Raw genomic sequence first — 57,671 nt, forward strand, 5'->3', positions numbered from 1 at the left:
AATATTACAATATACAATACATAAGATTGCTCATGCCGCAGCTGGGTGTGCTGCCGCAGCTGCTACAAAAGCAAGCTGTGAAGCAGGCGCAATAGGAGCTGGAGTTGGTGAAATCGTTGCTAGTTTAATGCCTAAGCCTATCAATGGAATTGAATATAATGATGAGGAAAAAGTAAAAATTAAAAATATGGGGAAGGTCGTTGCTGGAGTAGTCTCTGCTTATGCTGGCTATGATGTAAATACAGCAGCCAATTCTGCTGATATAGCTATACAAAACAATTATTTAACACATTATAGTAAAGCGAAATTTGTTGCAGATTTAGGAAAGTGTAAAGTAACTTCATCAAATTGCGATAATATTATACAAAATTATCAGAATCTTTCGAAAACTAATGATATAGAACTCGCAACAGTTTGTAATAATGCGGCTCGAAGTCGAGATTGCAATAATATGCTACAAGCTGCCTTAGACTATGCAGGTAGTGACTTTAACAAAATTTATGGAATAAATTCTTCAGCAATGGTTAATTTAAAAGCTGATCAGATTCGGAGTAGAGAGCTCGTATTAAAAAATATATTTAAAGATACTAATAACTGGTATGGCATGATAAATGATATTGATTTAAGAGCTGATTTTTTCAGTGCCATGTATGCTAAAACGGGAGCTGAATGGTTTAGGGTTGCTAATGAAACCTCACGGAAAGCTATTGTTGGCCTAGGGGCGGAAGGAGAACTTTCTTCACTTACATTTAAAGCTGGAAATTTTATATCAACTACAAATGCTTATGATTGGCGAAGTGAAGCTGGAAAAGCATTAATGGAAGGTGGATTTAATAATTTTAAGAAACTTTATGATGGTAAAGTAACTGATGTAGTTGCTTGGAATATTAGTCAGATGCAACAAGAGCAAAAATTATTACAACCAATTCATGAAAAATACTTCTCTGATAAATCTTGGAAGCCGATGGTTTGGATTCCACAATTTTTTATGAATGTTAATTTACTTGATTATCGCAGTCGTATTGAATATGGATGTAGGAAAATGAATTATACTGCAGCTCAGGGATGTAAATCATAATGAATAAAAATATATCTTATCTGATTGTAAATAAAGTAATTCTTCAGAATTATTTTATAACTGGTTTTGTGTGGTCTTTTTTTACCTTCTTCAGCATTTTTACAGCTTTTGAATTTAATGAAAACTTATTTGTTGATTGTTTGGTAGTGTTTTTTAATTTTTATTTATCTTTTACAATAGTTTTTATATTTCTTAGTAATATTTTAGGGGAAGTGAATAATAAATATTTTAATATTTTAATATTAACGAGGGTGGTTTATTTTTTACTATTTTTTTATTACTTTGTTGTTGTAATAAGATATTCATTTTTTGATCTTAATGAAGGTTTTTATGGGTTTAGATTCTTATATGGTTTAATTGCACCTTTCTTTATTTTAAGCCCTTTATTTATTTTAAATGTAAGATTTAGGTTTAATTTTTTATTGTGTTTAATTTGTTGTTTTTTTGAAATTATTTTTTGTTTATTTTTGAATGTTTTTTCAGACCATATTTTCTTAAATAGGAGTTATTTTTTTTCTATAGTTATAAACTCATTATTTTTTTCAATAATTTTCCCTTATTTTTTTTCTTTTTTGAAAGGAATAGGAAGTCTAAAATTATCGAAAAAGAATACGTTATTTAATGTATTGTCTGGGATTTCATTATTTTTTGGATTAGTGTTTCTGATCTTTTTTTACTTATTTTTTTAGAATTTTAAGTTGTATAGATTTTGATTTAAATATTAAATAAGGATTATAAAAAAGCCTCATTACGAGGCTTTTTTATAATCCTTATTTAATATTAGGATCACCTTTTTTCAAGAAAAAGCGGATCGCTAATTTTTGTAGGAATGTTCCATAAGGAGGGTGGAAAAGTTGAGTCGGGAAAAACCGATGGCGTGTAAATACCGTTTTGGCATGAGAAAGTTCACGGAAACCTTCTTCACCATGATACGACCCCATGCCCGAGTTTCCGATACCACCAAAAGGAGCATCATGGTTAACTACATGCCAGCCCCAATCATTGATGGTTACACCACCCGAATGAGTTTCACGTAAAATACGATCACGTTCTACCGAACTATGTGTAAAGCAATAAAGTGCTAAAGGTCGTTCATCCGATTTCACATAGGTAATCGCATCATCTAAAGAATCATATGCCACCACGGGTAAAACAGGGCCAAAGAGCTCTTCTTTCATAATGCGCATGTCGGGAGTGCAGTTAAGCACAATCTGTACAGGCATTCTGCGGCCTTGTTGGTCAAAGCTATAAGTGTCACAAGGAATAATTCGCGCACCTTTTTCTTGTGCATCGTTCAAAATATCTTGAATACGTTTTAAATGACGGTCATTTACAATGGACGTGTAATTCTCATTGTTTGTGATGTTTTGACCAAACATTTGTATAAAGCTTGATTTTGCAGCATCCACAAATTCATCAATACTTTCTTTGGGAACCAACGCATAGTCAGGTGCTACACAAATTTGACCACTATTTGTTGCTTTACCATGCGTAATGCGTTTTGCAGCATCGGCAAGCGGGTAGTTGCGGCTTACAATTGCAGGTGATTTACCGCCTAATTCGAGTGTAACAGGTGTTAGATTTTCAGCTGCTGCTCGCATGACCACTTTGCCAATAGCTGGAGAGCCAGTAAATACAATATGGTTAAACGGCAAAGAGGTAAATCTTGCTGGGTCTGTAATTTCTTCACCAAAAACTGCGACTTCATCTTCATTAAAGACTTCGGCGAGCATACGTCGTAGCATTGCATTGGTATTCGGTGTAATTTCAGACAATTTAATCATGACTCGGTTGCCCGCAGCTAATGCGGCAATGAGCGGACCAAGTGCTAAATAAACTGGAAAGTTCCAAGGAACAATTACACCAACCACGCCTTTAGGTTGGTATTGCACACTTAAACGATTTGATAAAAATAAAAGTTCCGTACGGCGTTTACTTGGGCGCATCCAGCGGCGTAAGTGATGAATTGCATGATCAGCCTCTAACACAGAGCCAAGTAAATCTAATAGTTTAGATTCATCCAGTGATCTTGAACTAAAGTCAGCATTAATCGCAGCAGCTAAAGCATCTTGATAACGAATAATTTGTTTTTTGAGTTGATGCAGTTTTGTTCGGCGAGCCTCAAGGCTTGGGTAAGGGTCCGCTTCAAAATTAGCACGTTGTTTGGAAAAAATAAGTTCCATATGTTCGGTGGCAGAGCCGCTATATTCTTTTAAAGTGGAGTGTTCCATTTTTATTCCTTCCCATACTTTTGCTTATCATACTTTATGCTTGAAGCGTTGTATGGTCGATGTTAAATTGAGACAACAAGAGGTAGTTTAGTGCCATTATGCACGTCACTCTAGGGATGGTGTGAGTTAAATGGCTAATAATATTTATAAAAATACAAATCTTGTTATCGAAGGAAATTATGATAATACATCTTTTGGTTCGAATACATATTTGCTGGGGTTGACCAGTTTATTTGATGAAATGGGCTTGCAAGGCCATTCAATGTCAGATGTTCTATCTGGTACAAATATTTCACCAGATGCGATGAATCAACCCTCTTTATATATTTCTCAACTTCAAAAAATCCAGTTATTTCAAAATATTCAACGTTTATCTCATGATCCGTTAATTGGATTGCGTGCAGGACAAAAGCAGCGGCTGTCAGATTTTGGAGTGTATAGTTACGCACTCTATTCTTCGCGTAATTTTAGACAAGCGGTAGAGCTTGGCATTCGACATATTAAACTTGCTGGGCCTATTTTAAAGAAGTCTTTTTATATTCGAGAGGATGCTGCTGTTTTTGAAGGGCAAGATATTATTGCACTAGGTAAGCTTTTGCCTTTGGTGTGTGAATTTTGGTTTAGCTCAATGCAAACCTTAATTGAACGTGTGCTGGAAGGACCATTTCAAGCGAAGAAGCTTTTATTGCCATACCCAGCACCTGATTATGCAGAAGAATATGAAAAAGTTTTTCATTGTCCTGTTCAGTTTAATACTGGAATGATGCAATGGCACTTTGATTTAAAGTGGCTTGATGTACCTTGTCCAAATGCCAACCCGATTACCGCGGATATGTGTAACTTTTTGTGAGCGGATGTTAGGTACAGCTGAACTTGAAGAGCCTGAGTTGGTGAAAACGATTCGTTTAATATTATTGGATGGAACGGGGCTTTTTCCTTCAGTTCAAGAAATGGCTGAACGGTTACATATGTCAAAGCGTACCTTACATCGGCGTTTGGCGGGTTTTAGTCTGACTTATCAAGAATTATTAGATGAAACTCGGCGCCGTCTTACTGATGAATACTTGCGAGAAACAACTTTAACCATAGACAAAATTGCCGAGAGAATTGGCTTTTCAGATACTTCTAATTTTAGAAAAGCCTATCGACACTGGACAGGTATTTCACCAAATGAGTATCGATTACAGTATCAAAATTAGAATAAGATTTGCTTGCTACTTAAAGCAAGAGAATAACTTTTTTTGCAAAAATGGATTACAGAGCAAAATAGCAAATAAAATAATAAATATGCCGATCAGAGTAAACAGATCCGGTAATTCATGCCAAAAAACAAATCCCCAAATTCCTGCAAAAATAATGGCAATGTAGTTCATTGGGCCAATTTGTCCTGCTGGGGCTAAGCTATAGGCATAAGACATAAAAAGCTGACTAATGTTTGCTAAAAGTCCTGCGGCAATGAGCAGGCTTAATTCGTGCCAAGTGAAAATACGCCAATGCCAGAACATTGGAATAGAGGAAATTAAACTACCAAAAATACAGAAGTAAAAAACGATACGCTCAGGCGGCTCAGTACTGGTTAAAGCCCTTACAGTGACAAAAGCCATTGCTGATAAAAAGCAGGCGCCTAAACCAATAAAGGACAATACATTGAGTAGGCCTTGATCTGGTTTAGCAACAAATAAAACCCCAATTAACCCAATAACGGCGGCAAAAATCATCGATTTAGTAATTTTTTCTTTTAAGAAAAGCCATGCAATGAGTGGAATAAAGATTGGGGATGAGTAGCTAAAAACCATCGCATTTGATAGTTTTAAGTTCGCAATGGCATAGAAAAAACCATACATTGCAGCGAGCCCCACGACACTTCGCCAAGTATGCATCCAAAGCTTATCGGTCTTAACAAAGTCCAGCCCTTGCTTAAAGAGCATAGGAATAAAAATAAATAAACCCACTGCATTTCTAAAAAACACGACGGTCGCATTGTCTACCGTTTCTGAAGCAAAACGAATGCATACCCCCATAATGGAAAATAATAATGCTGATGTCATAAGACAAAGCAGTGCTTTTCCAAGTTGAGTTGAGGGTTTGGTTGAAGCAGTCTGATTTTGCATATCGAAATGAGTTTTTGGTTTTCGGTGTTATCTTAGCAGCGATGCAGGCATTGGATGAAATATCATTTGATAATGATTCAATAGTGATACTTAGCAAAATAAAAAAAGAGAGCCTATGTAAGCTCTCTTTTTATCTTATAGGGTGTTATTTACAGCTAAAGTTTTCAGCTTTTTCGCTATCACCCTGACCATTGTAGCGGGCAATTAGTGGGTAAGGGCAAAGTGGACGGCTACGGTCTGGCGCCCAGTCTTGTGGAAGTTCAGTATTCACTTGACCACTCGGGTTGCCAGCTCCACGTGCAGTTGCAATGATTTTGTCAGGTGCTTGCCCATATTCGACCCAGTTGACTAAAGCGGTTAAAGCATCAAATTGGTCGGTCGAAATGCCATCACGTGTATGGTTCATGCCAGGAACTCTAAAGAAACGTGCAAATTCAGGTGCTGTACCTTTTGCATCATTTTTATAGTGTTGTAGCAGTTGATCGTACCAATTTTGGGTGTCATCTACAGAGAAAACGCCGTCTGCTGTGCCTTGTACCACAATCATTTTTCCACCGTGATTACGGAGTTTATCCAGATTGAGTTCATCGGGTGGCATCATGAAAGACATAGAACTTTCGGCGTATACATCATTGGTCGCCGATAGTTTTAGATAATCAGTATCAAAATTATAGTTAAAGGCAAATTGTCTAGAATTTTGAACTACAGTTGGGTCTGGTGGAACCTGAAAAAGAATACCGACTGCAACAGGGTCACGCGCTGTTCCCACCGAAGATTCGAATTTCCAGCTTGCCCAGTTGCTTCCCACTAAACCGGGGTCGAAAGGCTGGGTTGCATAGAGGGCTTGTCCAGCCGAATTTACAGGACCGCGGTAAATGTTGGCTAATACATCAATTTGTTCGGTGCTTAGGCATGTGCCATCTCTTGTGCTTGAGCAAACAGGTACATCTTTGTGAATATCAAATGCAGTACGGCAAGCCTCAACATCTTGAACCAGTCCATCTGCAACACCGTCTAACGCATCGCATTGATCTAAAATCGCTTTTGCTAATACTTTACGCTCTGAAAGAGTGAGGGCTGTACTTAAGTCATTTTCGTCTGTTGCAACTCGACGAAGCTGTTGTGCTGTATAGAGTTGTGCTGCGGCTGCACGAGGCAAATGAAAACCGGGTGTACTTGCTAAAATTCCATCATATTGGTCGCCTAAACGGGTTGCCGCAATCATGGCGTGGCGTCCGCCATTTGAAGTGCCGCCTGCATAGGAGCGGTCTGGCAATTTACCATACGCTGTTTTAATTAGATTTTTTGCCATAGGCGTGAGTTTGGTAATCGCACCATAACCGTAGTTTATTCTGGCTTGAGGGTCTAAACCAAACATTGGATTTTGTGAGGCATTATGTCCTGCATCGGAAGAAATAACAGCGAAACCATCATGTAGGGCATTGGTAAGTGGACCACCGCTGCCGACCTGACCCGTTGCAGGAATTAAATTACCATCGGTTCCACCATTGCCTTGATAGAGAAAACGGCCGTTCCAATCAACAGGTAAGCGCATTTCAAAACCAATTTGATAGGTTTGTCCATCGACAGAGCTTATACGTTGGTCCATATAACCTTTGATCAAACAATGAGCACCAATTGGTTTGTTGGCTACCGTCAATGTACCTGCCTCTTGAAGCGTGGCTGAGCTAATGACGGTATTGTTGTATTGAAATCCGAGTAAGTCTGAACAGCTTCCTGTCATTTTTACGCCCACAGCAGGAGACAACTGAGGTGGTTTCGTTGTTGAGGGCGTAGTTGTGTCATCACTGTCACTTCCACAGCCTGCCAAAGAACCAAGCATGGCAAGTACTAAAGCGGAGTGGGTCAAAATTCGTTTATTGTTGGTGTAATTCATTTATTCATATCCTTATCGAATGAATGTTTGCAATTAATCTAAAACCAGAAAATTAGCTGTGCTTCGTGCAATCATTTTGTTGTTTTGCCAAGCTTCACTTTCGAGATTCAGTACAGTTTTGCCTTGTTTAATGAAACGGCATTTTGTAATGACTTCGCCCACAGCACAGGGTCTTAAAAAGTCCATCGTTAAGTTGATGGTGGTGGCTGGTTTACGGTCATTGGCGAGATATGCAAAAAGTCCCATCACGTCATCAAGCATGGCGCAGATCATGCCGCCTTCGACGGTGCCGCGTGGATTGGTAAAGCTTTCTAGCGCCGTGTAGTGGATGGCGAGCTCAGTGTTTTTTTCATTCCAATGGATATTGTGTCCACCCAAATGGTGGTGGATGGGCGGTAAGTGTTCTAAAGTTTTTTGATCCATAATGAATGGTCCATCCTTTTGTAAGTGTTATAAAAATTATTATTTCAGGGTATAGGCATCATAAATAACCGCTTTGCCCAAGCGCATTGCACTACCTACTGCAACGGTCTGGTTAAGCCATGCATATTTAGGTGAGCTGGTTTCAAACTGCATGGTAATTTTGAAATAGTAATTTTTCGGGTCGACATCTTTGCCTTGAGCAAGCTGTTTTAGTGTTTCTGCCGAGCCATGTCGGTAACCTTTGGTTTGAAGATAAATGAGTGCACCGTCATCGGTTTCTAACAAATATCGCGTATCAATAATTGCTAGTCCTTTGCTGTCGACAATCTGCCAATCTGCGCCATTATTTAAAATGCGGCCTTTAAGCGATTTTCCTTCAAATGTTCCACCTGTAATAGGAATAATTCGGCGTTTACCAGCATCACTGGTTGTGCCTAATTCCCAAACAGGCGCATTTAAATCCACACTAAATTTTGCTAAAGGCTCTAGCTGAATGGGCGGTGGGCTATATTGAGTTTCGGCATGAGTCAGGGCAATCAGACTCATTCCACAGAGTAGCGTTACAACTTTCTTCATGATGAATTTCCCGAAATAAAAAGAGGTTCTATGTGTAACTGAACCTCTTTTTTTGAATTATTTAAATTTCCATGTGTAATCAATGTTGATGCGGGTTTCGTTTACAGGCTTGATGTTTGCAGTGGAGAGCATGTTGTTGTCATACATTGCATAGCGCGCGCGTAGCCCGAGATTTTTTAACCAGCCACTTTGAACGGTGTAGCCTAAATCAAAGTCGGTTTCGCGTTCTTTTAGATTGGTGCCACCTAAGTTGGGTGCATAAATATTGTGACCTGTGGTGTAACGGGTCATGAAACGTAAACCTGGAACGTAATCTTTAAAGTCATATTCATAGCGGAAGCTATAGGCTTTTTCTTTTGGGTTTAAAAACTCGCCCGGCCATGTATCAATGAGTAGGCCTGTTTCACCTCCAGTCAAATACGGAAATGCAGTGTCGCCGTGATGTTGGAAGGTTCCAAAAATAAACTTATGGTTTTGATGTTTGAGTTCGAAATGAGCATGATAAAGATCATTATCGACTAAACCAGCCTTCGCTTGTCCGTCATCACGACTGCGGTAGTAACGTAACTGCGAGCTAAGATTAGTAGTGTCATTAATTTTGTGTTGGTGTAAGGCACCGACCATGGTCTGGTTATAAAGATCATCAACATCCATATAGAACGCAGTGAGTTTGATTGCTGGATCAAGCTGATAGTTCCCACCTAAATAATACAGTCCATCAGTTTCGGCACTTTTAAACCGTCCATTCACTCCTGAAATTTTAATTTTTTCATAGTTAGTTGAATCACGATGATTCACTTTATCGAGATAGGCTGCCTGTAAGTCAAAATCTTTAATATCTTTACTGGTCAGTGAAATTCCTCGATAAGTTTGAGGTAACAAACGAGCAGGCGAAGCTACTAAAACAGGGTTCATCGGCATTAGCGTGCCTATGCGCAGCTCTGTCTGGCTCATTTTAGCTTTTGCTGTTACACCAATTTCTCCGTAAGAGTCGGCAGGCTCATTGGTGCGTGTGTCTCTAGGTAAGTTTCCTGTACCTCCATGCTCCGCATCGGCATCGAGTTTGAAGCCTGCTGTCGCAAGTACATCCAGCCCAAAACCGACAGTCCCTTCGGTATAACCTGAATTGGCTTTGAGAATAAACCCTTGTGTCCAGTCCTTGGCGGCAGGGTAAGCGGATTGCTCTTGGTAGTCGCGGTCAAAATAGAAGTTTCGTGTGGTGAGTTCTACTGAACTGTTGTCAATAAAATTACCAGCCCACACTGAACCAGAGAGCATGAGGGTTGAGTACATCCATAATTTCGACATAGCATTTCTTCCTGAAATATCATTTTTTGTTTTCAACAAGGCATGGTTGTTCTGTCTGCCTTATTTGGTTTTTAAATCAAATTATTTTCCGAGCAGTTCTCGGGCCACGATTTCCTTCATAATTTCATTGGTTCCCCCATAAATTTTTTGTACCCGTGCATCCACAAAAAAGCGTGAAATCGGGTATTCCTGCATGTAACCGTAGCCACCAAAAAGCTGAAGTAATTGATCAATCACTTCACATTGAACATCGGTAATAAAGCATTTCAGTGCGGCAACTTGAGTGACACTTAACTGGTGTTGTTGATACAGCGCTGCACATTGGTCTACAAAAGCTTGGGCGGCTTTGGCTTTGATTTGTGCATTTGCGAGCACAAAGCGCGTGTTTTGCATTTGGCTTAAAGGTTGTCCGAAAGCTTTACGCTCCAGCACGTAGTCTTTGGTCAGTTCGATGGCGCCTAAAATTGACCCCAAAGCCATCATGGAAATACTTAAACGTTCACGTGGTAACTCTTGCATTAAATAGGTAAAACCTTGTCCTTCTTCACCCAAACGTTGTGTGATAGGCACGCAAACATCATCAAAAAAAAGTTCGGCAGTATCTTGGGCATGTAGTCCGATTTTTTGTAAAGAGCGACCTTTTTTGACACCGTCTAAAGCAGCATCAACTAAAAGAATCGAAATACCTTTTGCTTTGGCTTGAGGATTGGTTTTAGCCACAAGAACGATCAGGTCGGCGTGCAAACCATTTGAGATAAACGTTTTTGAACCATTTAAACGATAGTGATCATTTTCTAAAACGGCTTGAGTCCGTATGGCCTGTAAGTCTGAGCCTGCATTCGCCTCTGTCATGGCAATTGCGGTGACCACTTCACCTGTCACCATTTTGGGTAGCCAATAGCGTTTTTGATCTTCAGTTCCAATATTTTGCAAGTAAGGAGAGACCAGCTCATTTTGCCCACCAATTGCAACAGCTAAAGATGCAAAGCCAGCTTGAGCGGTTTCTTGAACCAGCATGAGAGAGTAATGAACAGGAGCGCCATAGCCGCCATATTCTTCGGGCACATCGACGCACAAAAAGCCATTTTCCCCAAGACGAAGCCATAGATCACGTGGGATCAGGCCATCGTGTTCCCACTGTTCGTAATATGGGGCAACCTGTTCTTTTAAGAACCTGCGGTAACTGTCTCGAAATAGTTCAAATTCTGTATCGTGTGGCATGTTGAACCTTTTTTTAGGCAAAAGTGTGGCTATTGCCCAAACCGAAGTTTGAGCTTTCTTTTTTACTTCAATAGCTTATTGCTTTAAGGTGGGCACTCGAATAATGAGTGGGTTTTCGGCCTGCTTTTGATAAAGCTCATCAATTAAGGCAGCACGACGTTTAGTAATATTGCTTTGATTGAGATTGCCTTTATCGGTCACTTCTCCAGCATCGAGCTGAGGTGGTTCGGTCATTAAATAAAGCATTGAAACTGTATTTGAACTGCCAGTCGCATCTTTATTAAATGTCGTTAAAAATTGACGGAACCATTGCTGGACTTTAGGGTGTTGTAATATCTCTGCTGGAGAATGTTCGCCAAGCTTAAGGCCTGCGTATTGAGCACAAGCTTCTAATTTTGGAAAAATCAGAAAGCCAACAGCATTCAGGTTTGAACCTGTAATACAGACATCTTGAACCAGTAAATTACCTTGAATGAGCACTTTGTTGCGTAGTGTGCCGACATTGACGAAAGTGCCTGTATTGAGTTTAAAGTCTTCGGCAATGCGTCCGTCGTACATGAGACCTTTAGTCGGATCATTGATATCGACCAAACGAACAGCATCGCCAGTATGGAAAAAGCCTTCATCATCAAACACAGTGCTTTGCTGGTCTGCTTTTAAGCGCCAATATCCTTTCATGACATGTTTGCCACGAACACAAAACTCAAGTTTGTCACCACATGGAACCAGCTTAATTTCGCATCCCGGAGCAGGGTAACCAATAAAGCCAGCCATCACGCATGGACCTGTTGTAAAAGCACAAGATGGTGCTGTTTCAGTCATGCCCAATCCGCTCATAATGCGAATTTTTTCTCCACAATGTTGCTGAGCAATTTTATCGAGCCTGTTCCAACCAGCTTCTGAAAGTGCTGCACCTGCAAAGAATAAAATTTTAACTTTGTCAAAAAAGCGGTCTCTTAATTCCTCATCTTTTTCTAAAGCTTCGGTGAGTTCTTCCCAACCTTTTGGCACATTTAAATAGACAGTTGGAGAAATTTCCTTGAGGTTACGAATGGTTTCGTCAAATTTGCCTTGAACAGGCTTGCCATCATCAATGTAAATCGTACCGCCGTTATAGAGCGCGATACCGACATTGTGACTGCCGCCAAATGTGTGGTGCCAAGACAACCAGTCAAGAAGAACAGGAGGAGTCTCTTCAAATTCAGGGAAAGTCTGCAATAACATTTGCTGATTAACACACAACATTAAATGCGTGGTTGGCACAGCTTTAGGGAGTTTAGTTGAACCTGATGTAAACAAGAATTTGGCAATCTGGTTTTCATCAAGGGTTTGGTAAAACTCTTGAACATTTGAAACTGGCGTATCTAAAAGCGATTGAAAAGACGTGCAGATCTGATTGCCCACAAGACCCTTGTTGGTCACTACTTCAATGTCGGATGTAATACATGCCTGAATGGCTTTGGCAAATGCTTGACCGTCGCTGGCATAGACCAAGCCAGGTGTGAGCACTTCAAACACATGTTTGAGCTTGCCAAAGTCTTGAGAAATAAGAGAGTAGGCAGGGGAAATTGCTGAGAAAGGCACACCCGCCAGCATAGCACCCATAGAGAGTGTTAAATGTTCAAGATCATTACCACTTAAAATGACTAAAGGTCTTTCTTGGCTTAACTTACGTTCATGTAAAGCCTGAGCAATATGCCATGCGCGTTGTAAAACTTCTGCATAACTTAGTTTGACCCACTCACCTTGAGCATTGCGTTTTGCTGCAAAAATATGGTCTGGTTTGGTTTGTGCAAAATGAATTAACCGATCTGTCAGTTTTTGTGGATACGGTTTTAATTGCTCTTTTGGGCTGATATAGAGCGTGTCATCTTTATGGTGATAATGAATATCATGTTGCCCTAATTTTACGAACCGTTCGCGGTCTTGTGATTGAGTGGCATTCATTTGCATTTCTTTCACTCCATGGAAAGCGCATCACTGCGCTTTATTTTTTGCATCATGCAATTTTTATTTAATATGTCGTTGTTCGCATTAACCCGACTAAATCGGGTAATGGCGTGATTGGGTTTGAATGGTAATCCAGCGTAGTTCGGTAAATTCACCAATAGAGGCTTTACTACCAAATCGTCCGTAACCACTCGATTTTGTTCCGCCAAATGGCATTTGAGCTTCGTCATGCACGGTTGCGCCGTTAATATGACAAATACCTGAATCAATCTGTTTAGCGACTTCCAATGCCTGCGAAATATTCTGGCTAAACACTGCTGAAGAAAGACCGAACTCGCTGTCATTTGCCAGTGCTACACCTTCTTCAACGGTTGCAAAACGTTGAACTGTGCAGACAGGCCCAAATGATTCTTCGCGGTAAAGCAGCATGTCCGTTTTAATATTGAGTACCAGTGTCGGTTGCATGGTGGTGTCTTCAATATGAATACCTAAAGGTAAGTCTGCACCTTTGTTTTGGGCATCTTCCAGCAAATGCTGAATGCGATTTGCAGCACGGCGGCTTTCTAAAACACCGAGTGCATTTTCTTTCGAGGTTGGGTTGCCCGCATGAATAGAGTGTGTTTTCTCAATGAGCTTTTCAATAAACTGGTCGGCAATTTTGTCTTGAACCAAAACACGTTCGGTCGACATGCAAATTTGCCCCTGATTAAAGAATGCTCCAAAAGCAACTGCATTTACGGCTTCATGAATGTCAGCTTCATTTAAAACCACAACAGGGGCTTTGCCACCCAATTCGAGTAAAACAGGTTTTAAATATTTAGCAGCAGTCTCTGCAATAATTTTTCCGACTTTGGTTGAACCCGTAAAATTAATGCGTTTTACGGCTGGATGAGACACTAAACGTTCAACAATTTGTGGTGCATCTTCAGCAGCATGCGTAATCACATTTACCACACCTTCACCTAGACCCGCTTCGTGTAACACTTCACCAATTAGACGATGTGTTGCTGGGCAGGCTTCCGAGGCTTTTAACACTACCGTGTTACCACAAGCCAAAGGCATAGCAAGCGCACGTGTTGCCAAAATGACAGGGGCATTCCAAGGTGCAATTCCAACAATAACACCGCAAGGAACCCGTACACCCATCGCAAGATTGCCCGGCACATCTGACGGAATCAGGCTGCCGTCAATTTGTGTGGTCATTGCTGCTGCTTCACGTAACATGTTGGCAGCAAGGTGAACGTTAAACCCATACCATGTAGCAGTTGAACCTGTCTCTTGCATTCCAGTTTCAATGAATTGCTCGGTCTTTTGGTCCATTAAATCGGCTGCTTTTAACAAACGTAAACGGCGTTCGGTAGGCGAGAGCTTCGACCATACTTTAAAAGCTTGTTGCGCCGATTCGATTGCACGATCAACATCTTCCAAAGTTGCAGCAGCGGCTTTGCTTGCCACTGATCCATCAATGGGGCTAATACGCTCAAAAGTTGCCTGATTTGATGCATCAACAGATTGACCGTGAATAAGTAACTGTACATTTTGCATGGGTTGTGTCCTTACATTGCCATTAAAGAATCAAAAGTTAACCAGTACGTTTATAGCTCTGTAAACCCGGTTTAATTGATTTTTCATCTAAAAATTGTTTCAAACCTTCTTGGCGACCATTTTCAGTATCACGATGGATACATTGATCTAACTTGGCATATAAGTAATCTTCGTTTTGGTCCCATGTCAGCTCACGGCAACGTTTAAAGCCATTTTTAGCTGTACGAAGAACCACAGGGTTTTTCTCAAGTAAACAATTTGCAAGTTCAGTGACTTCTGCTTTTAGCTGTTCAAGCGGTACGCTTTTATTTACCAGTCCCATGGTTTCGGCTTCTTTACCACTAAAGGTTTTACCCGTCATGATGTAGTACAAAGCTGCGCGGTGACCCACAGTATCGGCCATTGCTTTACTTACAAGGTTACCCGGTGGGATACCCCAGTTAATTTCAGATAAACCGAAAGTTGCTTCATCTGCTGCAATTGCAAGATCACATGCCACTAATGGTGAGAAACCGCCTCCGAAACACCAGCCGTTAACCATTGCAATGGTTGGTTTTGAATACATGCGAAGAAGTTGCCACTGCCAACGACATGAATCACGACGAATACGTTCTTGATAAATTTCTGGCTGAGTGTCGACTTCGCGGAAATATTCCTTTAAGTCCATACCTGCTGTCCAAGAATCACCCGCACCAGTTAATACTAAAACACGCGCATTTTGATCAAGTTCTATGGCTTCAAGCACATCAATCATTTCACGATTGAGTGTAGGACTCATGGCATTTTTCTTTTCTGGGCGATTTAGTGTGACCCATGCAATTCCATCTTCAACTTTAACATCTACGGTTTCCCAGCGATTTTCATAAGTCATCTTCATACTCCTTGAATGATTTTGTGATGTTCTGAGATTTAATTTAATATCAGTTAAACTTACATTCAAGTCTTTTTTCTAAAATTTAATAATTATTTTATAATTGTATGTATTTTAAGTAAAAATTAATTTAATAAATAATTTTATATAAAAATATGTTGATTTTTTAGTAAGTTTAACTGATATTTTTGGTGTGTTTAAACAACAATACACAAAGGGCTAAATGGAACGACTAGTCAATAAAGGACAACACAATGGAAAAGATATTAGGACAGTCTGCAAGAGCAAAGATTACGTTACTACTTTGCTTTGCAATCGCAATTTTTGAAGGTTTTGATCTTCAATCAATGGGGGTAGCCGCTCCACGAATGCGGGCTGAGTTTATGTTGGATAATGGCCAGATGGCATGGGCATTTAGTGCTGCAATTTTAGGAACACTACCGGGTGCCATATTAGGCGGCAGATTTGCAGATATTGTCGGGCGTAAGAAAATTCTGATTTTTAGTATTCTGCTTTTTGGAATTATGTCTTTGCTAACGGCCTATGCTGCTAACTTTAGTTTGCTGTTACTCATCCGTTTTTGTACTGGTTTAGGAATGGGGGGGGCACTCCCGATGATGATTACACTTGCCTCCGAAGCTGTGCCTGACCAGCACAAGGGCAAAGCGGTAAGTGTCATGTATAGCGGCATTCCTTTTGGTGGATTACTGACTTCTGTCGTTGCCATGTCGTTGGCGGGTGATGCAGAGTGGCGTCATATTTTCTATATTGGTGGTATTGCGCCTATTTTGTTAATTCCACTCATCATGCGCTTTTTACCTGAGTCAAATGATTACCTGCAACGTAAAGTTCAAGCACAAAAAACAACACCATTCTTTGAAGTTTTATTTGCCAAAGAACGTCGTATGTCGACCATTCAGCTTTGGGTAAGTTTCTTCTGTACCTTAGTGGTGTTGTACTTCTTGTTGAACTGGTTACCGCTACTTATGGGGGCGCAAGGCTTATCGAAACTTCAGGCAAATTATGTACAGATGGGCTACAACGTTGGCGGAATCTTAGGTTCAATCTTAATGGGTGTATTGCTTGATAAATTACGCATGAGTTTTGTGATTAAGCTGATTTATCTAGGCATTTTATTCTCACTTTGTTGCTTGGCAATTTCTCCAACCGTTGCATTACTGGCACTTTCGGCAGTGGGCTGTGGTTTATTCATTGTGGGCGGACAATCGGCATTGTACGGTCTGGCAGCAATGTATTATCCAACCGAAATGCGTGGAACTGGAGTTGGTGCGGCGGTTGCAATCGGACGTATTGGTTCTTTTGCAGGGCCTTTAATGGCTGGTTTTTTACTTTCACTTGGACAAAGCTCGACCATTGTGATTGGTTCAAGCATTCCAGTGATTTTAATTGCAGCGATCTCTGCATTACTTCTTGTCAAAAAACCTAAACAGCCTGTACATTTAGTACAAAGCTCAGGTGCTCGCTAAGTTTTAAGGAAAGTATGGGGTGACTACCTCATACTTTCACTACAGATTTTCTTATGATGAATGAAAGGTTATGGTACGTTCAAATTTAGTTCAAAAAAAAGTAGAAGATGAGCCTAAGTTAAGTTACATGATTGCTCGTGTTGACCGAATTATTAGTAAACATTTAACAGAACATTTAAAAGAGCTTGAGATTACCTTGCCGCAATTTACTGCGCTTTCTGTTTTAGCTTCAAAAAGTAATGTATCCAATGCCAAACTTGCTGAACGTTCTTTTATTAAGCCGCAATCTGCCAATAAAATTCTGCAAGATTTGCTGGTCAATGGCTGGATTGAAAAGAAACCTGACCCTACACATGGCCGCCGTATTTTAATTACCCTGACTGAAAGCGGTGTTGAAAAGCTAAATAAATGTAATGAAGTGGTTTTAAAAGTTGAAGAAAAAATGCTTGAAGGCATTGATATCAATCTGGCTTATTTAATTCGTAATAATCTCGATATCATGGTGAATAATCTTAAAAGCCTTTAAATAAATGAGTTTTTGGGGGCGAGCTAAATTCCCAAGCACTGATTCACACAGAAAATTTATTTCATTTTGCAAATGAAGTTGTTAGCATCAAAGTGACGTTTTTGACAATGTGTGGCAGCAAATGTCTTCAGGGCAACAAGTTTTACTTAAATTAAGAAAAATGATTATTTCAGGGGAACTTGAAGGTGGTGCCAGAATTGCTGAGATTCCCACTGCCGAGTTACTTGGTGTTTCGAGACAGCCTGTTCGTATTGCATTTCGGCTGCTCGAACAAGAAGGTCTTCTCATTAAGAACCCAACCCGTGGCTACACCGTCCGTGAAATTTCAGAACAACTGGTTCATGATGCGCTTGAAGTGCGGGGGGTACTTGAAGGATTGGCTGCGAAAACTTTGGCAGAACAAGGTTTAAGCGAAGAGCAGAAAAAGACCCTCCAACATTGCATTCAAGAAACTGAAAAACTCTTTAATGAAAAAGACGAGTTTGGCGATACCGAACTGGAACGTTACCATCATTTTAATGTCATTTTTCATGACACGATTATTGAGGGCGCGCAAAATGTAGCGCTCATACAAGCTTTAGCAAAAAACAATCAATTGCCGATGGCTTCTGCTCAAGCCATTACCTATGATGAGAAGCAAGCTTTGTCGGAATATCGTCGTTTGCACTATGCACATTTACAGCATTGTTCGATTTTCGATGCGTTGACACATCGTCAGGCAGGGCGTGCTGAAACTTTAATGCGTGAGCACAGTAGTGTAGTGATTTTAGGTGAAACGCTAAGAAATGTTCTTAGTGCTTAAGGTGAAATAAGTTCCTTTATTTTTGAATAAAGGAACTTAAGTATTAAAGCTCAATCACAAGATTTTTGGTTTTTGCACGAGAACAGCAGGGCGTAAACTGGTCGTTCAGCGCATGTTCATCTTCGGTCATAAACATATCGCGATGATCAGGCGTACCCTCTACAACGCGAGTAATACACGTTCCGCAAATGCCTTGTTCACACGAAACAGGAATATCAAAACCATTTGCAATTAATGCTTCAGTAGCAGTTTGCTCTGGCAATACTTCAATTCGGCGGCCCGTACCTTTAACTTCAATAGTAAAAGCTTCATCGTTAGACGTATCTACTTTTTGCGCGACAAAGTGCTCTTGATGTAATTGCTCGTTGTGCCAATTCGCTTGCTCGGCTGAGCTCATTACAAACTGCATAAACCCTGTAGGCCCACACACATATAAGTGTCTATCTGGTGAACTCTCACCTAAAACCTCTGCCATATTACATTCGGTGTCTGGCTGATCTTGAATGTGAAAATGAACTTGATCACCAAAGTGCTCGGTTAAATTGCCATAGAAGGCAATCATTTCATGACTACGAACAAAGTAGTGTAATTTGAAAGGAATATTGGCCGATTTAAGCCGATACGCCATCGATAAAATGGGGGTAATGCCAATACCGCCAGCAAATAAAACAGCCTGCTTTGTTTGAGGATGAATCTCAAATAAATTACGCGGTTCACCAATCTTTAAATAGTCTCCCTCACGATATTCAGTATGGATACAACGTGAGCCACCGCGTGAATTGGCATCATGTAAAACACCAATCACATAACGATGTTTTTCACTACAACAATTTGAAAGTGAATATTGACGGGTTAGGCCATTTTTAAGATGCACATCAATATGTGCACCAGCTTCAAAATTCGGCAGCTCTGTACCATTTGCTGCAATCAGTTCAAAGGCACGAATGGTCGGGGTGAGTTGGTGAATTTTTTGAATAATAACGTCCATGTTCATGCTCCTTTAAATAATCCGAATGTTTGGAAACATCTGTGCGGATGTTTCAGGAGGCATTTTATTTTCTTCAGCAAGGAGTCGGTCAATCACCTTACGAGACTGTACACCGCCTGCGTCAATGTTGAGCATCAGTAACTTGCGATGTGGATTGTTTAAAATATTTTGCTGTTGTTGCTCAAGCATTTCTAAATCTTCAGTAAAGATTTTGCCTTGGCCTTCACGAATTTGATCGGTGAGTTCAGTATTGTTTGGCTGGAAGTTGCGTGCCATTCCCCAGAAATACCAATGTGAGGTTTCAGTTTCTGGAGTAATAAAGTCCACGACAATTGACGAAACTTTTTTGTCATTTGGTGCGTGATAACCGCCATGTCCAGCATGTGCCACACCGACTTCAATATGCACATTACTTGGGGCAAAGAAGTGGCAACGTTGCCAACGGTCAACTGGTACATCATGTGCTAAGTGGTTACCACGAAGGGCCATTTGCCAAAATGGAGGTGCGATCACATTTTCCATATAGCGTTCGGTAATCACATGATCACCGTCAACTTTAGTGACTGGCAATGATTCATCAATTTCTTTTTGTCCGATGCTGCTTGAGTGAACATAAGTCTCGTGGGTTAAATCCATCAGGTTATCGACCATCAAGCGATAGTCACACTGGATGTGGAACAGACCTCCGCCATAGCGCCATTCAGGATGATCTGCCCATTCTAAAGTTGGCAGTTTTGCTTCATCTGCTAATGCCTTTTCGCCTGGCCATATCCAAATAAAGCCGAATTTTTCAACAACTGAATATGCTTTGTTGCAAGGGAAACCATTTACGCGTTGGGCTGGCATTGAAACAGTCTTTCCGTCACAGCCCATGACTAAACCATGATAACCACATACAAGGTTGCCATCTTCTACATAGCCAAGTGAAAGTGGGGCACCGCGATGGGGACAAAAATCTTCAACGGCTGCAACTTGGTTTTCTTTACCACGGTAAAAAACGATTTTTTCACCACAGATGGTGCGACCTAGCGGTTTGTCTTGGATTTCTTCTGGGCGGCAGGCAACATACCATGCATTTTTAATAAACATTGTGACGACTCCTTATCACTTATTGGATCCAATTTATAATAAATAAAAATAATGGTCAATTGATAAACAGCATATTTCTTAAAAAATATTGTTCGTTAGAGTTGGTTAATTTGTATATTTTTAATTACTATCAAAGGCTTTTGTATTTCTTTTGAGTTTTAGAGGTGGAATCTTTTATGGTTTTAATTTGGATCCAAAATATTCCAATCCTAAGCTGAAGTTGGATCGTTTTTCGAATAGCCGATTTGAAAATGGGTAAATAATTTATGGATCCATATTTTTATTTTAAACATTTGTTAATAAATTATAGATATATTTTTCAATGTATTGTTGGTTGTTAAATTAAATTTTAAAATATTGTTGATTTTTTGGATCCAAATATTCAGTATAGAAAAAGAGCAGGATGCTCAAAAAACAAATATTCCTCTAGGTCATTATGGATACGGATGTGCATAACCACCCAATCGCTCATATCAGCAATGTCGTGTGTATGTCTTATCCAAGGGAGATACACAAATGGAAAGAGACGTTCTAAGTGAGATCAATCAAAACAACATGAGCCGCTACCAATGGTTCGTCATTTTGATCTGTATTTGTCTCAATATTATTGATGGCTTTGACGTGATGGTGATGGCATTTACCGCTCCATCTGTTTCGGCAGAATGGTCACTTTCAGGCGCACAAATTGGCTTGTTGCTTAGCTCAGGTCTTTTTGGAATGGCTGCCGGTTCCATTTTTCTTGCACCTTTAGCCGATAAAATTGGTCGTCGTTTACTCATCTTAGTTTGTCTTGTGATCGCAGGTCTTAGCATGTTGGGCTGTGCTTTTGTACAAAGCCACGGCATGTTAGCAGCACTTCGGTTTATTACCGGAATTGGGGTGGGTGGCATCCTTGCGAGTAGTAATGTACTGGCAAGTGAATATGCCAATGCTCGCTGGCGCAGTCTCGCAGTTAGCTTAATGTCTACAGGTTATGGAATTGGCGCGACACTGGGCGGGGTACTATCACTAGCATTGATTGAACATTTAGGCTGGCGTTCAATCTTTTTAGCAGGTGGAATCACCACCATTGCAATGTTGCTGATCAGCGCATGGTTATTGCCTGAATCTTTAGATTACTTACTCGCGAAACGACCAAAACAGGCACTAGAACGAATTAATATAACTGTAAACCGCATGGGGCTTAACGAACTATCAGTTATGCCGCGCTATGAAAAAATGAGTACGCAAAATGGCAGTGAACTCAGCAAATTATTTGCAGGGCAACTGGGATTTCAAACACTTTGCCTTTGGTTTGCATTCTTTTTAGTGATGTTTGGCTTTTACTTTGTCATGAGCTGGACACCAAAAATTCTTATTTCAATGGGAATGTCACCAGAGCAAGGGGTAAGTACCGGTATTTTAATTAGTATTGGCGGTATTTTCGGTGCAGCCATTATTGGTTTACTCGCATCACGCATAAAAATTTTCTATGCCTTAAGCCTATTTTTAGGACTAACGTCTGCTTGTGTTTTTCTATTTGTCGCAGTCTCCGCTCAAGTCAGTGTCGCACTCATGGTGGGGTTATTACTCGGCACACTTATTAATGGCTGTGTGGCAGGTCTATATTCTATTTCTCCAACAATTTATGACGCTGAAATCCGTAGTCGTGGCGTGGGTTATGCCATTGGTTTTGGCCGTATTGGGGCAATTTTATCGCCAACGATTGCAGGTATTTTTTTGGATAAAGGTATTGCACCAGCAACGCTTTATGCTTATTACGGTGTGGTCTTTATTTTGGCTATTTTCCTGATTTTAAGTCTGGGTAGTGCTTTTTACCGAAGTAAAAAAGAACAAAACTATTCTCTTAAAACAGCGCCTTAAACCATTAAAAATTAAATAGTTGAGATAAAAAAATGAAAAAGACACCATTGTGGGTGGGGGTATGCTTGTGCCCGTTATTTAGTCAAGTTGTACATGCTGAGTTTATTGCAGACAGTAAGGCTGAGCTGACAATGCGTAATTTTTACTTTGACCGAGACTATAAAAAAGACCCATATCCCTATACAGCTGCCAGAGATTGGGCGCAGGGTCTAATTTTTAAAGGGCAGTCTGGTTATACCGAAGGAACAGTTGGATTCGGTGTTGATGTACTGGCAATGGCAGGCTTTAACCTAATGGGAAGTCGCGCTGATGACTATGCACGTAGTGGCTTATTACCCGTCAATACTGATAACTCGCGTGACGATTATTATGGAAAAATTGGTATTACAGGGAAGGCTAAATTTAGAAAAAATGAGCTTTTTGTGGGGGATCTGGTTCCGCAATTACCAACCATATTTTCATCGCCAGCGCGCTTGTTTCCACAGACTTATCGCGGTATTCGCTTTGTTTCAAATGAAATTCCAAATCTTCAACTCGAAGGGTTTTATGTCGATGAAGTGCGTCAACGTGATTCAATCCGCTTTACCGATGTTGGAACGGACAATATCAACCGTCGTTTTGACAAGGCGGCAACCACTGATTCTTTTTACACCTTAGGAGGAAGTTATCAGTTAAAGGACTACCGTTTACGCGCTTACCATGCTGAACTCAAAGAAATTTATCAGCAACAATTTTTGGGTTTTAACGGAAAACAGCCTTTAAATGACCAGCTTAATTTTTTAAGTGACGTGCGTTTTTTTAATAGTGAAGAAACTGGAAGCAAAAAAATAGGAGAGGTCGATAACCGCCATATAAGTGGTTTATTTGGTTTGAACTATCAAAATCATACGGTTTCTTTGGGCTATATGCAGTCGTTTGGCTCGACAGGTCTGCCATTTTTGTCGGGAACTGAGAGTCCAGTCGTGCTTGATTTTATGAGTTCGGATTATTCAAATAAAGACGAAAAAGTCTATTCGATTCGTTACGAATATGATTTTAAAAATGCACGATTAGGGGATGTTCCATTAAATGGACTGCGCTTTATGACTCGCTATGCAAAAGGGGAAGATATTGATTTGCTGCAATATGGCGATCAGCGTTTTAAAGAAGAGTCGATGGAATTTGATTTAGGCTATAAAATCCCTGAAGGGAGATTAAAAGGCCTAGGCATGCGAGCTCGTTTTTCTCACTATCGCAACGATATGCCAAGCAATATGACATTTCACTCGGCAAATGAAACACGGTTGAATGTTGATTACACCTTTAAATTTTAATGCTCAATATTTAAGTAAATTAAAGACAAGTTAAAACATTGTAAGCATCAATGTTTTAACTTTAGTTATCAACTTCACAAAATCACTCTATAATACCGCCAATCTTATTAAAGCCAATTGAGTCGTTCATTAAACACATGGCTTTAATCTTTCATTTTTTTAAGTCAATTTCTTCGCTGTGATTCGGCTTATATTTCAATATTTAGAATTTTATGTGTCTGTGCTGACACATAAAAATATTTAGGTGCCAGCATGGAAATCAAGGTTAATTATCTCGACAATCTTCGACAGGAAGCTAAGTTCGATGACTTTACGGTAATTGCCGATCAACCAATTCGCTACAAGGGTGATGGTTCGGCACCGGGCCCATTTGACTATTTTTTAGCATCTTCCGCATTGTGTGCAGCGTACTTTGTAAAAGTGTATTGTGCAGCCCGAGATATCCCAACCGATAATATTCGTTTATCACAAAATAATATTGTTGATCCTGAAAACCGCTACAAGCAAACGTTTAAAATTCAGATTGAATTACCAGCCGATATTTCAGAGAAAGATCGCCAAGGGATTTTACGTTCAATCGACCGTTGTACTGTTAAAAAAGTCATTCAAACTGGTCCTGAGTTTATTATTGAAGAAGTTGAAAGCATTGATGCGGATGCGCAAGCATTGTTATTGCCAAGCTTAACTTCAGAAAGCCATACCTATATTCAAGGTAAAGACCTGCCATTAGAAGAAACCATTGCCAATATGTCTGCCATTTTGGCAAATTTGGGCATGAAGATTGAAATCGCGTCTTGGCGTAACATTGTTCCAAATGTATGGTCGTTACACATTCGCGATGCACAGTCTCCGATGTGTTTTACCAATGGTAAAGGTGCAACTAAAGAAAGTGCTTTAGCATCTGCATTAGGCGAGTTTATTGAGCGCCTTAACTGTAACTTCTTCTATAACGATCAGTTCTGGGGTGAAGAGATTGCCAATGCTGAATTTGTGCATTATCCAGATGAAAAGTGGTTTAAACCGGGTCCGAATGGTGAATTGCCTAAAGAAATCTTAGATGAATACTGTCTTGAGATTTACAACCCAGATGATGAATTACTCGGTACGCATTTATATGACACCAATTCAGGCAACGTAGAGCGTGGCATTTGTTCGCTACCTTTCGTGCGTCAGTCTGACGATGAAGTTGTATATTTCCCATCAAATTTAATTGAAAACTTGTACCTAAGTAATGGTATGAGTGCAGGTAATACTTTGGCGGAAGCCCAAGTTCAATGCTTGTCAGAAATTTTTGAACGTGCCGTTAAACGTGAAATTTTAGAAGGTGAAATTGCACTTCCAGATGTTCCTGAAGAAGTATTAGCAAAATACCCAAGTATCGTTGCTGGTATTAAAGGCTTAGAAGAGCAAGGCTTCCCTGTATTAGTTAAAGATGCATCATTAGGTGGTCAGTTCCCTGTAATGTGTGTGACTTTAATGAACCCGCGTACGGGTGGTGTTTTTGCATCGTTTGGTGCACATCCAAGTTTTGAAGTTGCGTTAGAGCGTAGTTTGACTGAGCTGCTTCAAGGTCGTAGTTTTGAAGGCTTAAATGATTTACCACAACCGACTTTCCAAAGTAATGCGGTGACTGAACCGAATAACTTTGTTGAGCATTTTATTGACTCAAGCGGTTTGGTATCTTGGCGTTTCTTTAGTTCTAAATCTGACTATGACTTTGTTGAGTGGGATTTTTCTGGAGAAGGCGAAGAGTCGAATGCAGACGAAGCTGCAACATTGTTCGGTATTCTCGAAGAGATGGGCAAAGAAGTTTATATGGCAGTATATGAGCACCTAGGTGCGACCGCTTGCCGTATTTTAGTGCCGGATTATTCAGAAATTTATCTCGTTGAAGATTTGATTTGGGACAATACCAATAAAGCACTTTCATTCCGTGAAGATATTTTAAATCTGCATCGTTTGGATGATGAACAACTTGAAGCATTGGTTGAACGCTTAGAAGAATGTGAGTTAGACGATTACACTGAAATCACCACGCTCATTGGCATTGAATTTGATGACAATACAGTTTGGGGACAGCTCACGATTTTAGAGTTGAAATTGTTGATTTACGTTGCTTTGCAGCAATTTGAAGAGGCAAAAGAGTTAGTCGAAACTTACTTGCAATATAACACCAACACTGTTGAGCGTGGCTTGTTTTATCAGTGCATGAACGTGGTGCTTGAAGTGATGTTGGATGAAGAACTTGAGCTTGAAGATTACCTTACTAATTTCCGCCGTATGTTTGGTGACACACGAATGGAGGCAGTATTAGGTTCTGTAGAGGGTAGCGTTCGTTTCTACGGTTTAACGCCGACTAGCATGAAACTAGAAGGACTTGATCGACATTTACGTCTTATCGATAGCTATAAAAAATTACATGCAGCTCGCGCTAAAGCAGTAGCTTCGTAATTTAAAAAGCGAAATAAAAAAAGCCTATTTAAAAAATAGGCTTTTTTATAAAACAAATTTCTATGTTAAGCAGAAGCTTTGATGATCTCTACGGTTTCTGCATCTGCTCTATGATCTTGTTGCTCATCTAAAGTATGTTTAGCCGGAATATAAGACATTGCACGTTCTGCTAGAGCTGTAATGGTGAGACTTGGGTTGACGCCCAAATTGGCACCTAACATTGAACCATCTACAACATATAAGTTTTTATAGTTAAAAACGTGATTTTGTCCATCCACCACGCCAAGTTCTGGGCTTGAGGAAATTGCACAGCCGCCCATACAGTGTGCGGTAAAAGGCACGTTAAATAAAATTTCGGTAATGGTTGTCATAGGGTGGCCATTAAACATTTTGGCAACTTTTTCGGTAAAGGTATTGGCCTGTGGAATATAAACCGGTAGCTTTTTACCTTCGCTAGATAAAACCTTGCCAAAAGGCCAAAACCAGTTACGCTTCAAGCGCATGTTAATTGAGGCATCGGCAGTTTGCATCACCAAGAAAATCAAGGTTTGACGTGCAAAACCAACCGGATTGCTCATGCGTAGAAAAATAAATGGATGGCAGATTAACGCCCATAACCAAAAGAAGATACGTGTCCAACCCGGTTTTCCTTTTGCCATGTAAGTACACATGAGACCCATTGCATCGGAACCGTTTTGGTAGCGAGTTGCCTCAATATGAGTGTCATGGTCGATGTAAATACTTGAACCAATGGCAACACCTTTGCTCATGTCGACATCTTTACCAAAGAAACGAACCCCTAAAATAGATTCGGCATTGGTACGAACTCGATTACCCAAGTCATCGGAAATATTTGGCAGTGAACCAGACTGCTTTAAGCGGAACAACATCTCTTGAGTACCCAAAGAAGATGCCGAGAAAATCACGTTGCGTACTCGCCATGTACGACGCTGTTTATTAAACCATGAGGTCGAGCATTCAGTGGTTACTTCATAGCCATCACTGCCATCTGCTTTACCATTGAGTGGTTTAACATCAACAACTTTGGTTTCTTCATAAACCTTGGCACCATTTTTTTCGGCAAAGTACAAATAGTTTTTATCCAAAGTGTTTTTTGCGTTGTGTTTACAACCTGTCATACAACCGCCACATGCGGTACATGTCGCACGGTCTGGACCTTCACCGTTAAAATATGGGTCAGGGTAGGTTTTGCCGCCTTGTTCACCTTCGGGTGGGAAGAAAGTCGCAACACGAGTCGGTTTAAATGTGTGACCCACGCCGATAGCTTCACCCATTTGTTTGAGCATATGGTCAGCTGGACCAAAAATTTTATTATCCGTCACCCCAAGCATGCGTTCTGCTTCTGCATAGTGCTGGGGCATTTCATTTTTCCAGTCCGCAGCATCTGCCCATGTGCCTTCGTCCCAAATATGTTCAGGTGGAACGAGTAGGGTATTGGCATAGGTAATTGAACCTCCACCTACGGCATTCCCGCAAATAATGGTGACATGGCGAAAAAAGCGCATATTGAAATAGCCGAAAAGCTTCATGCCCGGACGCCAAATCCAACGGCGGGAATTCCAGTTATTTTTCGCAAAATCCTCGGCTTTCCAACGACGCCCCATTTCCATTACAGCAACTGAGTAACCTTTTTCGGTTAGACGGCAAGCAGAAACACTACCACCAAAGCCTGAACCAATAATGAGATAATCATAGTCATAATTGTTTGTTGTCATGCCGAGGCTCCTCTCTGGCGATTATTTTTTATATTGACTGTGTATGCTTATCAATGAATTGCCCAATGCGCTCAATTGAGTCATTAGATTCTTTTAGTATACCCGTGTGGAACTGAAAAACATGTCCGACTTGGTCATAAATCCTAAAGTTCGTCGGAATGCCGTATTTTCCAGCTTGTTCAGCAAGACGTTTTGCATCATCTAATAAAACTTCTTCGGTACCGACATGAATCAAAATAGGCGGTAGTCCAGTTAAGTCAGCATAGAGTGGAGAACAGGTTGGATCGGTTACTGATTTTTGCGCGCAATAGTTTTTTGCACACCAAGCTAACCAGTTTTCAGAGAGCATCGCATCTTGAGCAGCATGGGTTTTCATCGTGCTTCCAGAGAGGCTTAAGTCAACCCAAGGTGAAAGTAAAACCAATGCTGCTGGTAACGGTAAATCTGCATTTCGTATTGCAATTGCAGTACTTAAACTCAGGCCACCGCCAGCAGAATCACCCGCAATCACGAGTTTTTTCGGGTCTTGTCCTTGGGCAAGTAAAGCTTTGTAGATAGCAACGACATCTTCAATAGCAGCAGGACTTGTGTGCTCGGGAGCTAGGCGATATTCAGGTAGCCAGACTTGTGCCTGAGCTGCATGTCCGATTCGAGCCGCAAGCTTAGTGTGACTTTTTGAACTGCCAACAACATAGCCACCGCCATGTAAATACAAGATACCCAGCCCTGACTTAGTCGTTTTGGGCTGAATATGAACTGTCGGCACTTGAGCAATTATTTGCTTTTTTGTTTTATAACCACGTGGCCCAAGCACAATGACACTGGCTGCATCACTACAAAAACGTTGTAGCTTTAGTGGGGTTTTGGGGGATAAAGCTGGACGTAGCGTGGTACGGATGGTCCATGCAAGAAGCTGCTTCATAATAAGAACTCATACTAGAGCTTGTCATTTATCGATCAGCATCTCTTAAAATTAAGAGTATGCTGACCACTATTTTTATTTTGCTGATTTGTTGAGTAGGCGAGTTTGCAACGCGGTTGCTGTTGCAAAAATCTTTTGGTAACCCTGTGGAAGAATACGCTGAATTACATCAACGACTTTTGCATCGGCTCCAATCAGTAAGCGGCGACGGTTTTTACGAACAGCCTCTAAAATTTGTTGAGCAGCTTCGTCAGCAGGGGTACGAAGTAATTTATCGAAAGCATCCTGACTTTTAATAGGGTCCATTCCCAAAGATTGGACGCTATTATTCATACGGGCAGCTTTGGCAATATTGGTACGAATACCTCCCGGATGAACACAGGTTGCACTCACTCCAGCATTTTGTAGGTCGAGTTCTTGGCGCAGCGATTCAGTAAAGCCACGAACAGCAAATTTACTGGCGTTATAGGCACTTTGGGTTGGTTGAGCTGTTAAACCAAACATGCTGGAAATATTAATAATATGTCCATCACCACTTTGCTTTAAGTAAGGTAAAAATTCTTTAGTGCCATAAACTACGCCCCAAAAATTAATACCAATAAGCCATTCAAGATCTTCATAGCTCACACCTTCAGCCGTGCTACCTATTGCGACACCAGCATTATTAAAGATCAAATTAACTTGGCCATGCTCATTTACAACAGCTTTTGCCCAATCTGCAATTTCAGTACGCTTAGCCACATCGACTTTTTGAGTGGTCACTTTAACTGGGTAGGCTGATAACTGCTCGACAGTTTTGGCTAAGCCGGCTTCACTGATATCGGAAAGTGCCAGATGGCAGCCTTGTTTTGCGAGTGCAATGGCAATTGCTTGTCCAATACCAGAACCCGCACCTGTCACAGCTGCAACTTTATTTTTAAAAGACTTCATAATATTCTCCGTTTATTTTTCTCATTTCCTATGGTGAAGCTTGTTTAAGAAATAGCCGAAACCTGAGTGTAGTTTTCCACATCAAAGCGACGAGTGCGTTGACGATACTCAAGGGTAAAACCTGGCCAGTTATTGGTATTCTTACCATCAGCAGTTTGATACCAACTGGTACAACCTTGTGCCCATACGGTTTTCTTCATTTTTTCTTGAATACTTTGATTAAACTCATGTTGAACTTCTGCACGAACATTGGTGAACAGAAGTTTGTTTTGTATGGTTGTTTGAATGGCATCTAAAATGTAGTTCACTTGGCTTTCAATCATATACACAATTGAGTTATGCCCAAGATTGGTGTTTGGACCATAGAGCATAAAGAAGTTTGGAAAGCCGCTCACAGTTAAGCCAAGGTATGCTTCTGCACCATCTTTCCATGTGTCTTTTAAGGTGCGACCATCAAGACCTGTAATCTGCATTGGCGCCATAAATTCAGTTGCAGCAAAACCAGTACCATAAATAATGGTATCAACTTCGCGCAGATTTCCGTCCGTATCTAAAATTCCATTTTCAGTAATTTCTTGAATGCCCGTATGAATAACATTTACATGGGGTTGAGTGAGCGTTTCATACCAATGGTTGGAAATCAAAATACGCTTACAGCCAATTGGGTAGTCCGGCATTAAACGGTGACGTAATTTGGAGTCTTTAACCACTTTACGAATATGGCGCTGGAATAAATATTCCACTAAAGGCATTTCATTCAGCGAAGTGGTGAAAGCCAGCAGACGAATTTCGTGATGTCCATATTGTAAGGCACGATCTAGACTTTGCAAAATCGGTAATTTGCGGAATGCTTTTTTCTCTAAAGGTTGATAAATCCGATCTGGCTTCGGAATGACGTAAGGTGCCGAACGTTGATAAACATCAAGATGAGCAACCTCCTTAGCAATTTCGGGAACAAACTGAATGGCACTTGCACCTGTACCAATTACAGCAACACGTTTTCCATTTAAATCGTAGTCATGATCCCAACGCGCGGAGTGAAAAGCCTTACCTTTAAAGTTTTCAATGCCTTTGAGTTTCGGATAGGCTGGGCGATTGAGCTGGCCCACAGCACCTATTAAAAATTCAGCTTCAAAATGCTCACCGGTTGTACTTTGAATGTGCCATACACCTTGTAATGCATCGAATTCGGCACTGGCAATTTCGGTATTAAATTGAACATGTGGGCGAATGTCATATTTATCGGCGCAATGGCGTAAATATTGATAAATCTCTTGAGATGTGCCGTAACGGTTTTTCCAACCCAGCTCTTGCTCAAAAGAAAAAGAATACAGATGAGAAGGTACATCGCAAGCAGCACCCGGATAAGTATTGTCGCGCCAGACACCACCGACATCAGTGGCTTTTTCATACAGTGTAAATTGTTCAAAACCGGCTTGTTTGAGACGAATCGCAAGACCCAAACCACCAAAACCAGTGCCTATAATGGCGATGCGTACATTTTTATTTGAATTAGCTGACGAATTAAACATAGGCTGCTCTAAAATCCTTAAAAACAGTGGGCGAAAGAATCGCAATTTCCTGTATGCAGAATAGTCGTTTATTTGCTTGATTTAGAGGATGGATGAGGACAAAATATTGTGATTCGAGGACATTCTGAGCAATACAGTGAAGTATGCATGGGCTTTTGAACGCAGTGTACATAGTGTTCGATTAATGGCTGATTTTGCGGTGGAATCAGGCATTTCTTATCAGACCATTTTAGAAGAGACTGGAATCAGTCAACAGCAATTGCTTGACCCTAATATGGTGGTGACAGGTCAGCAAGAATTGCAGGTTATTCATAACTTGGTTGAGCAGCTTGGAGACAGGCCGACATTAGGCTTAGATGTAGGTACACGCTATCACTTTACAACATTTGGGCCTTTAGGCATGGCCCTCATGAGTAGTGCCAGCATTCGTGAAGCACTTGATTTAGCTTTAACCTATTTTTCACTTACTTTTGCCTTTACCCGATTTCTAGTTTCAGATACAGATGAAGGTATTCGGATTGAGATTGAAGATGAGGGCGTACCACCTTCAGTTCGCCAGTTTATTCTTGAACGGGACGCCGCGGCGCTCATTACGGTGCAACGGGACTTGGTACAAGATAATTTTTGTCAATATATGGCTTTCACTTTCCAGGCTAAAGCTGAGGTACAACCCTATATCGATTTGTTTGGAATTCTGCCGGAGTTTGGGGCGGCTAAGAACTTTGTTTTACTCGATCCACACAAAGTAGATCAAAAACTACAAATGGCCAATGACCTGATTTTACATACGGCTGAAGAACAATGTAGGCAAATTCTAGATAGACGCCAAACACAAAAGAAATTTATTAATTTAGTGCAGCAGCAGTTAATGATGGTACGAGGGGAAATGCCATCTATGGACATGGTTGCCGATCGTTTGCACTTAAACGCGCGTACCTTACGTCGTCATTTGGCTCAAGAAGGTATGACCTTTATTCAAATTCGTGAAGAAGTCAGACAGGTTCTAGCAGAACAATATCTGACTTTACCGAAAGCCTCTATTGAGCAAATTGCCGAATGGTTGGGATATGCCGAACCTGCCAGTTTTATTCATGCTTATAAAAGATGGCATGGTAAGACACCGCATGCAGTGCGTTTAGCACAAAAATAAAAAAAAGATGAAGGGTGCTTTTGCTTTCCCTTCATCTATGAGGATTGGTTTATTTAATAAAGCTCAGTTGTTTGCTGATTTTTTCTAAAATGGGAGCTTTCTTGGCCTGAAATTCAACTTTGTTTTGTTGAATCAGATTATTGCCTTTGGTATCAATAGAAATAATGAGCGGGCCAAATTCTCTCACACGGTTAATCCAAAGGGTTTCTGGCATACCTAAATCCTGCCATTCAGCGCCTTCAATCTCTTCAACCAATGTTGCTGCGAGCACTGCGCAACCACCTGGAAAAATAGCATGAACCGCAATATTTTCCTGACATCCAGCAGCTGTTTCTGGACCCATACCGCCTTTACCCACAATAAGCTTAACGCCAGTTTGCTTGATAAATTCCCGTTCGAATTTTTCCATCCGCATACTGGTTGTTGGACCAATCGAAACCATCTCGAAGTCGTTTTCACCTTTTTTGCGCACAATAGGGCCAGCATGAAAAATCGCTCCACCTTCAAGATTAACTGGTAGTTCTCGACCTTGTTCGATCAGTCTGCGATGGGCAACGTCACGACAAGTTACCAAACGGCCAGTCAAATAAACTACATCACCGACTTTAAGATCTAAAAGGTCTTCATCTTTAATAGGAGTTGTCAGAATTTTTTTCATAGTACAACCCCTTCGTGAGATAAGATTTCATACGACATATCTGGGTTAATCTTAATTTTGCCACGGCGATGTGCCCAGCAACCTGTATTTACGGCAACTCCAATTGTTGATGGGTGGCGTGCAGAAGATTCAATATTGACTCCCATCACACTGTTATTACCTGTGAGTCCTTGAGGACCAATACCAATTTCGTTAAGACCTTGTTCTAACAATTGCTCCATCAAGGCAGCGCGTGGGTTTTCACTTGTTGAGTCAACTGGGCGCATAATAGCGAGTTTAGAAAGACGAGCCGCGGTTTCAACCGAAGTTGATACGCCCACACCAACCAGTAACGGCGGACAAGCATTTACACCGCGTTCGGTAATAACATCCATTACAAATTCAGCAACGCCTTCGTAGCCTTGACCGGGCATTAAAACTTTTGCCGCACCCGGTAGGGTACAACCGCCACCTGCCATATAGACATCAATGGTACAAGTGTCGAGTTCAGGCACAATACGCCAGTCTAACCATGGAATTTGAGTGCCTGTATTGGTGCCCGTATTTTTTTCATCGAAGGTTTCGACAGCATTGTGACGTAAAGGACCTATGCGAGTTGCTTCAGCAGTTGCTTCGCTCAAAATATCTTGAAGTTCACCAAGCAAAGGGAAGTTCGCACCTGCTTCAACGAAATATTGAATGACACCCGTGTCTTGGCAGCTTGGGCGGTTGAGTTTATCCGCAGCTTGCTGATTTTCTTCCATCGAGTCATAAACTGATTTAGCCAATGGATTGGTTTCTAAAGTACGAAGTTCAATTAACTTACTTTTCACATCTTTGGGTAGGCGTTTTCCAATGTAAGCCGTAAATTTGGCCATGGTGTCCGTAAGGGACTGGACGGCAATATCTTTGTCCATGTTGTGCTCCTTGAAGAAACTTGTTCAGATCTAATTGATGTAAATAGGGTTATTGGGTTGCTTTGGCTGTGTTTATTTTCACTTTTTGGGAGAAGCTCAGCACTAGTGTCAGTAAGGTCGAGATAATGAGTAGTCCGGCAACAAAATAAAGTCCACCTGTGAAGTCTCCAGTTTGATCTTTAATCCAGCCGATCATGGCAGGGCCCGCAAACCCACCTAAATTTCCAATTGAGTTAATAGTGGCAATGCCTGCTGCTGCGGCTGATCCTGACAAGAACATGGTTGGCATACTCCATAGTGGTGGCTTAGCACAGCTAATACCGACATTCACAATGGTAAGTGCTGCAATTAATCCAATGACATTATGTGTGCCTGCTGCAATTGCGAGACCGACCGCTGCGGTTAAGCACGCGAGAGCAACATGCCATGTACGTTCATTGGTGCGGTCAGAGTGTCGAGACCATAAAACCATGGCAATGACAGAAACAATTGGTGGAATGGCATTTAAAAGCCCGACAGTCATAGACGTTACGCCAAGCTGTTTAATAATTTGTGGTGCCCAGATACCGAGGGTATAAAGCCCAGCCGACGTTCCGAAATAAATCAATGCAAGGGCAAGTACTCGTGGGTTGGCAAGGCCGCGAAGAATGCTGTGATGTTCAGGAGCATTTTTCCCTACATCTTCTTCCTTCATGGTTTTTACAAGCCATTCGCGTTCATCCTGTTTTAACCAAGTGGCTTGTTCAGGGCGGTCAGTCATATATTTAAAAACGACAACGCCTAAGATGAGTGCGGGTATTGCTTCAATAATGAACATCCATTGCCAGCCAGCGAGACCCCCAATTCCGTGCATTTCAAGTAATGCGGCAGAGATTGGTGAACCAACCGCGGTGGCAATTGGGGCGGCTGCCATAAATAAAGCAATCACCCCAGCACGATGTCGTGCAGGAAACCAGTAAGTTAAGTACAAAATAATGCCCGGAAAGAAACCAGCTTCGGCAACACCGAGTAAAAATCGCATAACGTAAAAACTGGTTGAGCTTTCTACAAATGCCATGCCAGCTGCAATCAGACCCCAAGTCACCATGACTCGAGCAATCCAGATACGGGCACCGACTTTATGCAAAATAATGTTGGATGGGACTTCAAATAAGAAATAGCCCAAAAAGAAAATTCCGGCACCAAATCCGAGAACTGAGGCAGTAAAGCCTAGATCTTCTTTCATGGTGAGGGCGGCAAAACCAATATTGACGCGGTCGATATAGGCTACAAGGTATAGCAACATAATAAACGGTACGATTCTCCACGTGATTCGACGTAACGTTCGCTTTTCAATATCCATTTCCATGTCATGACTCCATATTCATGACTACCAATCCTGATTGGTAGTTTCCGCTTTCTTTACCGCTATTTATTCGGCTAGATGGCTTTTCCCGTTCATCCACAGCATTCCTTCTGCGGACGTTTTTATGCTCTTAAATAAGAGGCGACTTATGTCGGGAAACAATGAAATGGATGTTAAACCCTTTAAAAAACTGATGAATCGATATAAAGTTAAATCACTATTGCAAAAAACTTAACAATCATGAATGCAGATACGGAATTAGCTTTCTTTTGTTTATTGGTCAAACAAGGAAGTCTTGTCGCGACAGCACGAGAGTTAAACTTGACTCCACCTGCGGTTTCCAGACGTTTAAATCAACTTGAAGAGCGTTTAGGAGTACGGCTTTTAAATAGAACAACACGCCGAATTAGTTTAACCAGTGAAGGTGAGGTCTACTTTGAAAATGCGGTTCGTATTTTAAAAGAGATTGATGAAATGGAGCGTTTGGTTTCAAGTAGTCGGGCAGCACCCAAAGGGGTATTGCGTGTGAATGCTCCTTTAGGCTTTGGTCGTTCTTATATTGCTCCAGCGATTTCTACATTTGCCAAAATCTATTCTGATGTCGATGTCCAACTACATTTAACTGATCGCCCGATTACTCTGCCAGATGAAGCGATTGATGTATCAATCCGATTTGGCGAAATACCCGATTCACGTCTAATTGCAAAAAAACTGGCAGCCAACCGCCGTTTGTTATGCGCATCACCTAGCTATTTAAAAACGGCAGGGCAACCGCTCACTCCCCATGATTTAACGCAGCATCAGTGTATTGTGATTCGGCAAAATGATTCTGCTTATGGTAATTGGCGGTTAAGTCATGGCAAACAAGTTGAAACCGTTAAAGTTCATGGGCAATTGAGTACGAATGATGGGGCAGTCGCATTAAATTGGGCTTTAGAAGGCTACGGTATTTTGATGCGAGCAGAGTGGGACGTAGCAAAATATTTAAGAAGTGGCAGATTGGTTCAAGTGCTAGCGGACTATGAAACACCACCCGCAGATGTCTATGCGGTGTATTTAGAGAGATTAAATCTGTCACCTAAAGTCGCGCACTTTTTAGATCATTTACGCCAATTTTTAAATCAGCATGTCGATGGGCCAGAGCCGCGTTCAAGCTGGTAATGATGGCATTAACCTTGATTAAAAAAAGCCAACTTAAAGTTTAAGTTGGCTTTCAACATTAGTTTTTATTTAAACGCAAATGCAATAACCGTGTCGCCGAGGTATGGCGAATTTCATCGATACGCCCATTAAAATAACGTTCAGTAATGGCTTCACCTGACAAATCTTCAACGACCTCAAACCCCATCTGCTCCACGGCATGATGTAAATCAGTCGGTTTAAATTGACCTAATAATGGTTCTTTGAGCAAATGGGTAAACTGGGCAACACCCATGCTACCAATGCGTTCGATACCAGTTAATTCCTGAAAATCGGTCGAATAGTCGAGTACCACCTCACTACTGTTTGCTGCAAATTCAGCAATACTTTTTAAGGTCTGCAAGGTCGTTTGCGGGTTTAAGTAGTGAGTTGTGCCTAACCACGAAAAAAATGCAGGAGCAGATGAATCATAGACACTTCTGGTCAGAGCTTCCGAAATAGACTCTTTTTCAAAATTAATTGCGACAAACTCAACTGTAGCAGGAATATTTCCTAGCTTTTTTAGCTTGGCTTGTTTGGCCGCTTGAGTATCAGGATGATCAACTTCAAAGATTTTTAAAGTTGGGTAATGTTGAGACTCACGTAGTACAAATGAATCTAGACCTGCACCAACTAAAACATATTGTTGAGTGTTTTGTTGAACTGCCTGATCAAGTAAATCTTCGGCATAACGAGAGCGTCCGACCACTTGCCCGGTAAGTAAACCTAAAGTGCGGTTTAAAACTGCAGAATTCATTAATTTAACAAGAAGTGGGCTTGATAGAAGTTTTTTCCAGCTTCTACTGGTCAGCTCAAAAGCATAAGGGTCTGAAAATACAGGGCTGACCGTATTTTTAAAGTGATTTGCACGTAATGCAGCGGCGGCTTCGGCGGTACGACTTGATTGACCTTCTTTCATCTTTATCCTGTTTTTTTATTTCTTGAAGATATTCAACGAAGAAGGCAGTGTATTTCATGAAAACCTAAAATACACTGCCTATTTCTTACAACGGATTTGATCAAAATTACAAATTAATGAGTTTTTGTCGTTTGATATGTCACTTCATAATCTTTCAAATCGACGTTTTTCAAACGTTGTTTCAGCTTTTTCAATGACCATGGCCATGCAGCGAAGTTACGGCCGTTGGCATCAAGGTAGTAACTCTTACAACCACCACTATTAAATACAGTTGTTTTTAAGTGTTTTTGCACCAGATCATTATGCTTTTTAATAATTTCGGGCTTAACGTTGAACTTGCTAATACCCTTGTTCTTAATTTTCAATAAGCCATCTACAATATAGTCTAGCTGAGCCTCAGCTAAGCCAATAAAAGAGTCATAAACCAAGACATTCGGTCCTAAAATTAAAAATGCATTCGGCACATTTTCAATGTTGGTACCTAAATAAGCCTCAGGTGAACTATCTTTCCATAAATCTTGTAAACATTGACCTTTTTCATTATGAACACGTTTACCAATTGGCGGATGAGATACCTCAAAACCAGTGCCCCAAATAATTACATCAACTTCATGGCGTTCACCGTTGGCAGCAATAACAGTATTGCCTTCAACTTTCACTAAACCATGAGGAATAAGGTTGGTATTTGGTGCTTGTAGTGCAGGGTAGTAATTATTAGCAAACAAAATACGTTTACAACCAATATCAAAGTTTGGCGTTACATTTTTACGTAGCACAGGGTCATTAATCTGCAATTTAAGTAATTGCTTACCTAGTACATTTACCGGTTTAAGTGCAAGCGGGTTACGTAAACCAAAGTTAATTGCATTCAGAGTTAACGCTACACTTTTACGCCAGCTTGCTTGAATAGATGGATACTTAGCAATCACTGATTTACTAAATTCGCCCAAGTCCGTGTCTGGTTTTGGTAGTACCCAAGGCGCTGTACGTTGGAACACAAAAAGCTCTTTCGCTTTTGGTTGAATTTGGGGCACAAACTGAATGGCAGATGCACCTGTACCAATCACGGCAATGCGTTTACCTGTCAAATCATAATCATGGTTCCATTTAGCTGAATGGAACATTTCGCCTTTAAACGTATCTAAACCTTCAAGACGTGGAATTTGTGCTTCGGTAATTGGACCCGTAGCGAAAATAACAGTTTTAGATAAATACTGACCAGTAGTGGTATCAAGTACCCACACATGGCGTGAGTCATCCCATGCGGCGTTCAGCAATTCGTTGTTAAATTCGATTTTAGATGAGACATTAAACTCATTACTCACATCTTCCAGATAACTTAAAATTTCTGGTTGTCGAGCAAATAAATGGCTCCACTTTGCACTTGGTGCAAACGAGTAAGAATAAAGTGCAGATGGCACATCACAGCCACAGCCCGGATAGGTGTTTTCACGCCATGTTCCACCAACACGGCCAGCTTTTTCAATAATTTTATAATTGGTATAGCCAACTTGATCTAGGCGAATGGCAGTAGCTATACCTGAAATGCCGGCACCTACAATAAAGGTGTCGAAAATGTGGTTGGGTGAATTGACAGCTTTTTTTGCTGATGCATTTGTTTTCATTTGAGCAGTCATATGCGTACTACCTATAAATTTCTTATTTAAATAATTTGTAAGACGTGCCAAGGAACTTGTTATACAAGTTTGGTGATGCACGTTTCATGAGCCAGAATAACTTCGCATCGATTTGAGGAATGGTGTAAAGCTCATTCTGATCAAGGCGGTTCAGTGTTAATTTGGCTACACTATCACTTGTGGTGAGGGCATAATTCATGAGTGCATGGTCTGCAAGCTTTGAATATCGCCCTGGAATCCGACCATTTTTGATGATATTGGTTGGAACCAAAGTGGGGCAGAGTACATTGACTTTAATATTGAACTTATGCAGCTCGGCAGAAAGAGTTTCTGACAGTGCACGTACACCAGCTTTAGTCACGTTATAGGCGGTCATTTCTGGTGCAGCCGTATACGATGCAGCGGAAGCAACGTTAATAATCGCACCATAACCCAACTTTTTAAATTTTGGGACGAAAGCATGACAACCGTGAATAACACCCCAAAGGTTGATATTCATGACCCAATTCCAGTCTTCGAGCGTCATTTCATCGAATTTTCCGCCTAAACCTACACCTGCATTATTAATCACAAGGGTGACAGGGTGCCCAAGTAAGATCTCAGCAGTTTCTGCTAGATCTGTAACCTGTTCTGAGTTACCGACATCGCAACGTATAGCGAAAGCTTTCGCGCCTTGTTGTTCAAGAATTTTTACGGTTTCTTCAGCAGCTTCGAGATTAATGTCTGCACAAACCACACTGCCACCACGTTTTGCCAGTTCAATTGCAAAACTTCGACCAATCCCACTGCCTGCACCTGTCACCACTGCATAAGCTTTTTGGCTTGGTTTAACTTTCTTTTTGCCAAATAAAATCATGATTCATCCATAAATAACTTGAAGAGATGCCAGCTATCTGTTTGATAGCTGGAAATGCAGGACGATTAAGACATGCGTACTGGTGGGGTAAATTCTTTAACAAAGTAAGGAGCAATTGCACCGCCTTCGTTCAGCAATTTCTTTTTGTAGTACTCAAGATATTCAGTCGTATCATGGTCATTTGGGTGAAAATCTGGACGTAAATAGTCAAGAATTTGACCAATTGTACTTCCGAAAACGCCATCTTTCGGGCCAAAGATTAAACCTACACCACGACGGGCATCTTTCCAGAATTTTAAGGTGAACATCTCTTGCGGTTTTCTTAAAACAGGGACAAATAAGGTCGTCGCAGGAATAAGCCCTAAAATGGTAATTAAAGCAAGGACGAAACCAGACGCTCGTAATGGGTAGCTGCCATTTAAGATTTGGTAGACATCATAGGCAATATCTTTATGCTCAGATTCTTCAAGCATATGCCACATCCATAAAGCACGGCTCTTCGCATCATCTGAATAATAGAAGTTTTTTTCATGCTTCATCATGTATTCAGCAAGTACTGCGGTAAAATGCTCAATACCCGCCATCATCGATAATTTGAGTGGCTGCGGAAACTTTAAAAACACATATTTAAAGAAGTTCGAGCCAAGGAAACGATAGAGGGCAACAGGATATTCAGCATCTTGAAGTGCATCGTTATATTCATTGTGCAATTTTGAGTGAATTGCTTCTTGGCCAATGAGCGAAGTCACTCGCTGTTTTAAGATAGGGTCTTTAATAAAGTCACGGTGATGGCGAGCGGTTTCGATCACAAGATCTTCACCATAAGTTAAAAAAACTGAAAGTGTGGCAAAAAACAAGGTGGCAAATTGATTGTCCATATAGAATCTGACATCAATTTCCTTACCATCAAAACCAATATTTAAATGACGGATTGGAATAGTGCTTTTACTAGCAAAATCCGGCAACTCAATTTCACGTTGAAATTTAAGTTTGTTAAATGATTTTTTTACTGTGGTCGAGATCATAGCGACACCTTGAGACAAATCAGTAGTAGTGCATTTTGATGAAAATCAATAAACTTAATGTTCAACAAGGCACTGTAAATTCCATTTTCAAAGCAGAGTGTTCTCTGGATTGACTACGGTGTTGTTGCTCCGTTATTTGTTTGATTATTTGGCTGAATAACGGAAAGAAGAGTTGAGACACACAGAATTTCTCAGTGACTCTTCTTTAATTTTTTCATATTAATCTGACTTTATGTTCGGATTCAATTCGGGTAAATTTTTAAATATATAAAAGTAATTTATCAATTTCTTGCATAAGGAAAACTTTAATAAAAGTTTATTCATATTGTTGAAAAATAATAAATAATTTATTCTTATTAAGGTCGTTAGAGTAAATATAAGAGTGTTTCGATATCCTTAATTGCATCTATTTTTATGGCTTTTTTTGATCAAGTTTGACAACTATTCGGATTTTGTTTTTTTATTTCTACCGAGTCTGATTACATGCTAATCTGACTTTATGTTCGGATTATTGATTAGATCGTATGACCACGCGTAAACCTCGTCAAACTCGAGCCAAAGTTACTGTCGATACTATTATTGAAGCGGGTTTTATTGCAGTGGCGCTTCATGGACCAAGTGGCACCACCACACGCCATATTGCAGAAATTGCAGGGGTGAGTGTCGGATCTTTATATGAATATTTTAAAAATAAAGAAGAAATTTACGATGCGATGAATCACTATTTTGTTCGAGAAATTTTGGACATGATTACGGAACTTACGCCAACTATTTTACAGTTGGAGTTAGAACCTGTCATTGAAATGATTTTTTATACTTTTAGTGATTTATTAAAGAAAAATAATGACCGTTATTTAACTGTTTTACGTTATGCAGGCGAGTTACAGTACGATAAATACATTCCAAAAATCGAGCAGGCTTTAGTGGAAGTCATCATGAAATATATGATGCATAATCCTAAATATTTAAAAATTAACAACGTGGCTGTGATTACGTACATCTGCATTAATAGTGGGATTTTTAATGTGGCGCGGCATCTTATTTTGCCAAACCCTTATATCAGTTTTGATGAAATGGTGCAGGGGTTAACCACTATGATCATGAGTTATATCAATGCAGAGATGTCGCGCTCAGAAGAGCATTGATCACAGTTAGACTTTTTCAATTTGTATAAACGCTAAAAAAGCCCTCACATAAAAATTTATGTGAGGGCTTAGCTTCATTATGGCATGGTTGGAACTTCTTCCGGACGCATATCAAAAATCAGAATTTCAGCATGATCACCATTGGTAAACGATAAGTTTCCACCATCACGGATACGTGCTGCATCACCTGTGTTAAAGGTTTTACCATTTACATCAACGCGACCTTTGGCAACATGTAGGTATACATATCGACCGTCAGGAATCATAAATTCGGCAGTTTCTTCACCATCAAAAAGACCTGAGTAAATATTAATATCTTGTTTGATGGATAAAGTTTTTTCACCGCCTTTTGGTGAAATAATCAAATGCAATTTACCGCGTTTGTCTTCTTCATCAATATGAATTTGTTGATAACCTGGATCTGTATTTACTTCACTTGGAACGACCCAAATTTGTAAAAAATGTACGCCTTCTTGAGCGGAATGGTTAAATTCACTATGAGCCACTCCACGACCTGCACTCATTAACTGAATATCACCAGGCACAATCACAGAACCTGTACCCATCGAGTCTTTATGCTCTAATGCACCTTCAAGTACATAGGAAATAATTTCCATATTATTGTGAGGGTGAGTACCAAAGCCTTTAGACGGAGCAACATTATCATCATTAATTACAAGTAGATCTGAAAAACCGACTTGTTTCGGGTCCCAATAATTAGCAAATGAAAAGCTATGTTTTGATTGTAACCAGCCGTGATGTGCTGCGCCACGTTCATGAGATAAACGCATATCAAACATGATCTACTCTCCTAATTTAATTTTTTCTCTGAGTGCAGTTTATCGTAGCGATTATTGTAATAAAGCTCTAAAAATGGAAAGCTTGGTACGATTTATAGAACGATAAAATGGAAAGCTATTTCTGAAATAAGAAAAAGGGTTCTTTTAGTTAAAATTGGAATTTTACTTTTGAAGCTAAGGATGAAAAAAGGAAATGGCTGGGTAACTAAACAATTTTAAATATAACAATTGAAAGAAAAATCGATCTTTTTATCTTATTCAGTAGATAGAAAATTTAGAGATTTTTCATGCGATATACACATTTGTCTACACTGCATATTTAAATGAACTTAATAATGGAAATGAATAAAAAGCTAATATTAAAAATAATTAAACACAAACTGTTTTAAAATAAAGTTACTTTTCAATGGAAATGTTTTGTATTTATCAATAATTGTAGTGAGAAATTTAAAATCACCTTTTTTATCAATTATTTGGATGAATGTGTGTTATTGTAAATAAATGTGAAAACATTCACAAAGCTATTTTTTTTTGTTAAGATCATTAACATTAAAAACATAGAGATAATAATAATGATCAATAAAGTATTAATCGTGTTGTGTGTGAGTATCGTCTTTGTATTAGGGTATTGGGCTTATTTAGATACCCAAAATAAAAGACATCAGGAATTGATGCGAATCATTCAAGAAGCAGAACAAAATTTACAAAGCATCGAACGCAATCCTAATCATGCTCATCACAGCAATTTGGCTTCTTATAATTTGCAAGGCTATATAAGCGAGAAAAAAATTATTTTCTAATAATATCGCGCTTTAAATTTCTGATTTTTTGCATCGTCATTGATCATATCTTTTCATAAATTTTGATCATGTTTCGGTTGAATCTGTTAAACTTATTGAACGTATAGTAAAAAAGCTGCATAGTGATTATGCAGCTTTTTTGTGTTTCAAGAGGGGCTGTGGTTATTTCCTATGTATGAACTAGAAACCAAATGAGTGGCATATTTGTTGCTTCTTAAATTTGAGATTCTTGTTTATAGGCCTGAACAGAAAAACAATATTGTTCAGCGACCTACATAGAAGTAAATATCCCACAGTTCAGATTTTGCATAGAGGCTACTTATGGCGGCGCCCAATTCTTCGGCAGGCTGGTTAGAGCGTTTATTTAAGTTAAGCGACAATAAAACCACTTTCCGGACTGAAGTTCTTGCTGGTGTAACTACATTTCTAACGATGTGTTACATCATTATTGTCAATCCACTCATTTTATCTGAAACCGGCATGGATCATGGCGCCGTATTTGTTGCGACCTGTTTGGCAGCAGCAATCGGCTGTTTAGTGATGGGGATCATTGCTAATTATCCAATCGCACTGGCCCCTGGTATGGGTTTAAATGCTTATTTTACCTATTCAGTTTGTATGGGTATGGGTGTGCCATGGCAAACAGCTTTAGCTGCTGTTTTTGTTTCAGGTCTTGTCTTCCTTGCAATTAGCTTCTTTAAAATTCGTGAAGCGATTGTAAATGCTATTCCAATGTCGCTGAAGTTTGCGATTGGTGGTGGTATTGGCTTATTCCTCGCACTTATTGCTTTAAAAAATGCTGGCATCATTGTTGATAATCAAGCGACATTAGTTGGCTTGGGTGATATCAAACAACCTACAGTATTATTAGCGTTATTTGGATTTTTAATGATTGTGGTTCTACACCAATTAAAAATCCGTGGCGCAATCATTATTAGTATTTTGGTTGTTACAGCAATTGCGACTGCCTTAGGTCTAAATGAATTTAAGGGTGTAGTTGGTCAAATTCCTTCAATTGCACCAACCTTTATGCAAATGGACTTTAAAGGTCTATTTACTGCAAGTATGGTTGGCGTAATCTTCGTATTCTTTATTGTCGACTTGTTTGATAGTACGGGTACTTTGGTTGGTGTTTCACACCGTGCTGGTCTTTTGCAAGATGGTAAATTACCTCGTTTGAAAAAAGCATTATTTGCTGACTCTACTGCAATTGTTGCTGGTGCCGCATTAGGTACATCTTCAACTACGCCATATATTGAATCAGCTTCAGGTGTGGCAGCGGGTGGGCGTACAGGCTTAACTGCTGTTGTCGTTGCAGTCTTATTTATTTGCTGTTTATTTTTAGCGCCTCTTGCTCAATCTGTACCAGGTTTTGCAACAGCGCCAGCTTTATTGTTCATTGGTGTGTTGATGATTCAAGGGATCACTCATATCGATTGGGATGATATTACCGAAGCTGTTCCAGCATTTTTAACTATTGTATTTATGCCATTTACCTATTCAATTGCAGATGGTATTGCAATGGGCTTTATCAGCTATGCATTAGTTAAATTATTCACAGGTAAGGCAAAAACTGTACCGTACATGGTGTGGATTATTGCTGCACTTTGGGTATTTAAATTTATCGCGTTTGGCGGTTAATATGATTTTTTATAATTTTCTTCTTGAGCTGTCTTAGTCATAGTTTTTAATAAGAAGAAAATTATAGAAGGGTGTGATTTTTACCACACCCTTTTTTCTTTAGACGTGGAGTTAATATGAATCAAGTCGAGCTGATTCGCGCCTTACCAAAAGCCGAATTGCATGTACATATTGAAGGGACATTTGAACCTGAATTAATGTTTGCAATTGCCCAGCGCAATCAGATTCAGATTCCTTACAAATCTGTTGAAGAAGTAAAGCAAGCTTATAACTTTCATAATCTTCAATCATTTTTAGATATTTACTATGCTGGTGCGAATGTTCTTGTACATGAACAAGACTTTTATGATTTAGCATGGGCATATTTTGAAAAGTGTGCCGAAGATCGTGTGGTTCACACAGAAATGTTCTTCGACCCGCAAACCCACACTGACCGTGGCGTTGCTTTCTCAACAGTGATTAACGGTTTAAAACGTGCTTGTACTGATGCCAAAGCTAAGTTTGGTATCAGCTCTCAGCTTATTATGTGTTTCTTACGCCATTTAAGCGAAGAAGCTGCATTTGAAACACTTGAGCAGGCTTTACCATTTAAGCAAGACATTATTGCTGTAGGGCTTGATTCAAGTGAAGTGGGGCACCCACCAGCTAAATTTGAACGTGTTTTTACTAAGGCACGTGAAGAGGGCTTCTTAATCGTTGCTCACGCTGGTGAAGAAGGCCCACCTGAATATGTATGGGAAGCTTTAGACTTGCTCAAAGTGAACCGTATTGACCATGGTGTACGTTCTGAAGAAGACGAACAATTAATGGCACGTTTAATTAACGAAAAAATGCCTTTAACCGTTTGCCCTTTAAGTAACCTAAAGCTCTGTGTCGTAAATGATATGAAAGATCATAATATCCGTCGTTTGCTACAAAAAGACGTACACGTGACTGTAAACTCAGATGATCCATCATATTTCGGTGGATATATGAATGATAACTTCTTTGCAATTCAGCAAGCTTTAGATCTAACAAATGATGAGTTGAAAAAACTCGCAATCAACTCTTTTGAAGCCTCTTTCATTTCAGATGAAGAGAAACAAAAGTGGATTGCAGAAATCAAAAAAATCTAAATAAAAAAACCGCCTATCTCAGGCGGTTTTTTTATACATACAATTACTTTGGTTGTTTGGTCATACTATTTAAAATATTGTCTTTATCAACAAAGTGATGTTTTAAAGCAGCAAGTACATGTCCAACAATAAGAAAGCCTGCAAACCAAGAAATATAAATATGTAATGGTTTAACGATAGCTAAAAGCTCTGGGTTATCTTGCACTAACCGCGGAATTTCAAATAAATATAAAACAGGGGCAGGGTGACCAGCACTCCAGCTAAATAAACAACCAGTGACAGGTAACGCCACCAAAATCACATAAAGGAATAGATGACCAACATGTGCCAGTGTTTTCATGGTTGGTGACATTGTATCTGGTAATTTTGGAGCTGGATGTGTATAGCGCCATAAAATCCGGATAATCACCAAAAAGATAATGGTTGTCGCAATATTTTTGTGCAACGTAATGACATCACCTTTAAAGCTGCCATCAACGTCATAACTTAAAAAATTTCCACTATAGAAGCCAATAGCCCACGCTGCGATGAAAATGATTGCCATCACCCAATGCAGGACTTGTGCGGTACGGGTGTAATACTGAGATGAAACAGCAGGCATAAAAGACCCTATTTTTTTGTCGTTTTGATTTTTAATTTTATGGGAAAGCGCTGATTTTGAGAAATGTTTTAAATGTAACAGAGCGTGCTAAAAACAGAACGTTTAAGAAAAAATGCATTTGATGAGCTGAGTTTTGCAGAGGAAAATAGTTTGCATAAATGCATCAAATTATTTGTTTCTTATAAAGTTGAGTTTAGGCACAATACGCGCTGCCAACGTTCAATCAAAGGAAAAAATGATGAAAAAATTGATGCTCGCTCTAGCGCCAGTTGTTTTAGCTTTAACAGCGTGTGCAACGACTACAGGTACGGGTACAGGCGCTACTTCTGCACAAACTACAACTCAACAGTTGGGTGTTGCTGCATTAAAAGTTGCTGTAAATGCAAAATGTATTACAGAAATTAATAATGTTTCGGCTTGGAAAACAGCAACAAAGCTTATGACTGCTGAGCAACGTGACAGCATTCAAACCAATGTTTGTGGTTGTGTGAGCGAAAAGGCACCAAATAGTGTGACAGCAGTAGAATTGGCTGCGGCTGCATTTGATGTAAATGCACGTGCTACAATTGTAAACCAAGTGGTTTCAAAAACTGTAAATGAGTGTGTGGCAGAAGCTTTACAAAAGTAATTAATGATTTTTGTATTAAAGAAGGCTGATTACTATTGATCAGCCTCTTTTGTTTAAAGGTAGAGAGTTGATGTTTATTGCTGGTGTAGATGAGGCGGGACGAGGACCTTTGGTGGGTTCTGTGGTGGCAGCGGCTGTTATTTTAGATCCGAATAATCCAATTGTGGGATTAAATGATTCTAAAAAATTAACTGAAAAGAAACGTGAAAAGTTGTTTATTGAAATACAAGAAAAAGCCTTAGCTTGGTCAATTGCAGAAGCAACGCACGATGAAATTGATGAATTAAATATTTTACAAGCGACTTTTTTGGCCATGCAGCGTGCAGTTGATGGTTTGAAAACTCAGCCACAAAAAGTGATCGTAGATGGTAATCAAATTCCAAAAGGAATCATTATTCCTTGTGAAGCGATTGTTGGGGGAGATGCGAGTCATGCGGAGATCAGTGCAGCGAGTATTCTGGCAAAAGTTACGCGTGATCGACAAATGCAGGAATTAGATCAACAATATCCATTATTTGGTTTTGCCAAACATAAAGGATATCCAACTAAAGCGCATTTTGAAGCGATTGCAGCGCATGGTGTAATTGATCAGCACCGCCGTAGTTACGCACCTGTTAAACGTGCTCTAGGCCTATAAATACAACTTCCTAAAAAATTTAAAGCGACTATAAAGTCGCTTTAATTAGGGAGAGAATAACTTCATGTTAACGATTGAAGTTTTTCTGTGCAAAATTATCATCTTCAAAAGAAACTTGATAATCTTGATCAAGATGTTGAAGGTGTTCATGCATTGCACGTTCATGTTGAATACGTTGATAAATTTCTTCGCGATGAACAGAAACCTCTTTTGGTGCATTCACACCAATACGAACCTGATTTCCTTTGACGCCAAGCACAGTAACACTGACTTGATCCCCAATCATTAATGTTTCCCCGACACGGCGGGTCAGAATCAGCATGTTTATCTCCTTGCTAAACGCTTAAAACTGCAATATTGGTACCCAAATAAAAGCTCAACCTCAGTTTTCAGTCAGATTCTAACAGAAATATGAGAACAAAGTCATATTTTGATAATCACTGCCAAAAAACTTTCCGTTTAATATAACAGAGCCGCTATAAAAAAAACTATAGCGGCTCTGTGTTTTCTTTAATTATTGTCGGACAAGTAAACATTTTTTAATGAATAATTGACCGTTTGGTAAAATTAAGCGCGGGCGCTGCTTTCACCATGTTCACGATCTAAACCAAAAGCGGTGTGTAGACAACGAACAGCAAGTTCTAAGTATTTCTCATCAATAATGACAGAAACTTTAATTTCAGATGTTGAAATCATAAGTATATTAATACCTTCATCAGCAAGGGCAGTGAACATCTTGCTCGCTACGCCTGCATGTGAGCGCATACCTACACCCACGATAGACACTTTAACGATGTCATCACGTGTTGAAACTTCACGTGCACCAATATTTTTGGCAGTTTCGTTTAAGATTTTTTCAGCTTTAGCTAAATCAACACGGTTTACAGTGAAAGTGAAATCTGTTGTGCCATCTTCTTCAACATTTTGCACTATCATATCGACTTCGATATTGGCATCACTTACTGGTGATAAAATTTTAGAAGCAATACCTGGTTCATCAGGTACACCTAAAATCGTTAATTTTGCTTCGTCACGGTTAAAAGCAATACCTGCAATAATTGGCTGTTCCATATTATCTTCCGCCTCAGTAGTAATGAGTGTACCTACATTTTCTTTAAATTCATCGTCAAACACGCCGTCGTTATCATTATCAAAACTTGATAATACACGCAAAGGAACTTGATATTTTCCGGCAAATTCTACTGAGCGAATTTGTAAAACTTTTGAACCTAATGAAGCCATTTCTAGCATTTCTTCAAAAGAAATACGGTCGATTTTTTTGGCTTTAGGAGCAACACGAGGGTCAGTGGTGTAAACGCCATCTACATCAGTGTAAATTTGGCATTCATCTGCTTTTAGAGCAGCAGCAAGAGCAACACCTGAAGTATCTGAACCACCACGGCCTAGAGTTGTGATATTTCCATTAGCATCAAAGCCTTGGAAGCCCGCAACAACAATAACACGCCCTGCATCAAGGTCATTGGTCATGACATCTGTATCAATAGACTCAATACGCGCCTTGGTAAATGCACTGTCAGTTTTAATACCGACTTGACGTCCGGTATAGGATTTAGCTTCCACACCAATCGAATTAAGTGCCATAGCTAACATGGAAATCGTCACCTGTTCACCGGTTGAAACCATTTGGTCTAACTCGCGTGGGTCAGGTGTTTCGGTAATGGCTTTAGCGAGAGCAAGTAAGCGGTTTGTTTCACCACTCATTGCAGATACGACCACAACAACCTTGTGACCGTGATCATGCCAACGCTTAACACGACGAGCAACATTTAAAATGCGCTCGGGGGTACCCATAGAAGTACCGCCATATTTTTGAACGATTAATGCCATAGTTTTTCCATATAAGCCATGACCCTGAGAGGCTTTTCAGGGTCAGTTACACAAAAAGTGAAGTCTTATTTTTGTTCAAGCCATGCAGGTAATGCAGCAATAACTTGTCCAAACTTCTCGTTAAGTGGCGCGCCACCTTGTGCTAAGTCAGGTTTACCACCACCTTTACCACCTAACTCAGTTGCTAGATGCTTGATGATGTCACCTGCTTTTAGATTTGCAGTGTATTGTGATGCAACTGAAGCAAGCAGGCTAACTTTGTCACCCTCTACGCCAGCTAATACAATGACTGCGTTCTCTAATTTTGATTTAACACTGTCGTGCAAGTTGCGAAGTGATTTCGCATCTACACCTTGAACAGTGGTAATAAGCGTTTGACGACCAGCAATCGTTTGTACCTGATCAATCAATTCTGACGCTTGGAAGTTTGCCAATTTCTGATTGAGCTGTTCAATCTGCTTTTGTAATGCAGAAACCAATTCAACATTGGCTTGTACACGCTCAACAGTTTGGTCTTTCTGTGCTTTTAATAAGCCATTAATGTGCTGGATATCTGAATCAGTTTTTTGTACCACATCTAACGCTTTAGTACCTGTAACTGCTTCAATACGGCGTACACCAGCAGCCACACCACCTTCAGAAGTGATCTTAAATAAACCAATATCGCCTGTACGCTTAACGTGAATACCACCACAAAGTTCGATTGAGAAGTTTTTCTCATCAATTACTGAACCCATAGCAAGAACACGAACTTCGTTACCGTATTTTTCACCGAATAACATCATTGCGCCTTTGGCCTTTGCTGCTTCGATGTCAAGTAGTTCAGTGGTTACTGCGGTATTTGCAATAATTTCTGCATTTACCAAACGCTCAACCTGTTGTAACTGTTCAAACGTTACTGGTTGGTCGTTAGCAAAGTCAAAACGTAAGATATCACTTGCAACTAAAGAACCTTTTTGTTGTACGTGTGAACCTAAGATTTGACGAAGAGCAGCATGTAATAGGTGAGTTGCCGAGTGGTTGCGAGCTGTTGCATCACGAATATCCGCTTTAACAATCGCTTCAACGTTTTGATCGGCTTTAAGATTACCAACGGTCACAATACCTTGATGAACAAAGGCACCGCCTGATTTTTTGGTATCTTGAACTTCAAAAATACCAGTTTCATTTTTGAAGATACCTGTGTCACCAATCTGACCACCACTTTCTGCATAGAAAGGAGTCTGGTTTAAAACGATAAGTGCTTCGTCGCCTTCAGAAACTTCATCAACTTGTACGCCATCTTTGTAGATCGCTACAATTTGGCCTTGACCAGTAGTGTTGATGTAACCGTCAAACTGAGTTTCGCCTTCAACTTGTACAATGCTGTTGTAGTCAATAGCGAATTTACCAGCATCACGAGCACGTTGACGCTGAGCAGCCATTTCTACTTCAAAACCAGCTTCGTCAATAATAAAGTCACGTTCACGTGCAATATCAGCAGTTAAGTCTGTTGGGAAGCCGTAAGTGTCGTAAAGTTTGAAGACTGTCGCACCAGGAATCGTCTTGTCTTTTAATTGAGCAAGTTCACCTTCAAGTAGTTTTAAACCTTGCTCAAGTGTTTTAGCAAACTGTTCTTCTTCACGAACTAAAGTTGCTTCAATCACATCTTTACGAGCTGCGAGCTCAGGATAAGCCTCACCCATAACTTCGATTAAAGGTTGCAACATTTTGTAGAAGAATGTACCAGTTGCACCAAGCTTATTACCGTGACGCACAGCGCGGCGGATAATACGGCGTAATACATAACCGCGGCCTTCGTTGCTTGGGTTTACACCATCAGCAATTAAGAAACAGCATGAGCGCGCATGGTCTGCAACTACACGTAAAGAAGGCTGACCTTCGTCTTCAATACCAATAATGTTTGCAGCAGCTTTTAATAAGTGTTGGAACAAGTCAATGTCATAGTTTGAATTAACATGTTGCAATACAGCAGAGATGCGCTCCAAGCCCATACCTGTATCAACAGATGGAGCAGGGAGAGGGTGAAGTACGCCATCAGCAGTTCGGTTGAACTGCATGAAAACGTTATTCCAGATTTCAATGAAACGGTCGCCATCTTCTTCAGGTGTGCCTGGTAAGCCACCCCAAATATGATCGCCGTGGTCAAAGAAAATTTCAGAACAAGGACCACATGGACCTGTGTCACCCATTGCCCAGAAGTTATCAGATGCGTATTTTTCGCCTTTATTATCACCAATACGGATAATACGTTCAGGCGCTAAACCAATTTCTTTATTCCAGATGTCATAAGCTTCATCATCAGTGTGATAAACGGTTGCATATAAACGATCTTTAGGAAGTGCTAGCCACTCATCGCTAGTCAAAAATTCCCAAGCAAATTTAAGAGCATCACGTTTGAAATAATCACCAAATGAGAAATTACCTAACATTTCAAAGAATGTATGGTGACGAGCAGTGTAACCAACGTTGTCTAAATCATTGTGTTTACCACCAGCACGTACACATTTTTGTGATGTAGTTGCACGTACATAGTCACGTTTTTCAAGACCTAAGAAGCAGTCTTTAAACTGGTTCATCCCAGCATTTGTAAATAATAAAGTTGGGTCGTTGGCAGGAACAAGAGAACTCGACGCGACACGTGTATGCCCTTGCGTCTCAAAGTAGCGCAAAAATGCTTCACGAATTTCAGCAGATGTCATTAAACGAGTACTCACAACCAAGTCACTCCATATTTTCGAATTTGGCTAAATGTATCAATGCCTGTTTGTTTTATGTCAAACCTGAGCATTTGATACGGGGCTTATTTTTTAAAAACGCTAAATTGTAGCGGAAAAACCCCACCGAACCAACGATTTTAAAAGGAATATCTTACAAAACTGTGATTTGGCTAAAAATCTATATTCAATTGGGCGTGACGTGCTTTACTATATGCCTTCTTTAGCCTTTAGTTTTGTAGATAAGGATAGGTCATGCAACGTATCGCCATTAATGGGTTTGGGCGGATTGGACGTAATGTTTTACGTGCTTGGTTTGAGAGCTCAAAACAATTTCAATTTGAAATCGTGGCGATTAACGATATAGCAGATGTACAAACATTAGTGCACTTATTTAAATATGATTCCACACATGGCCGTTTTAATGGAAATGTGGAAATATTTATTGAAAATGAAAAAGTTTTTTTGAACATTCAATCAAATCAAAGAACGCTAAAAGTTGAAGTTTTAAAACAGGAACAACCTGAGCTTTTGCCATGGTCTAATTTAGATATTGATGTCGTACTTGAGTGTACGGGACTGTTCCGTTCCCACGCTGATGCAACCCGCCATCTACAAGCTGGGGCAAAAAGGGTAATTATTGGTGCAGCACCTTTTGACCATGTAGATGCAGCAATTGTCTATGGTGTTAACCATGCAGATGTGAAAGCGACTGATCAGATCATATCAAGTGTGTCATGTACTACGCAGGCATTAGTACCCTTAGTTAAAATCATTGATGATGCGTTTGGAATTGAAACAGCGCTCATGACAGAAATTCATGCTGTTACAGCAGACCAGTCTGTACTTGATCACGCGCATCGTGATTTGCGTCGTGCCAGAGCTTCTGGACAAAATATTATACCAACTACGTCTAGTGCATTAGGTGCATTAAAGCGCGTTATGCCAAAAATGGAAGACCGTATAGACGGTTATTCAATTCGGGTACCTACTATTAATGTAGCTGCAATTGACTTAACTTTTATCGCGCAATCGCCAATTACTGTGCATCATATTAATGAAGTATTGATTAAAGCTTCTCAAACAGATTATGTAGAAATTATGGCAGTGACTGATGAGCCTTTAGTTTCAAGCGATTTTAACCATTCACCTTATTCACTTATTGTTGATTTAACTCAAACTATGGTCGTTGGGCATCAAGCTAAAGTATTTGCTTGGTACGATAATGAATGGGGCTATGCAAATCGATTATTAGATTTGTGTGATTCTTTCTAAACGTCAATTGAAATAATTTAAGGATGTTAAATTAACATCCTTTTTTATAATTACTAATTTATGATCTGAATAGTTGTAGAAAAAATTTAAAAGAAAATTTATTTTAAAATTCTAAATATTTATATTGTGAAAAACTATCTCTATTTGTATGATTCGCAAACATTAAAATTTTAATTATAGAGTTTATATGAAATTTAAATCAAAAAAAATAAGTGGTTTTTTAATTATTACATCTACTATTATTTTAACCGCTTGTGGTGGAGGCTCAGATCAAAGTACTAATGATCAAGCTGAAAGTAATTTAGAAAAAGACGATGCGATTTACCAAGTTTATTATCAACCTTCTAATTTTTCTTCAGAGGTTTATAGTGATTTTTTTGAAATCACTCAATATCCAATTAAAAATAATGAAATATTTTTTTCAAAGTCACATAACGAACCTTTAGAAAAAGAAATTTTTACCGAAGAAAAAATTCTAAATAAAGGTACACTACAAACAAATATTGTAAAAAGGTTAACTCCTAATAGTTGGACTTATGAACTAACCTCTGAGCTGAAACAAAACTTAAATTTTGAAATCGTTAAGTTAGATGGGGAAAAGATCTTTGATCGTGTCTTACCTGGCTATCGAGACAATATAAATTTTAATGTCGATCAGAGTGATCGACCAAATCAAAATTTAATTAAATTCTATCAAAATTATAATAGTGCTACATTTCCTAAAAATAGTTATTGTTATCGTTTAAAAGAGACTCAATGGAATCAATCTTATATTTCATATATATCTAGTTTTGATTCAAGTCCATCGTTTAGTGAGGAAAAGCAGTCAATCATCGAAAGATATAATAACTTAGGTCAAGATAAAAAGTATTTTAGGCTTCTAAATTCGCAGTGGTACGGCTATAACTTAACTGTTTTAGAAAATTTAGAAACTGGTGATATTGAAAGTGCACTGGGTAATAATAATGATCAGTTTGCTTCTATGGAATTTGTATCAAGCAGCTTATGGGATGCTGATAGAAGTTTGGCGTATGAGAAGTCTCACCTTTATTCTATAGAAGATAACCCGCTTAATAATGTGCACTCCTCAAATGCTTTGAAGCAGAAATTAAAAATTGCAAATCTTGAAAAAGGTTGTTTTGCTTTTAATACTCAAGCAGCTCAAGCTATTCAAAAGCTAAATTTAGTTAACTGGAAACCAGGTGGTAGTTCAGATATTGGCCCATTCTTTGGTCGAAGAACTTTTGACTATGATATGAGCAAAGCAAAGTAAGATATTGAATATTATTATTAATTGTTTAAATCTTCTTTTTGACTTTAGAGTTTATTAAGAAAGATTTATGCAAATTGTCAGGTGCATGGCAGAAAGTATCATGCTACACTAAGAGAAATCGGGTGTGTTCCCGATTTTTTTATGTGGGGTCGTTCCACGTTGATCAGATTTTAGGCTTGAAATATGACCATTTCAGAGACATGGTTGCTGCCTGACGGGGTAGCCGATGTATTGCCGGAACAGGCACAAGTCATTGAAAAACTTCGCCGTGAAGCTTTAGATTTCCTCGCGGTACGAGGTTATCAATTGGTATATACACCATTTATCGAATACATCGAATCGTTGTCTTCATTATCAGAATCAAATCAAGACTTAGATTTAGTAACTTTTAAGGTTATTGATCAGCTTTCAGGCCGTTTACTCGGTGTTCGTGCTGATATGACTCCACAAGTTGCACGTATTGATGCACATGTAAGACCAGTTGAAGGCGTCGCACGTTACTGTTATTCAGGGACTGTATTACATACTAAACCACAAAATTTCAATGCCACTCGTGCACCTTTACAATTAGGTGCGGAGTTATATGGCCACGATAGTATCGAAGCTGATGTCGAAATGGTCGATGTTATGCTGGGGTTGATTGAGAACATCTATACTTTGCAAGGCGCGCATTTAGATTTGGGCCATGTAGGGTTGTTCCGTAGTCTAGTCAAGTATGCTGGACTGTCAAAAAATGAAGAGCATGAACTGTCTGATCTTTATCAAAGAAAAGCATTGCCAGAGTTAGCAGAATTTACTCAAAGCCTGAATATGGGTTCTGATTTCTATGCGCTTGGCCGTTATTCTAGTGATCTAGAAGCATTGCAGACGAATTTAAGTGCCAATATTTTGCAAGATGCGGAATTTAAGTCAGCATTAGATGCACTTAAGACAACGCTTGAGCAAATTAAAGGCCGTTGGCCAAATCTCAATATCGGTATCGATGTTGTAGAGCTACGTAGTTATCACTATCACACTGGTTTAATGTACGCAGTATATGCGCCAAACCGTGCTGCGCCGTTAGCGCAGGGTGGCCGTTACGATGGTATTGGTGAACACTTTGGTCGTGCACGTCCTGCTACTGGCTTTAGTTGTGATTTATATGCCTTAGGTGCAAATCAGTTCGCAGAGATCGAAACTGTTGTTGCTCCAAAAGGCTCAGAACAAGATTTACTTTCAGCAATTTCGAATGCACGCGCTCAAGGTTTACGTGTCGTTCAATTGTTAGGTAATGATGATTTAAGTTCTATTCCATACGCGACCCATCAACTCGTGGCGCAAAATGGTCAATGGAATATTGAAAAGATTTAAACGCCAACGGTAATTTTTTACTGGTGGTTTCCAATTTTAACAGCATGATGTAATGAGGCTATTATGGGCAAAAATGTTGTGGTACTTGGTACCCAATGGGGCGACGAAGGTAAAGGTAAAATCGTCGACCTGCTCACAGATCAGGCGGCTGCGGTAGTACGTTATCAAGGCGGACATAACGCAGGTCATACTCTTGTCGTAGGTGGTAAAAAAACTGTATTGCACCTCATTCCATCAGGTATTTTACGTGAAAACGTATTGTGCTTAATTGGTAATGGTGTGGTACTTTCACCAGCCGCGTTAATTGAAGAAATGGGAATTTTGGAAGCAGAAGGAGTTCCTGTTAAAGAACGCCTACGTATTTCTCCAAACTGTCCACTCATTTTGCCTAACCACATTGCACTTGATCAGGCACGTGAAAAGAAACGTGGTAATGCTAAAATCGGTACTACAGGTCGTGGTATTGGTCCTGCATACGAAGATAAAGTGGCTCGCCGTGCAGTGCGTGTTGCTGACCTTGTTCGTGGTGGTGCAGCATTAGAAGAAAAACTGTCTGAGATGCTTGAGTTACATAACTTCCAGTTAACTCAGTTCTACGGTGTAGAAGCTGTTAAATTTGAAGATGTATTGGCTCTTTGCAACCAATGGCGTGAAGTTCTTGCTCCATTAGTGGTTGATGTTACTAAAGTGTTGCATGACTATCGCAAAGAAGGTAAGGCTGTAATGTTTGAAGGAGCTCAAGGCTCACTTCTAGATATTGACCACGGTACTTATCCATATGTTACAAGTTCAAATACAACTGCTGGTGGCGTAAGCTCTGGTTCAGGTATGGGACCTTTACATCTTGATTATGTATTAGGTATTACTAAAGCTTATACAACTCGTGTAGGTGCTGGTCCATTCCCAACTGAATTGGTTTACGATGCAGCTGCTGATGCTGGTGATCCAGTGGGTAAACACTTGGGTACAGTGGGTCATGAGTTTGGTGCTTCTACTGGTCGTCAACGTCGTTGTGGTTGGTTTGATGCTGAAATCCTTCGCCGTTCTGTAGATGTAAACTCACTTTCTGGTATTTGCTTAACTAAACTTGATGTTTTAGATGGTTTAGAAGAAGTGAAAATCTGTGTGGGCTATGAAAATACAGATTCAGGCTGTGTAGGTTCTTCTGATGCGGTTTCTTTTGAATGCTTGAAACCAATCTACGAAACTATGCCTGGTTGGAGCGAGTCGACTGTTGGTTTAACTAGTATCGACCAATTACCAGCAAATGCTTTGGCTTATGTGAAGCGCATTGAACAGTTAATCGAATGTCCGATTGATATCGTT

Annotated in this window: 47 protein-coding genes and 1 pseudogene (1 of these 48 running past the window's edge); 20 read left to right on the forward strand and 28 right to left on the reverse strand. The window is 39.9% G+C overall.

Features of this window, described 5'->3' with window-relative positions; translation table 11 throughout:
• The coding region (locus tag ACLBWE_RS17850) for a VENN motif pre-toxin domain-containing protein (RefSeq protein WP_447604159.1) at positions 1 to 1,078 on the forward strand (1,078 nt) is incomplete at its 5' end.
• A 770-nt stretch (positions 1,079 to 1,848) separates the two neighbouring features.
• Here ACLBWE_RS17850 and ACLBWE_RS17855 read toward each other — a convergent pair.
• Positions 1,849 to 3,309: a coniferyl aldehyde dehydrogenase gene (locus tag ACLBWE_RS17855; protein ID WP_447604160.1), complete on the reverse strand. Its 1,461-nt coding sequence runs from the start codon at positions 3,307 to 3,309 to the stop codon at positions 1,849 to 1,851.
• Positions 3,310 to 3,439: 130 nt separating this feature from the next.
• Here ACLBWE_RS17855 and ACLBWE_RS17860 point away from each other — a divergent pair.
• Positions 3,440 to 4,508, forward strand: a pseudogene (locus tag ACLBWE_RS17860) (AraC family transcriptional regulator).
• A gap of 15 nt (positions 4,509 to 4,523) precedes the next feature.
• Here the strand turns inward: ACLBWE_RS17860 and ACLBWE_RS17865 are convergent.
• From ACLBWE_RS17865 to ACLBWE_RS17905, 9 genes are all read right to left on the reverse strand, one after another.
• Entirely contained in the window at positions 4,524 to 5,420 is an 897-nt protein-coding gene (locus ACLBWE_RS17865) for a DMT family transporter (protein ID WP_447604161.1), read from the reverse strand.
• 145 nt (positions 5,421 to 5,565) lie between these two features.
• On the reverse strand, positions 5,566 to 7,317 hold the full coding sequence (locus ACLBWE_RS17870) for a tannase/feruloyl esterase family alpha/beta hydrolase (protein ID WP_447604162.1): 1,752 nt from the start codon (positions 7,315 to 7,317) through the stop codon (positions 5,566 to 5,568).
• Between the two features lie 33 nt (positions 7,318 to 7,350).
• Complete coding sequence (locus ACLBWE_RS17875) at positions 7,351 to 7,740, reverse strand: PaaI family thioesterase (protein ID WP_447604163.1); 390 nt, start codon at positions 7,738 to 7,740, stop codon at positions 7,351 to 7,353.
• A gap of 39 nt (positions 7,741 to 7,779) precedes the next feature.
• Positions 7,780 to 8,316 (reverse strand): DUF3237 domain-containing protein, encoded by a 537-nt coding sequence (locus ACLBWE_RS17880; RefSeq protein ID WP_045434398.1) that lies wholly within the window; start codon positions 8,314 to 8,316, stop codon positions 7,780 to 7,782.
• Positions 8,317 to 8,373: 57 nt separating this feature from the next.
• Positions 8,374 to 9,624, reverse strand: coding sequence for an OprD family porin (locus ACLBWE_RS17885; RefSeq protein ID WP_198079204.1), 1,251 nt, complete (start codon positions 9,622 to 9,624; stop codon positions 8,374 to 8,376).
• Positions 9,625 to 9,705: 81 nt separating this feature from the next.
• Positions 9,706 to 10,845, reverse strand: coding sequence for an acyl-CoA dehydrogenase family protein (locus ACLBWE_RS17890; RefSeq protein WP_447604164.1), 1,140 nt, complete (start codon positions 10,843 to 10,845; stop codon positions 9,706 to 9,708).
• Positions 10,846 to 10,920: 75 nt separating this feature from the next.
• Positions 10,921 to 12,807 (reverse strand): feruloyl-CoA synthase, encoded by a 1,887-nt coding sequence (locus tag ACLBWE_RS17895; RefSeq protein ID WP_447604165.1) that lies wholly within the window; start codon positions 12,805 to 12,807, stop codon positions 10,921 to 10,923.
• An 81-nt stretch (positions 12,808 to 12,888) separates the two neighbouring features.
• On the reverse strand, positions 12,889 to 14,340 hold the full coding sequence (locus ACLBWE_RS17900) for an aldehyde dehydrogenase (protein WP_447604166.1): 1,452 nt from the start codon (positions 14,338 to 14,340) through the stop codon (positions 12,889 to 12,891).
• Between the two features lie 37 nt (positions 14,341 to 14,377).
• Positions 14,378 to 15,217, reverse strand: coding sequence for a p-hydroxycinnamoyl CoA hydratase/lyase (locus ACLBWE_RS17905; RefSeq protein WP_171056761.1), 840 nt, complete (start codon positions 15,215 to 15,217; stop codon positions 14,378 to 14,380).
• 248 nt (positions 15,218 to 15,465) lie between these two features.
• Here ACLBWE_RS17905 and mhpT point away from each other — a divergent pair, with 248 nt between their 5' ends.
• From mhpT to ACLBWE_RS17920, 3 genes are all read left to right on the forward strand, one after another.
• Positions 15,466 to 16,698, forward strand: a complete 1,233-nt coding sequence (gene mhpT / locus ACLBWE_RS17910) for a 3-(3-hydroxy-phenyl)propionate transporter MhpT (RefSeq protein ID WP_231763827.1) — start codon at positions 15,466 to 15,468, stop codon at positions 16,696 to 16,698.
• Positions 16,699 to 16,768: 70 nt separating this feature from the next.
• On the forward strand, positions 16,769 to 17,224 hold the full coding sequence (locus ACLBWE_RS17915; protein ID WP_017391609.1) for a MarR family winged helix-turn-helix transcriptional regulator: 456 nt from the start codon (positions 16,769 to 16,771) through the stop codon (positions 17,222 to 17,224).
• A gap of 109 nt (positions 17,225 to 17,333) precedes the next feature.
• On the forward strand, positions 17,334 to 18,026 hold the full coding sequence (locus ACLBWE_RS17920; protein ID WP_080632039.1) for a GntR family transcriptional regulator: 693 nt from the start codon (positions 17,334 to 17,336) through the stop codon (positions 18,024 to 18,026).
• A 43-nt stretch (positions 18,027 to 18,069) separates the two neighbouring features.
• On the opposite strand, the gene ACLBWE_RS17925 is transcribed toward ACLBWE_RS17920, so the two are convergent.
• Together ACLBWE_RS17925 and ACLBWE_RS17930 are read right to left on the reverse strand one after the other, a co-directional pair.
• Positions 18,070 to 19,014, reverse strand: coding sequence for a PDR/VanB family oxidoreductase (locus ACLBWE_RS17925; protein WP_447604167.1), 945 nt, complete (start codon positions 19,012 to 19,014; stop codon positions 18,070 to 18,072).
• 12 nt (positions 19,015 to 19,026) lie between these two features.
• Positions 19,027 to 20,103, reverse strand: coding sequence for an aromatic ring-hydroxylating dioxygenase subunit alpha (locus tag ACLBWE_RS17930; protein ID WP_348951622.1), 1,077 nt, complete (start codon positions 20,101 to 20,103; stop codon positions 19,027 to 19,029).
• Positions 20,104 to 20,619: 516 nt separating this feature from the next.
• Between ACLBWE_RS17930 and ACLBWE_RS17935 the strand changes: the two genes are divergently transcribed.
• The 3 genes from ACLBWE_RS17935 to ACLBWE_RS17945 all read left to right on the forward strand — a co-directional run bounded on the left by ACLBWE_RS17935 (position 20,620) and on the right by ACLBWE_RS17945 (position 25,730).
• Entirely contained in the window at positions 20,620 to 21,966 is a 1,347-nt protein-coding gene (locus ACLBWE_RS17935) for an MFS transporter (protein ID WP_447604168.1), read from the forward strand.
• 32 nt (positions 21,967 to 21,998) lie between these two features.
• Positions 21,999 to 23,279, forward strand: coding sequence for an OprD family outer membrane porin (locus ACLBWE_RS17940; RefSeq protein ID WP_447604169.1), 1,281 nt, complete (start codon positions 21,999 to 22,001; stop codon positions 23,277 to 23,279).
• Between the two features lie 252 nt (positions 23,280 to 23,531).
• The gene (locus ACLBWE_RS17945; RefSeq protein ID WP_447604170.1) at positions 23,532 to 25,730 is read left to right on the forward strand and encodes an OsmC domain/YcaO domain-containing protein; all 2,199 of its coding nucleotides are present in this window, start codon (positions 23,532 to 23,534) and stop codon (positions 25,728 to 25,730) included.
• Between the two features lie 65 nt (positions 25,731 to 25,795).
• Here the strand turns inward: ACLBWE_RS17945 and ACLBWE_RS17950 are convergent, their stop codons facing one another.
• The 4 genes from ACLBWE_RS17950 to ACLBWE_RS17965 form a co-directional block, all read right to left on the reverse strand.
• Positions 25,796 to 27,466 (reverse strand): GMC oxidoreductase, encoded by a 1,671-nt coding sequence (locus tag ACLBWE_RS17950; protein WP_447604171.1) that lies wholly within the window; start codon positions 27,464 to 27,466, stop codon positions 25,796 to 25,798.
• Between the two features lie 28 nt (positions 27,467 to 27,494).
• Positions 27,495 to 28,388, reverse strand: coding sequence for an alpha/beta hydrolase (locus ACLBWE_RS17955; RefSeq protein WP_447604172.1), 894 nt, complete (start codon positions 28,386 to 28,388; stop codon positions 27,495 to 27,497).
• Positions 28,389 to 28,463: 75 nt separating this feature from the next.
• Positions 28,464 to 29,318, reverse strand: coding sequence for an SDR family NAD(P)-dependent oxidoreductase (locus ACLBWE_RS17960; protein ID WP_447604173.1), 855 nt, complete (start codon positions 29,316 to 29,318; stop codon positions 28,464 to 28,466).
• Between the two features lie 44 nt (positions 29,319 to 29,362).
• Positions 29,363 to 30,850, reverse strand: coding sequence for a flavin-containing monooxygenase (locus ACLBWE_RS17965; RefSeq protein ID WP_447604174.1), 1,488 nt, complete (start codon positions 30,848 to 30,850; stop codon positions 29,363 to 29,365).
• A gap of 136 nt (positions 30,851 to 30,986) precedes the next feature.
• On the opposite strand from ACLBWE_RS17965, the gene ACLBWE_RS17970 reads away from it, so the two are divergent.
• Entirely contained in the window at positions 30,987 to 32,000 is a 1,014-nt protein-coding gene (locus ACLBWE_RS17970) for an AraC family transcriptional regulator (RefSeq protein WP_447604175.1), read from the forward strand.
• 49 nt (positions 32,001 to 32,049) lie between these two features.
• On the opposite strand, the gene ttdB is transcribed toward ACLBWE_RS17970, so the two are convergent.
• Genes ttdB through ACLBWE_RS17985 form a run of 3 tightly spaced genes read right to left on the reverse strand, consistent with a single transcriptional unit; the run spans position 32,050 to position 34,902 of the window.
• Positions 32,050 to 32,658: a L(+)-tartrate dehydratase subunit beta gene (ttdB, locus tag ACLBWE_RS17975; protein ID WP_000722967.1), complete on the reverse strand. Its 609-nt coding sequence runs from the start codon at positions 32,656 to 32,658 to the stop codon at positions 32,050 to 32,052.
• Positions 32,655 to 33,554 (reverse strand): L(+)-tartrate dehydratase subunit alpha, encoded by a 900-nt coding sequence (ttdA, locus tag ACLBWE_RS17980; protein WP_000356537.1) that lies wholly within the window; start codon positions 33,552 to 33,554, stop codon positions 32,655 to 32,657. Before ttdA ends, ttdB begins: the two co-directional genes overlap by 4 nt.
• 49 nt (positions 33,555 to 33,603) lie before the next feature.
• Complete coding sequence (locus ACLBWE_RS17985; protein ID WP_447604176.1) at positions 33,604 to 34,902, reverse strand: MFS transporter; 1,299 nt, start codon at positions 34,900 to 34,902, stop codon at positions 33,604 to 33,606.
• A 237-nt stretch (positions 34,903 to 35,139) separates the two neighbouring features.
• On the opposite strand from ACLBWE_RS17985, the gene ACLBWE_RS17990 reads away from it, so the two are divergent.
• The gene (locus tag ACLBWE_RS17990; RefSeq protein ID WP_447604177.1) at positions 35,140 to 36,060 is read left to right on the forward strand and encodes a LysR family transcriptional regulator; all 921 of its coding nucleotides are present in this window, start codon (positions 35,140 to 35,142) and stop codon (positions 36,058 to 36,060) included.
• Positions 36,061 to 36,118: 58 nt separating this feature from the next.
• Here ACLBWE_RS17990 and ACLBWE_RS17995 read toward each other — a convergent pair whose 3' ends face one another.
• The 4 genes from ACLBWE_RS17995 to ACLBWE_RS18010 all read right to left on the reverse strand — a co-directional run bounded on the left by ACLBWE_RS17995 (position 36,119) and on the right by ACLBWE_RS18010 (position 40,515).
• A complete protein-coding gene (locus ACLBWE_RS17995; RefSeq protein WP_447604178.1) occupies positions 36,119 to 36,997 on the reverse strand; it encodes a class I SAM-dependent methyltransferase in 879 nt (292 codons plus the stop codon).
• 113 nt (positions 36,998 to 37,110) lie between these two features.
• Complete coding sequence (locus ACLBWE_RS18000; protein ID WP_447604179.1) at positions 37,111 to 38,634, reverse strand: flavin-containing monooxygenase; 1,524 nt, start codon at positions 38,632 to 38,634, stop codon at positions 37,111 to 37,113.
• A 22-nt stretch (positions 38,635 to 38,656) separates the two neighbouring features.
• Positions 38,657 to 39,490, reverse strand: a complete 834-nt coding sequence (locus ACLBWE_RS18005) for an SDR family NAD(P)-dependent oxidoreductase (RefSeq protein ID WP_017391595.1) — start codon at positions 39,488 to 39,490, stop codon at positions 38,657 to 38,659.
• Between the two features lie 65 nt (positions 39,491 to 39,555).
• Positions 39,556 to 40,515, reverse strand: coding sequence for a metal-dependent hydrolase (locus ACLBWE_RS18010; RefSeq protein ID WP_127490961.1), 960 nt, complete (start codon positions 40,513 to 40,515; stop codon positions 39,556 to 39,558).
• A 524-nt stretch (positions 40,516 to 41,039) separates the two neighbouring features.
• Between ACLBWE_RS18010 and ACLBWE_RS18015 the strand changes: the two genes are divergently transcribed.
• Entirely contained in the window at positions 41,040 to 41,660 is a 621-nt protein-coding gene (locus ACLBWE_RS18015; protein ID WP_003652710.1) for a TetR/AcrR family transcriptional regulator, read from the forward strand.
• 77 nt (positions 41,661 to 41,737) lie between these two features.
• On the opposite strand, the gene ACLBWE_RS18020 is transcribed toward ACLBWE_RS18015, so the two are convergent.
• Positions 41,738 to 42,460 (reverse strand): pirin family protein, encoded by a 723-nt coding sequence (locus ACLBWE_RS18020; RefSeq protein ID WP_447604180.1) that lies wholly within the window; start codon positions 42,458 to 42,460, stop codon positions 41,738 to 41,740.
• 572 nt (positions 42,461 to 43,032) lie between these two features.
• Between ACLBWE_RS18020 and ACLBWE_RS18025 the strand changes: the two genes are divergently transcribed.
• The 3 genes from ACLBWE_RS18025 (at position 43,033) to ACLBWE_RS18035 (ending at position 46,016) form a co-directional block, all read left to right on the forward strand.
• Positions 43,033 to 43,260, forward strand: coding sequence for a hypothetical protein (locus tag ACLBWE_RS18025; protein WP_004641992.1), 228 nt, complete (start codon positions 43,033 to 43,035; stop codon positions 43,258 to 43,260).
• A gap of 321 nt (positions 43,261 to 43,581) precedes the next feature.
• On the forward strand, positions 43,582 to 44,901 hold the full coding sequence (locus ACLBWE_RS18030) for an NCS2 family permease (RefSeq protein WP_003652707.1): 1,320 nt from the start codon (positions 43,582 to 43,584) through the stop codon (positions 44,899 to 44,901).
• Positions 44,902 to 45,017: 116 nt separating this feature from the next.
• Positions 45,018 to 46,016: an adenosine deaminase gene (locus ACLBWE_RS18035; RefSeq protein WP_447604181.1), complete on the forward strand. Its 999-nt coding sequence runs from the start codon at positions 45,018 to 45,020 to the stop codon at positions 46,014 to 46,016.
• A 43-nt stretch (positions 46,017 to 46,059) separates the two neighbouring features.
• On the opposite strand, the gene ACLBWE_RS18040 is transcribed toward ACLBWE_RS18035, so the two are convergent.
• Entirely contained in the window at positions 46,060 to 46,617 is a 558-nt protein-coding gene (locus tag ACLBWE_RS18040) for a cytochrome b (protein ID WP_447604182.1), read from the reverse strand.
• Positions 46,618 to 46,855: 238 nt separating this feature from the next.
• Here ACLBWE_RS18040 and ACLBWE_RS18045 point away from each other — a divergent pair, with 238 nt between their 5' ends.
• Both ACLBWE_RS18045 and rnhB read left to right on the forward strand, forming a co-directional pair.
• Positions 46,856 to 47,245: a hypothetical protein gene (locus ACLBWE_RS18045; RefSeq protein WP_004641995.1), complete on the forward strand. Its 390-nt coding sequence runs from the start codon at positions 46,856 to 46,858 to the stop codon at positions 47,243 to 47,245.
• Positions 47,246 to 47,315: 70 nt separating this feature from the next.
• Positions 47,316 to 47,882 (forward strand): ribonuclease HII, encoded by a 567-nt coding sequence (rnhB, locus tag ACLBWE_RS18050; protein ID WP_045125166.1) that lies wholly within the window; start codon positions 47,316 to 47,318, stop codon positions 47,880 to 47,882.
• A gap of 67 nt (positions 47,883 to 47,949) precedes the next feature.
• Here the strand turns inward: rnhB and csrA are convergent, their stop codons facing one another.
• The 3 genes from csrA to alaS form a co-directional block, all read right to left on the reverse strand.
• Positions 47,950 to 48,204 (reverse strand): carbon storage regulator CsrA, encoded by a 255-nt coding sequence (gene csrA / locus ACLBWE_RS18055; RefSeq protein WP_003652701.1) that lies wholly within the window; start codon positions 48,202 to 48,204, stop codon positions 47,950 to 47,952.
• 245 nt (positions 48,205 to 48,449) lie between these two features.
• Positions 48,450 to 49,730: an aspartate kinase gene (locus tag ACLBWE_RS18060; protein ID WP_003652700.1), complete on the reverse strand. Its 1,281-nt coding sequence runs from the start codon at positions 49,728 to 49,730 to the stop codon at positions 48,450 to 48,452.
• 65 nt (positions 49,731 to 49,795) lie between these two features.
• Positions 49,796 to 52,432 carry an alanine--tRNA ligase gene (gene alaS / locus ACLBWE_RS18065; RefSeq protein ID WP_447604200.1) on the reverse strand — a complete coding sequence of 879 codons (2,637 nt, stop codon included), beginning with the start codon at positions 52,430 to 52,432 and terminating at the stop codon, positions 49,796 to 49,798.
• Positions 52,433 to 52,702: 270 nt separating this feature from the next.
• On the opposite strand from alaS, the gene ACLBWE_RS18070 reads away from it, so the two are divergent.
• From ACLBWE_RS18070 to ACLBWE_RS18085, 4 genes are all read left to right on the forward strand, one after another.
• A complete protein-coding gene (locus tag ACLBWE_RS18070; RefSeq protein WP_447604183.1) occupies positions 52,703 to 53,722 on the forward strand; it encodes a type I glyceraldehyde-3-phosphate dehydrogenase in 1,020 nt (339 codons plus the stop codon).
• A gap of 187 nt (positions 53,723 to 53,909) precedes the next feature.
• On the forward strand, positions 53,910 to 54,995 hold the full coding sequence (locus tag ACLBWE_RS18075; protein ID WP_447604184.1) for a hypothetical protein: 1,086 nt from the start codon (positions 53,910 to 53,912) through the stop codon (positions 54,993 to 54,995).
• A gap of 183 nt (positions 54,996 to 55,178) precedes the next feature.
• Entirely contained in the window at positions 55,179 to 56,345 is a 1,167-nt protein-coding gene (locus ACLBWE_RS18080; protein ID WP_003652693.1) for an ATP phosphoribosyltransferase regulatory subunit, read from the forward strand.
• 63 nt (positions 56,346 to 56,408) lie between these two features.
• A protein-coding gene (locus tag ACLBWE_RS18085) for an adenylosuccinate synthase (RefSeq protein ID WP_003652692.1) crosses the window boundary here: on the forward strand, positions 56,409 to 57,671 show its 5' portion. Its footprint extends 57 nt past the window's final position; 1,263 of the gene's 1,320 nt are visible here — the first part of the coding sequence; the start codon lies at positions 56,409 to 56,411; its stop codon lies off the right edge, out of view.

The sequence above is a fragment of the Acinetobacter sp. M5A5_2a genome (genome assembly GCF_053345265.1).

Excerpts from the sequence above, each read along its gene's own strand:
- ACLBWE_RS17855 (WP_447604160.1), bottom strand. The coding sequence starts at position 3,309 with ATGGAACACTCCACTTTAAAAGAATATAGCGGCTCTGCCACCGAACAT.
- ACLBWE_RS17865 (WP_447604161.1), bottom strand. The coding sequence starts at position 5,420 with ATGCAAAATCAGACTGCTTCAACCAAACCCTCAACTCAACTTGGAAAA.
- ACLBWE_RS17870 (WP_447604162.1), bottom strand. The coding sequence starts at position 7,317 with ATGAATTACACCAACAATAAACGAATTTTGACCCACTCCGCTTTAGTA.
- ACLBWE_RS17875 (WP_447604163.1), bottom strand. The coding sequence starts at position 7,740 with ATGGATCAAAAAACTTTAGAACACTTACCGCCCATCCACCACCATTTG.
- ACLBWE_RS17880 (WP_045434398.1), bottom strand. The coding sequence starts at position 8,316 with ATGAAGAAAGTTGTAACGCTACTCTGTGGAATGAGTCTGATTGCCCTG.
- ACLBWE_RS17885 (WP_198079204.1), bottom strand. The coding sequence starts at position 9,624 with ATGTCGAAATTATGGATGTACTCAACCCTCATGCTCTCTGGTTCAGTG.
- ACLBWE_RS17890 (WP_447604164.1), bottom strand. The coding sequence starts at position 10,845 with ATGCCACACGATACAGAATTTGAACTATTTCGAGACAGTTACCGCAGG.
- ACLBWE_RS17900 (WP_447604166.1), bottom strand. The coding sequence starts at position 14,340 with ATGCAAAATGTACAGTTACTTATTCACGGTCAATCTGTTGATGCATCA.
- ACLBWE_RS17905 (WP_171056761.1), bottom strand. The coding sequence starts at position 15,217 with ATGAAGATGACTTATGAAAATCGCTGGGAAACCGTAGATGTTAAAGTT.
- mhpT (WP_231763827.1), top strand. The coding sequence starts at position 15,466 with ATGGAAAAGATATTAGGACAGTCTGCAAGAGCAAAGATTACGTTACTA.
- ACLBWE_RS17915 (WP_017391609.1), top strand. The coding sequence starts at position 16,769 with ATGGTACGTTCAAATTTAGTTCAAAAAAAAGTAGAAGATGAGCCTAAG.
- ACLBWE_RS17925 (WP_447604167.1), bottom strand. The coding sequence starts at position 19,014 with ATGGACGTTATTATTCAAAAAATTCACCAACTCACCCCGACCATTCGT.
- ACLBWE_RS17930 (WP_348951622.1), bottom strand. The coding sequence starts at position 20,103 with ATGTTTATTAAAAATGCATGGTATGTTGCCTGCCGCCCAGAAGAAATC.
- ACLBWE_RS17935 (WP_447604168.1), top strand. The coding sequence starts at position 20,620 with ATGGAAAGAGACGTTCTAAGTGAGATCAATCAAAACAACATGAGCCGC.
- ACLBWE_RS17940 (WP_447604169.1), top strand. The coding sequence starts at position 21,999 with ATGAAAAAGACACCATTGTGGGTGGGGGTATGCTTGTGCCCGTTATTT.
- ACLBWE_RS17945 (WP_447604170.1), top strand. The coding sequence starts at position 23,532 with ATGGAAATCAAGGTTAATTATCTCGACAATCTTCGACAGGAAGCTAAG.
- ACLBWE_RS17950 (WP_447604171.1), bottom strand. The coding sequence starts at position 27,466 with ATGACAACAAACAATTATGACTATGATTATCTCATTATTGGTTCAGGC.
- ACLBWE_RS17955 (WP_447604172.1), bottom strand. The coding sequence starts at position 28,388 with ATGAAGCAGCTTCTTGCATGGACCATCCGTACCACGCTACGTCCAGCT.
- ACLBWE_RS17960 (WP_447604173.1), bottom strand. The coding sequence starts at position 29,318 with ATGAAGTCTTTTAAAAATAAAGTTGCAGCTGTGACAGGTGCGGGTTCT.
- ACLBWE_RS17965 (WP_447604174.1), bottom strand. The coding sequence starts at position 30,850 with ATGTTTAATTCGTCAGCTAATTCAAATAAAAATGTACGCATCGCCATT.
- ttdB (WP_000722967.1), bottom strand. The coding sequence starts at position 32,658 with ATGAAAAAAATTCTGACAACTCCTATTAAAGATGAAGACCTTTTAGAT.
- ttdA (WP_000356537.1), bottom strand. The coding sequence starts at position 33,554 with ATGGACAAAGATATTGCCGTCCAGTCCCTTACGGACACCATGGCCAAA.
- ACLBWE_RS17985 (WP_447604176.1), bottom strand. The coding sequence starts at position 34,902 with ATGGAAATGGATATTGAAAAGCGAACGTTACGTCGAATCACGTGGAGA.
- ACLBWE_RS17990 (WP_447604177.1), top strand. The coding sequence starts at position 35,140 with ATGAATGCAGATACGGAATTAGCTTTCTTTTGTTTATTGGTCAAACAA.
- ACLBWE_RS17995 (WP_447604178.1), bottom strand. The coding sequence starts at position 36,997 with ATGAAAGAAGGTCAATCAAGTCGTACCGCCGAAGCCGCCGCTGCATTA.
- ACLBWE_RS18000 (WP_447604179.1), bottom strand. The coding sequence starts at position 38,634 with ATGACTGCTCAAATGAAAACAAATGCATCAGCAAAAAAAGCTGTCAAT.
- ACLBWE_RS18005 (WP_017391595.1), bottom strand. The coding sequence starts at position 39,490 with ATGATTTTATTTGGCAAAAAGAAAGTTAAACCAAGCCAAAAAGCTTAT.
- ACLBWE_RS18010 (WP_127490961.1), bottom strand. The coding sequence starts at position 40,515 with ATGATCTCGACCACAGTAAAAAAATCATTTAACAAACTTAAATTTCAA.
- ACLBWE_RS18015 (WP_003652710.1), top strand. The coding sequence starts at position 41,040 with ATGACCACGCGTAAACCTCGTCAAACTCGAGCCAAAGTTACTGTCGAT.
- ACLBWE_RS18020 (WP_447604180.1), bottom strand. The coding sequence starts at position 42,460 with ATGTTTGATATGCGTTTATCTCATGAACGTGGCGCAGCACATCACGGC.
- ACLBWE_RS18025 (WP_004641992.1), top strand. The coding sequence starts at position 43,033 with ATGATCAATAAAGTATTAATCGTGTTGTGTGTGAGTATCGTCTTTGTA.
- ACLBWE_RS18030 (WP_003652707.1), top strand. The coding sequence starts at position 43,582 with ATGGCGGCGCCCAATTCTTCGGCAGGCTGGTTAGAGCGTTTATTTAAG.
- ACLBWE_RS18035 (WP_447604181.1), top strand. The coding sequence starts at position 45,018 with ATGAATCAAGTCGAGCTGATTCGCGCCTTACCAAAAGCCGAATTGCAT.
- ACLBWE_RS18040 (WP_447604182.1), bottom strand. The coding sequence starts at position 46,617 with ATGCCTGCTGTTTCATCTCAGTATTACACCCGTACCGCACAAGTCCTG.
- ACLBWE_RS18045 (WP_004641995.1), top strand. The coding sequence starts at position 46,856 with ATGAAAAAATTGATGCTCGCTCTAGCGCCAGTTGTTTTAGCTTTAACA.
- rnhB (WP_045125166.1), top strand. The coding sequence starts at position 47,316 with ATGTTTATTGCTGGTGTAGATGAGGCGGGACGAGGACCTTTGGTGGGT.
- csrA (WP_003652701.1), bottom strand. The coding sequence starts at position 48,204 with ATGCTGATTCTGACCCGCCGTGTCGGGGAAACATTAATGATTGGGGAT.
- ACLBWE_RS18060 (WP_003652700.1), bottom strand. The coding sequence starts at position 49,730 with ATGGCATTAATCGTTCAAAAATATGGCGGTACTTCTATGGGTACCCCC.
- alaS (WP_447604200.1), bottom strand. The coding sequence starts at position 52,432 with ATGACATCTGCTGAAATTCGTGAAGCATTTTTGCGCTACTTTGAGACG.
- ACLBWE_RS18070 (WP_447604183.1), top strand. The coding sequence starts at position 52,703 with ATGCAACGTATCGCCATTAATGGGTTTGGGCGGATTGGACGTAATGTT.
- ACLBWE_RS18075 (WP_447604184.1), top strand. The coding sequence starts at position 53,910 with ATGAAATTTAAATCAAAAAAAATAAGTGGTTTTTTAATTATTACATCT.
- ACLBWE_RS18080 (WP_003652693.1), top strand. The coding sequence starts at position 55,179 with ATGACCATTTCAGAGACATGGTTGCTGCCTGACGGGGTAGCCGATGTA.